Source organism: Paraburkholderia madseniana (genome assembly GCF_009690905.1).
GTDB classification, from domain to species: Bacteria; Pseudomonadota; Gammaproteobacteria; order Burkholderiales; family Burkholderiaceae; genus Paraburkholderia; species Paraburkholderia madseniana.
The window spans coordinates 1-57671 of sequence record NZ_VOSW01000007.1 but is presented as its reverse complement, the minus strand read 5'-3'; the positions used below and the strand labels follow the sequence as shown (position 1 = coordinate 57671).

47 protein-coding genes and 1 pseudogene (1 of these 48 running past the window's edge) are annotated in these 57671 nt (G+C 61.1%); 38 read left to right on the top strand and 10 right to left on the bottom strand.

The window, feature by feature from the left end; all coding sequences use genetic code 11:
- The 3 genes from FSO04_RS05615 to FSO04_RS05605 form a co-directional block, all read left to right on the top strand.
- Window positions 1-557, top strand: the 3' portion of a protein-coding gene (locus FSO04_RS05615) for a glutamine amidotransferase (protein ID WP_154558746.1). The gene continues 157 nt to the left of window position 1, outside the view; only the last 557 of its 714 coding nucleotides appear in the window; the start codon falls outside the window, past its left edge; the stop codon is at window positions 555-557.
- Between the two features lie 73 nt (window positions 558-630).
- Window positions 631-1743, top strand: coding sequence for an NADH:flavin oxidoreductase/NADH oxidase (locus FSO04_RS05610; protein WP_154558745.1), 1113 nt, complete (start codon window positions 631-633; stop codon window positions 1741-1743).
- A 220-nt stretch (window positions 1744-1963) separates the two neighbouring features.
- Complete coding sequence (locus tag FSO04_RS05605; RefSeq protein WP_154558744.1) at window positions 1964-2497, top strand: SET domain-containing protein; 534 nt, start codon at window positions 1964-1966, stop codon at window positions 2495-2497.
- A 72-nt stretch (window positions 2498-2569) separates the two neighbouring features.
- Here FSO04_RS05605 and FSO04_RS05600 read toward each other — a convergent pair whose 3' ends face one another.
- Window positions 2570-4072 carry a sensor histidine kinase gene (locus FSO04_RS05600; protein WP_154558743.1) on the bottom strand — a complete coding sequence of 501 codons (1503 nt, stop codon included), beginning with the start codon at window positions 4070-4072 and terminating at the stop codon, window positions 2570-2572.
- Window positions 4073-4215: 143 nt separating this feature from the next.
- The gene (locus FSO04_RS05595) at window positions 4216-4902 is read right to left on the bottom strand and encodes a response regulator transcription factor (RefSeq protein WP_028197606.1); all 687 of its coding nucleotides are present in this window, start codon (window positions 4900-4902) and stop codon (window positions 4216-4218) included.
- Between the two features lie 173 nt (window positions 4903-5075).
- Between FSO04_RS05595 and FSO04_RS05590 the strand changes: the two genes are divergently transcribed.
- Window positions 5076-5300 carry a DUF3717 domain-containing protein gene (locus FSO04_RS05590; RefSeq protein WP_054042765.1) on the top strand — a complete coding sequence of 75 codons (225 nt, stop codon included), beginning with the start codon at window positions 5076-5078 and terminating at the stop codon, window positions 5298-5300.
- A gap of 94 nt (window positions 5301-5394) precedes the next feature.
- Here FSO04_RS05590 and FSO04_RS05585 read toward each other — a convergent pair whose 3' ends face one another.
- Both FSO04_RS05585 and phhA read right to left on the bottom strand, forming a co-directional pair.
- Window positions 5395-5739: a 4a-hydroxytetrahydrobiopterin dehydratase gene (locus FSO04_RS05585; protein ID WP_266238879.1), complete on the bottom strand. Its 345-nt coding sequence runs from the start codon at window positions 5737-5739 to the stop codon at window positions 5395-5397.
- A gap of 49 nt (window positions 5740-5788) precedes the next feature.
- Window positions 5789-6679: a phenylalanine 4-monooxygenase gene (gene phhA, locus FSO04_RS05580; protein ID WP_154558741.1), complete on the bottom strand. Its 891-nt coding sequence runs from the start codon at window positions 6677-6679 to the stop codon at window positions 5789-5791.
- A 148-nt stretch (window positions 6680-6827) separates the two neighbouring features.
- Here phhA and FSO04_RS05575 point away from each other — a divergent pair, with 148 nt between their 5' ends.
- A complete protein-coding gene (locus FSO04_RS05575; protein ID WP_054042727.1) occupies window positions 6828-7319 on the top strand; it encodes an Lrp/AsnC family transcriptional regulator in 492 nt (163 codons plus the stop codon).
- 89 nt (window positions 7320-7408) lie between these two features.
- Here FSO04_RS05575 and FSO04_RS05570 read toward each other — a convergent pair whose 3' ends face one another.
- Window positions 7409-7945 (bottom strand): class IV adenylate cyclase, encoded by a 537-nt coding sequence (locus FSO04_RS05570; protein ID WP_154558740.1) that lies wholly within the window; start codon window positions 7943-7945, stop codon window positions 7409-7411.
- A gap of 374 nt (window positions 7946-8319) precedes the next feature.
- On the bottom strand, window positions 8320-9219 hold the full coding sequence (locus tag FSO04_RS05565) for a LysR family transcriptional regulator (protein WP_154558739.1): 900 nt from the start codon (window positions 9217-9219) through the stop codon (window positions 8320-8322).
- A gap of 133 nt (window positions 9220-9352) precedes the next feature.
- Here FSO04_RS05565 and FSO04_RS05560 point away from each other — a divergent pair, with 133 nt between their 5' ends.
- The 26 genes from FSO04_RS05560 (at window position 9353) to FSO04_RS05435 (ending at window position 40986) form a co-directional block, all read left to right on the top strand.
- Window positions 9353-10891 carry a CoA-acylating methylmalonate-semialdehyde dehydrogenase gene (locus tag FSO04_RS05560; RefSeq protein ID WP_154558738.1) on the top strand — a complete coding sequence of 513 codons (1539 nt, stop codon included), beginning with the start codon at window positions 9353-9355 and terminating at the stop codon, window positions 10889-10891.
- A 743-nt stretch (window positions 10892-11634) separates the two neighbouring features.
- Window positions 11635-13350 carry a GMC family oxidoreductase gene (locus tag FSO04_RS05555; protein WP_154558737.1) on the top strand — a complete coding sequence of 572 codons (1716 nt, stop codon included), beginning with the start codon at window positions 11635-11637 and terminating at the stop codon, window positions 13348-13350.
- Window positions 13351-13758: 408 nt separating this feature from the next.
- A complete protein-coding gene (locus tag FSO04_RS05550) occupies window positions 13759-14538 on the top strand; it encodes an ABC transporter ATP-binding protein (protein ID WP_054038612.1) in 780 nt (259 codons plus the stop codon).
- A complete protein-coding gene (locus FSO04_RS05545; RefSeq protein WP_154558736.1) occupies window positions 14535-15293 on the top strand; it encodes an ABC transporter ATP-binding protein in 759 nt (252 codons plus the stop codon). Before FSO04_RS05550 ends, FSO04_RS05545 begins: the two co-directional genes overlap by 4 nt.
- 66 nt (window positions 15294-15359) lie before the next feature.
- A complete protein-coding gene (locus FSO04_RS05540; protein ID WP_154558735.1) occupies window positions 15360-16574 on the top strand; it encodes an ABC transporter substrate-binding protein in 1215 nt (404 codons plus the stop codon).
- Between the two features lie 196 nt (window positions 16575-16770).
- Window positions 16771-17655 carry a branched-chain amino acid ABC transporter permease gene (locus tag FSO04_RS05535; RefSeq protein WP_054038594.1) on the top strand — a complete coding sequence of 295 codons (885 nt, stop codon included), beginning with the start codon at window positions 16771-16773 and terminating at the stop codon, window positions 17653-17655.
- Window positions 17655-18626, top strand: a complete 972-nt coding sequence (locus FSO04_RS05530; protein ID WP_154558734.1) for a branched-chain amino acid ABC transporter permease — start codon at window positions 17655-17657, stop codon at window positions 18624-18626. The genes FSO04_RS05535 and FSO04_RS05530 overlap by 1 nt, the downstream gene beginning before the upstream one ends.
- Window positions 18627-19155: 529 nt before the next feature.
- Window positions 19156-20322 carry an ABC transporter substrate-binding protein gene (locus tag FSO04_RS05525; RefSeq protein ID WP_154558733.1) on the top strand — a complete coding sequence of 389 codons (1167 nt, stop codon included), beginning with the start codon at window positions 19156-19158 and terminating at the stop codon, window positions 20320-20322.
- Window positions 20323-20738: 416 nt separating this feature from the next.
- Complete coding sequence (locus FSO04_RS05520; protein ID WP_154558732.1) at window positions 20739-21899, top strand: ABC transporter substrate-binding protein; 1161 nt, start codon at window positions 20739-20741, stop codon at window positions 21897-21899.
- Window positions 21900-22103: 204 nt separating this feature from the next.
- Window positions 22104-23159: a branched-chain amino acid ABC transporter permease gene (locus FSO04_RS05515; RefSeq protein WP_054038592.1), complete on the top strand. Its 1056-nt coding sequence runs from the start codon at window positions 22104-22106 to the stop codon at window positions 23157-23159.
- A 4-nt stretch (window positions 23160-23163) separates the two neighbouring features.
- A complete protein-coding gene (locus tag FSO04_RS05510) occupies window positions 23164-24948 on the top strand; it encodes a branched-chain amino acid ABC transporter ATP-binding protein/permease (protein WP_154558731.1) in 1785 nt (594 codons plus the stop codon).
- Window positions 24949-24959: 11 nt separating this feature from the next.
- Window positions 24960-25712, top strand: a complete 753-nt coding sequence (locus FSO04_RS05505) for an ABC transporter ATP-binding protein (RefSeq protein WP_154558730.1) — start codon at window positions 24960-24962, stop codon at window positions 25710-25712.
- 175 nt (window positions 25713-25887) lie between these two features.
- Complete coding sequence (gene mnmG / locus FSO04_RS05500; protein ID WP_154558729.1) at window positions 25888-27846, top strand: tRNA uridine-5-carboxymethylaminomethyl(34) synthesis enzyme MnmG; 1959 nt, start codon at window positions 25888-25890, stop codon at window positions 27844-27846.
- The gene (gene rsmG, locus FSO04_RS05495; RefSeq protein ID WP_154558728.1) at window positions 27843-28526 is read left to right on the top strand and encodes a 16S rRNA (guanine(527)-N(7))-methyltransferase RsmG; all 684 of its coding nucleotides are present in this window, start codon (window positions 27843-27845) and stop codon (window positions 28524-28526) included. Before mnmG ends, rsmG begins: the two co-directional genes overlap by 4 nt.
- 86 nt (window positions 28527-28612) lie before the next feature.
- The gene (locus FSO04_RS05490; RefSeq protein ID WP_154558727.1) at window positions 28613-29404 is read left to right on the top strand and encodes a ParA family protein; all 792 of its coding nucleotides are present in this window, start codon (window positions 28613-28615) and stop codon (window positions 29402-29404) included.
- Between the two features lie 18 nt (window positions 29405-29422).
- Entirely contained in the window at window positions 29423-30310 is an 888-nt protein-coding gene (locus FSO04_RS05485) for a ParB/RepB/Spo0J family partition protein (RefSeq protein ID WP_154558726.1), read from the top strand.
- A gap of 913 nt (window positions 30311-31223) precedes the next feature.
- The gene (locus tag FSO04_RS05480) at window positions 31224-31769 is read left to right on the top strand and encodes an ATP synthase subunit I (RefSeq protein WP_154558725.1); all 546 of its coding nucleotides are present in this window, start codon (window positions 31224-31226) and stop codon (window positions 31767-31769) included.
- A 161-nt stretch (window positions 31770-31930) separates the two neighbouring features.
- Window positions 31931-32782 carry a F0F1 ATP synthase subunit A gene (gene atpB / locus FSO04_RS05475; protein ID WP_093634487.1) on the top strand — a complete coding sequence of 284 codons (852 nt, stop codon included), beginning with the start codon at window positions 31931-31933 and terminating at the stop codon, window positions 32780-32782.
- A 93-nt stretch (window positions 32783-32875) separates the two neighbouring features.
- The gene (gene atpE / locus FSO04_RS05470) at window positions 32876-33145 is read left to right on the top strand and encodes a F0F1 ATP synthase subunit C (protein ID WP_007180033.1); all 270 of its coding nucleotides are present in this window, start codon (window positions 32876-32878) and stop codon (window positions 33143-33145) included.
- Between the two features lie 138 nt (window positions 33146-33283).
- Complete coding sequence (locus FSO04_RS05465; RefSeq protein ID WP_168435572.1) at window positions 33284-33754, top strand: F0F1 ATP synthase subunit B; 471 nt, start codon at window positions 33284-33286, stop codon at window positions 33752-33754.
- Window positions 33755-33756: 2 nt separating this feature from the next.
- Window positions 33757-34296, top strand: a complete 540-nt coding sequence (locus tag FSO04_RS05460; protein WP_054038574.1) for a F0F1 ATP synthase subunit delta — start codon at window positions 33757-33759, stop codon at window positions 34294-34296.
- 58 nt (window positions 34297-34354) lie between these two features.
- Window positions 34355-35896, top strand: coding sequence for a F0F1 ATP synthase subunit alpha (gene atpA, locus FSO04_RS05455; protein WP_054038572.1), 1542 nt, complete (start codon window positions 34355-34357; stop codon window positions 35894-35896).
- Window positions 35897-36035: 139 nt separating this feature from the next.
- Complete coding sequence (atpG, locus tag FSO04_RS05450; protein WP_115781412.1) at window positions 36036-36920, top strand: F0F1 ATP synthase subunit gamma; 885 nt, start codon at window positions 36036-36038, stop codon at window positions 36918-36920.
- A 116-nt stretch (window positions 36921-37036) separates the two neighbouring features.
- Window positions 37037-38431, top strand: coding sequence for a F0F1 ATP synthase subunit beta (atpD, locus tag FSO04_RS05445; RefSeq protein WP_007180028.1), 1395 nt, complete (start codon window positions 37037-37039; stop codon window positions 38429-38431).
- A gap of 156 nt (window positions 38432-38587) precedes the next feature.
- On the top strand, window positions 38588-39013 hold the full coding sequence (locus FSO04_RS05440) for a F0F1 ATP synthase subunit epsilon (protein WP_012434800.1): 426 nt from the start codon (window positions 38588-38590) through the stop codon (window positions 39011-39013).
- A gap of 242 nt (window positions 39014-39255) precedes the next feature.
- A complete protein-coding gene (locus FSO04_RS05435; protein WP_154558724.1) occupies window positions 39256-40986 on the top strand; it encodes an AMP-binding protein in 1731 nt (576 codons plus the stop codon).
- A gap of 849 nt (window positions 40987-41835) precedes the next feature.
- Here FSO04_RS05435 and FSO04_RS05430 read toward each other — a convergent pair.
- Entirely contained in the window at window positions 41836-42633 is a 798-nt protein-coding gene (locus FSO04_RS05430) for a transporter substrate-binding domain-containing protein (RefSeq protein WP_154558723.1), read from the bottom strand.
- A 218-nt stretch (window positions 42634-42851) separates the two neighbouring features.
- Here FSO04_RS05430 and hemE point away from each other — a divergent pair, with 218 nt between their 5' ends.
- The 7 genes from hemE to FSO04_RS05395 all read left to right on the top strand — a co-directional run bounded on the left by hemE (window position 42852) and on the right by FSO04_RS05395 (window position 55153).
- Window positions 42852-43952 (top strand): uroporphyrinogen decarboxylase, encoded by a 1101-nt coding sequence (gene hemE / locus FSO04_RS05425; protein ID WP_168435571.1) that lies wholly within the window; start codon window positions 42852-42854, stop codon window positions 43950-43952.
- Window positions 43953-44416: 464 nt separating this feature from the next.
- A complete protein-coding gene (locus FSO04_RS05420; protein WP_174825277.1) occupies window positions 44417-46663 on the top strand; it encodes a primosomal protein N' in 2247 nt (748 codons plus the stop codon).
- 181 nt (window positions 46664-46844) lie between these two features.
- Window positions 46845-48275, top strand: a complete 1431-nt coding sequence (locus FSO04_RS05415) for a YeiH family protein (RefSeq protein ID WP_154558721.1) — start codon at window positions 46845-46847, stop codon at window positions 48273-48275.
- On the top strand, window positions 48275-48520 hold the full coding sequence (locus FSO04_RS05410; protein WP_154558720.1) for a hypothetical protein: 246 nt from the start codon (window positions 48275-48277) through the stop codon (window positions 48518-48520). Before FSO04_RS05415 ends, FSO04_RS05410 begins: the two co-directional genes overlap by 1 nt.
- A gap of 595 nt (window positions 48521-49115) precedes the next feature.
- Complete coding sequence (gene putA, locus FSO04_RS05405) at window positions 49116-53045, top strand: trifunctional transcriptional regulator/proline dehydrogenase/L-glutamate gamma-semialdehyde dehydrogenase (protein WP_154558719.1); 3930 nt, start codon at window positions 49116-49118, stop codon at window positions 53043-53045.
- A gap of 89 nt (window positions 53046-53134) precedes the next feature.
- A complete protein-coding gene (locus FSO04_RS05400; protein ID WP_154558718.1) occupies window positions 53135-54283 on the top strand; it encodes a branched-chain amino acid ABC transporter substrate-binding protein in 1149 nt (382 codons plus the stop codon).
- A gap of 249 nt (window positions 54284-54532) precedes the next feature.
- Window positions 54533-55153 carry a hypothetical protein gene (locus FSO04_RS05395; RefSeq protein WP_199203012.1) on the top strand — a complete coding sequence of 207 codons (621 nt, stop codon included), beginning with the start codon at window positions 54533-54535 and terminating at the stop codon, window positions 55151-55153.
- An 81-nt stretch (window positions 55154-55234) separates the two neighbouring features.
- Here the strand turns inward: FSO04_RS05395 and FSO04_RS05390 are convergent, their stop codons facing one another.
- The 3 genes and pseudogenes from FSO04_RS05390 to FSO04_RS05380 all read right to left on the bottom strand — a co-directional run.
- Window positions 55235-55501 (bottom strand): PepSY domain-containing protein, encoded by a 267-nt coding sequence (locus tag FSO04_RS05390; protein WP_154558717.1) that lies wholly within the window; start codon window positions 55499-55501, stop codon window positions 55235-55237.
- Window positions 55502-55650: 149 nt separating this feature from the next.
- A complete protein-coding gene (locus FSO04_RS05385) occupies window positions 55651-57375 on the bottom strand; it encodes a thiamine pyrophosphate-binding protein (RefSeq protein WP_154558716.1) in 1725 nt (574 codons plus the stop codon).
- Window positions 57376-57553: 178 nt separating this feature from the next.
- Window positions 57554-57671 (bottom strand): annotated as a pseudogene (locus tag FSO04_RS05380) (IS5/IS1182 family transposase); the annotation flags it as partial.

Genomic DNA, 57671 nt, shown 5'->3' with positions numbered 1-57671 from the left:
TACTCGGCGGCCCGATCAGTGCAACTGACGACGCGCTTTACCCGACGCTCGTCCCGTTGCTCTCCATGATCGAAAAGCGCATCGCCGCCGGTTTGCCGACGCTCGGCATCTGCCTTGGCGCGCAATTGATCGCGCGTGCGCTCGGTGCACGCGTCTACCCCGCGGGCCATACCGAACTCGGCTGGACACCGCTTACGCTCACCGATGCGGGCCGTGCGTCGCCGGTGCGTCATCTGGACGGCGCCCACACGTCGATGCTGCACTGGCACGGCGACACCTTCGACCTGCCCGACAACGCCACACGTCTCGCCTCGACGCCTGCCTGCGAAAACCAGGCGTTCGCCTGGGGCGGCCATGTGCTGGGCCTGCAATGTCATCCGGAGATTCGCGCTGACCGGTTCGAACCCTGGCTGATCGGCAATGCCGGTGAGATCGCCGGCCACGGCATCGACGCGCGGCAGTTGCGGGCCGAGACCGCGCAGTTCGGTCCGGCGCTGGAAGTCGCCGCGCGCCGGATGTTCGGTGAGTGGCTCGATCAGGTCGGGCCGAAACCCTGATCTGCGCGTGCCTGCAGACAATCATCCGCGGTGCTATGCTCGATCGCTCTCGGGTTTCTACTGGGCGTAATCCATGAGCGCGCTTTTTTCCCCGCTCACGCTGCGTAGCGTGACGCTTCCCAATCGTATCGTTGTCTCCCCGATGTGCCAGTATTCCGCCGAACGTGGCGAGGCGACGGCATGGCACATGATCCATCTCGGCAGTCTCGCGTTATCCGGCGCCAGCATGGTGTGCATCGAGGCGACCTCCGTCGAACCGGATGGCCGCATCACGCCGGGCGATCTCGGGCTGTGGGACGACGCTACCGAAGCCGCCCTGAAGCCGGTTCTGGCCGCGATCCGCAAGCATTCGCCGATTCGCGTCGCCATGCAGTTGTCGCATGCAGGGCGCAAGGCGTCGAGCCATGTGCCCTGGGAAGGCGGGCAACTGATTCCGGTGTCGCAAGGTGGCTGGCTGCCACATGCGCCGTCGGCGTTGCCGCACAAGGCGGGTGAAGAGCCGCCGCTTGCTCTCGACACGCCCGCACTGAACCGGATTCGCGAAGCGTTCGCGGCCTCCGCGCGGCGCGCCGCGCGTCTCGGCATCGACGCCCTGGAAGTGCACGCGGCACATGGCTATCTGCTGCACCAGTTTCTGTCGCCGATCGCCAATCAGCGCAGCGACGATTACGGCGGTTCGCTCGAAAACCGTATGCGCTTTCCGCTCGAAATTTTTGACATCGTGCGCGCCGCGTTTCCCGCCGACAAACCGGTTGGCGTGCGCGTCTCGGCGACTGACTGGGTCGAAGGCGGCTGGGCGCTCGAGGACACGATCGCGTTCGCGCAGGAATTGAAAAAGCGCGGCTGCGACTGGATCGACGTGTCGTCCGGCGGTGTTTCGCCATTGCAGAAGATTCCACTTGAGCCGGGCTATCAGATTCCTTTCGCGAGGGCCGTCAAACGGGCAACCGGCCTGACAACCATCGGCGTGGGCCTGATTACCGATCCGCTGCATGCCGAGCAACTCATCGAAGAAGGCGATGCCGATCTGATCGCAATGGCCCGCGCGTTGCTCTACAACCCGCGTTGGCCGTGGCATGCCGCCGCGCAACTCGGCGCGACGGTCGAAGCGCCGCCGCAGTACTGGCGTTCGCAACCGCGCGACCAAAAAGCCCTGTTCGGCGAGATTTCGTTTGGACAACGGTGAAGCTGCCAACGCGCCTTGCGCGCGCACGTCTTATTGACGGTTGAACGAAGCCGTCTTGAGCGTGTAGGATGCCGGATGTGGCGCATGAGCGTCGCAGGTCGACGCGGCGCTCGCAAGGCGCCGCGTTTGCTATCCGCGTCGGAAAAAGCAGCGCGTTAGACGCGTGCATTTCTGACGGCTGCCGGATCTTCACCCCTAGTTCTTCACAAGGATTCATTCAATGAGTTCACGCAGGATCGCCGTGCGCCGTTCGGGTGTGCACGGCAAAGGCGTGTTTGCCATCGAGCCGATTGCGGCCGGCGAACGGCTGATCGAATACAAGGGTGAGCGGATCTCCTGGAAAGAAGCGTTGCGCCGTCATCCGCACAATCCGGACGAACCGAATCACACGTTCTATTTCGCGCTCGACAGCGGCAAGGTGATCGACGGCAAAGTGGACGGCAACAGCGCGCGCTGGATCAACCATTCGTGCGCGCCGAACTGTGAAGCCGAAGAGATCGACGGTCACGTGTACGTGCACGCGCTGCGCGACATCGCCGAGGGTGAGGAAGTCTTTTACGACTACGGCCTCGTCATCGACGCGCGCCAGACCAAGAAGCTCAAGAAGGAATACGAATGCCGCTGCGGGGCGCGCAAGTGCCGCGGCACGATGCTGGCGCCGGCGGAGAAAGAGAAGGGCGCTTCCAGGTCCGACAAAACGGTCAAGACGGTGAAGAAGGCGAAGACGTCCGCGAAAAAAGCGAAGAAGAAATGAAACGCGGGCTGCCTGAGTTGAACGTAAGTGAACTCAAGGCAACCCGTGGCAGTACATTGACGCACTGCAGAGTCACATATCGATCGGCGCCGAGTGCGCCGATTTTTTTGCCGGACGCCGCACTTCGGGATCGACGCCGTGCTGAACGCTGATCGGTATCAGCGGAATACGCACAATAAAGCGCGCACCGCCTTCCGGCGCATCTTCGTAATGCACGCTGCCGTGATGCAGCACCATGATGTCGTGAACGATTGCGAGACCGAGACCGGCGCCGCTATCCACACCGGCGTCGCTCTGACCGTCGCCGCGGAAGAACCGTTTGAACAGGTCGGCTTGCTGCGTGAGCGGCACGCCCGGCCCGTTGTCTTCGACGACGATCTCGGCCATGCGCAGATCGTCGATCACGGTTTGCGACACCGTCACGGTGATGCGACCGCCATCGAAGCGTGAAGGCGGCACGTACTTGAGCGCGTTATCGAGCAGATTGGCGATCACTTCGTGCAGCAGCACGGGATTGCCGCGCGCCATCAGCGGATGATCGTTGCCCGGATCGTCGAGGCGCTGGAAGCCGAGGTCGACGTGAAAAGTCAACGCACGCGGCACCCATTCCGCACCCGTATCGAAAGCGAGTGCGGCCATGTCCACGTTGACGAAACGTGCCGCCTGTTCGCCCGGCTCCGCGCGGGCCAGTGAAAGCAACTGATTCGACAGCCGCACGGCGCGGTCAGCCGCCGCGCGCAGTTCACGGACCGCGGCGAGCGTTTGCTGCGGGTCACGCGCGACCGCGGCCTGCTCCGCGTGCAGCTTGACGGCGGTGAGCGGCGTGCGCAACTGATGCGCGGCGTCGGCGATAAATTTGCGCTGGCCGTCGAGGGCGGTTTTCAGACGATCGAGCAGCGCATTCAACGCGCCGGTAAGCGGCCGGATCTCAACCGGCACATAGGTCTCGTCCACGGGTTCGAGCGACGTGTGGGTCTGCCGGTTCAGCGAGTCCGCGAGATCGGTGAGCGGATTGAGCTGCTGATTGACGACCCGCCACACGATCACCCAGCCCGCCAGCAGCAGCAACAGTAGCGGCATCATGATCGCGACCAGAAACTCGGCGGCGATGCGAAAACGGTGATGCACCGGTTGGCCCACTTCGACGACGATCGGATTGCCGGTCGGCTGGTCGACGCGTACCTGGGCCACGCGCACCGTCACGCCTTCGTGTTGCGTTTCGAAGACGTACGCATAGTGCATGCGCCGTACGCTGGTGCCTTGCAGCGGAAGATTATGGTCGCCGGCGATCTCGGTTTCGCCGTTGCTGATCCGATAAACGAGTTGTTCGACCGGATCGGAGAACATGGCCTGCGCGAGCGGCGGCACCGTCACCTTGGCATCAGGGCCGGCAATCTGGATCTGTTTGGAGATCGCGGTGGCGAGATCGGCGAGCGAGCGGTCGACCACGTGCTGCGTGTATTGCCACGCCAGCCAGTAAGCGATCAGGCCGCTCATCAATGCGAGCAGCGAAAGGGGAGCAGCGAGGCGCCGCAGCAGCGTGCGGCGCAGACTATTGGCGGCCGGCTGGGGCATGATCGAACGCGCGGGAAAGGAGCAACGGCTTAAAGCACCGTGGCACCGTGAAAATTCGCCGGAAGCCGGCGAATTGCGCACTGAGTGCGCGGCGCCGGCCCGGCGCTGTCGGGCCGCAATTCGGATTGCGGCCCTTGCAACGATTATGCGGCCTGACGGATTTCCTGCAACAGGTAACCGAAGCCACGCACCGTGACGATTTCGACACGGCAGTTTTCGAGCTTTTTACGCACCCGGTGCACATAAACTTCGATCGCGGTATCGCCGAGATCGCCGCCGAAGTGCGTCAGATGGTCTTGCAACTGAGCCTTGCTGACCACGCGGCCGTGGCGCAGCAGCAGCATTTCGAGCACCGCGAATTCGCGCGGCGACAGCTCGAGCGGCTTGTCGTCGTTAAAAATGCGGCGATCGACGCCCGACAGACGCACACCGCCCAACGACACTTCCGGGCGCGGCATGTCGCCATGCGGACCGCTGCGGCGCATCACGGCGCGGATGCGCGCTTCGAGTTCGGTGGGTTCGAACGGCTTTAGCATGTAGTCGTCCGCGCCGGAATTCAGGCCTTGCACGCGGTCGTTCAACTCGTCGCGCGCGGTGAGGATAATCACCGGCGTGTGACGATTGCTCTGACGAAAGCGCGCGAGCAGCGTCATGCCGTCGATACCGGGCAGGCCCAGATCGAGAATCACCAGCTCGTGGCGGTTTTGGGTGAGGGCCTGTTCGGCGAAAATGCCGTCATGGACCATGTCGACGGTGAAGCCGGCTTGTTCGAGACTACTTTGGATGCCGCGTGCGATGGGGCGGTCATCTTCGATCAGAAGGAGTCGCATGGATTTCGCTCAAGTACAATGGTTTTAGGCGTTTGGGCAAGCGGTTCGCCGGAGCGCCTGCTGCACAGGCAGTGTGCCGCGTGGCCGTGCCGAACTGGCACCAGGCGGCCACGAAACAGCTGTCGAGCAGCCATGAAGTAGCCATCAAGCAGCCACTGAGCGACCACGAAGTCATGTCCGAGATAACGATCCACGAACTGGAAGCCGCGATCAACTTCTGGCGCGCCCGCTCACCTTCGAGCGGCGACGAACTCGTTCTGTGCAAGGAGGCAAGCGCGCTCTCCAAGCCGTATGCGCTGATGATTGTACAGCGTCAGCAGACGCTATCACCGGATCGTTTAGACGGCTTTGCGAGGCAAGCGTGGGATTCTTACGTGCGCCTTAATAATAGCCTGTAGAACTGAAGGTTTGGGCGCCAGATTGCCTGCAATGCCCTTTCATTACCGTCGAATCGTTCGATCCAGCGTGCGTCAAGGCACCTGATCGCTTGTATTACGCAGTAATACTGTCGATAAATCGGGCCAATTTGATGTCCCGCTCGGTCAAGCCATTAGCCTCGTGCGTCGACAGGGTGATCTCCACCTTGTTGTACACGTTGAACCATTCCGGATGGTGATCCATTTCCTGCGCCTTGATCGCCACGCGCGTCATGAAGCCGAATGCTTCGTTGAAGTCGGCGAACTTGAAGTGGCGCTGGATCGCGTCGCGCCCCGCCACGGCTTGCCAGCCGTGCAGTTCGGCGACCTGAGTGGCGCGTTCTTCGGAAGTCAGTTTGTTAATCATGGTGCTACCTCGTTGATCTGAACAGGCGCGCCGGCAGGCGTGCGCCTCCGCTATTTTTTCACGGATGCAATTAACCTGCTGTCGGCCCGCTCAGGCTGTGTTGTCAGATATCGCCGTCGGCTTGCCAGCCTTCCCGCGAGCCGCGCGTCATCACGCGATCTTGTTCGAGCACGTCGCCTGCCGCGAAAGCCGGCTGCGCGGCGAGACTGGCCAGCAATGGCGCGAAGTCGGTTTGCGCGACGCTGAACAACTGCGCGAAGTCGTCGATCACGAAGTAGGTTTTCTGGAAGGTGTCGATGCGGTAGCGCGTGCGCATCACGCGTTCGAGGTCGAAGTCGAGCCGGTTCGGCGCCGCGCTTTGCTGGCTGTAGAGCGTCTCGCCTTTGCTCGACACGATGCCCGCGCCGTAGATCTTCACGCCGTTCGGACTCGCCGCGTCGCGGATCAGGCCGAACTCGACGGTGTACCAATAGAGCCGGGCGAGCAGCGGCAGGGCGCCGGTATCATTGGCGGCAAGCGCCGCGCGGCCGTACGCGTGCATGTAGTCCGCGAACACCGGATTGATCAGCAGCGGTACGTGGCCGAACAGATCGTGAAAACAGTCCGGTTCCTGCAGATAATCGAGTTGGTCGGGGCGGCGCATCCACCATGTCACGGGAAAACGGCGGTTCGCCAGATGCTCGAAGAACACCTGGTCGGGCACGAGTCCGGGCACGGCAACGATTTGCCAGCCCGTCGCGGGCGTCAGCTTGGCGTTGATTTCGTCGAACGAGGGCACGCGGTCGTGCGGCATGCCGATACAGTCGACGCCTGCCAGAAACTCATCGCACACACGGCCCTTGAGCAACGCAGTCTGGCGTGCATAAAGCTGCTGCCATACAGCGTGGTCGACTGAGCCGTATCGTTCGGTCGGCTGGTCGATGGTGAAGTCGGCGTGGGTTTCGAGGCCGGCGTCGAATTGCTCTTTGAGTTTGGCGGTGTTGGCGGTGGACATGATGCTGCGCGCTCTACGGTGTCTGCGGGTTGAAACGGTGATGCAAGTGTAGAGCGGTAGGCGTGCGGAAAGGGCGCAATGATGGCGTTATGGCGTGTCAATATGCAATAATCGTGCATTAATTGCCGATTCAATGCGGATATCAATCATGTTAGAACTCGATCACTTCGATCTCGCGCTGCTGGACGTGCTTCAGCGCTTCGGCCGGGCGACCCATCAGCAATTGGCTGAGCAGGTGCCGCTGTCACCGTCGCAGATTGGGCGGCGCTTGCAGCGCCTGGAGCAGGTGGGTGTGGTGGACGGTTATCGCGTCGTGCTGCGCCCGGAAAAACTCGGGCTCGGCGTGACGGCGTTTACGAGTCTGAAGTTGAAGCATCACGGCGACTCGATCATCGAGCAATTCCAGCAACAGATCGAGGTGCTGCCGGAAGTACTGGAATGTCACGCGGTGGTCGGCGACGCCGATTATCTGCTGCGCATTGTCGCGCCCGATCTGAATTATCTCTCGACGTTCGTGATGAAGAAGTTGATGCGTGTGCCGGGCGTCGACAGTGTGCGCTCCAATATCGTGTTGACCACGTTCAAGCGCAATGGGCCGTTGCCGCTCGGTCATCTGTCGCCGGGGGCGGCAGCCGCTTGATGCAGGGGCTTCCCGGACTTTCTGGTGTTTGGGGTCTTCGGGGCCGCGGTTCCATGATTGACGTCGCCGCGGCCCGTGATGCTTAAGTTTTACGCAGCCTGCTTCGGGTTGGTGTCCGGGCTCAACAAATCCACATAGGCCACGGCCACCAGATCCGATTCCGGTACGCCGAGGGTCTGGAACATCGCATGTGCTTCGGCGTGGCCGCCTTCTTCGTCGTCGTCCTGAGCCAGCAGCACTTCGAGTTCGACGAAGTCGCCGAGGCCATCGACCCGGTCCAGATGGATCCGCGTACGTCCAGTCAGATAAACGTGACGTTCCTTCGTGACGATGCCACGCGTGGTTAGCGCCGTGGCGAGCAGCGCGTGCATCGCTTCAGGGTTGGTCACCGGGCTGCGCGTGTAATACGACGCCTTCGGACCGTCGCGGTCGTCGCGCTGGTAGAAGATCAGTTCGGCCGGCGTGCCGTCGTCGAACTGGCGCAGCTTCAGGCGGCCACGCGGCACGTCGTAGAAAAAGTCCTGCTGGCGGAAGATCAGCGGCGCGTCCGGCGCAAGCTTCGCGGCGCGTTCGCGCAGTTGTTCGAAATGCTGGGCGCGGGCTTTGATTTCAATGTTGCGTGCCATGTCAGGCTCCTGTCGAAGGATGGCGTGGTCGGCAGCTTCCGGTGTTGCCGGGGCGAAGCTGCCGGGAAGGACGAAGTCAGACGGAACAGAAACGATGCGGGGCCGGCGCGTGAGCGCGAACCCTCAATCTAACAAAAAGTGCGTGACGGTGTGGTTTCAGATGACGGGGCCAGAAAATGTGGGCTTCGAGGCGAACCTCGATGGACCGCCAGCGAGGGTGCTCCGCTTGCGCCACCAGCCGAAAGCGGTCTGCGAGGAAACGCGACGAGATGACGATCGGTCGCATGGTGCATGGCTGTCATGAGAACAGCTCATATCGCCCTTGCGGTTGTGGTGCCCTCAGGCATGGTTCCATGCCGACCTTCATGCAATCTTCAAGTCGCCCATTGCTGCTCGATCAGCTTCAACGCCGCTGCAATTGCCGGTTCGTCCTTCCGCTCGGCGAGCGTAATGAAGCTGAGCTGGGTCGGCACGGTGACGCCTTCGACGATGGTCAACGCGTGGGCATGCGCTTCGGCGATCGCGGTGGCATCGCGCGCGAGCGTCAGACCGACACCTGACTTGACCAGATCGAGCATCGACGGCTCCTGATCCACTTCTGCCACCTTAACCGGTTTGACGCCGGCCTCACCAAAGCAGCGCGACAGCAACCTATTGTGGGCGGACGCGGGCGGCGTCCAGATCCACGGCAGTGCGGCGAGCGAACGCCAGTCGCGCGCGCCCTTCACGCGATCTTTCCATCCTGCCGGCGCCAGCACGCGGTACTGGAAGTGCGTGAGCGTGACGGCATGAAAGGTGGCGCCGTCGCGGGCATCGTCATCGGCTGGAAGGCCTATGTAGTAACCCACATCCAGTTCACCCGCACGAACCTGTTCGAGCACCCACCCCGACATCCCGTGGCGTAAGGCCGTCTCGATGCGCGGCCAGGTTTCCACCAGTTGCTTGAGAAAGCCGCCGAGGCGCAGAAACGCCGGGTCGAGAATCGTGCCGATCCGCAAACGGCCGCGCACTTCGTGGCGCAGCGACGCCGCCGCACGCTGCACGTCGCTCGCGGCGCCCAGCGCGCGTTCGGCGTGGGGCAACAGGGCCTGACCGTCGCGTGTCAGCGAAAGCCCGTGCGAGGTCCGCGTGAACAGTGTCACGCCGAGCGTCTCCTGCAAATGCTTGATTTGCAGGCTGACGGCAGGTTGGGTCAGGTGAAGCTGCACCGCGGCACGCGTGAGGTTGCCCTCGCGTGCGACGGTGACGAACGCCCGTAGCAGAGTCAGGTCCATATCCTGATATTAGCTCGGCTTATAGCGCAGTTGAGCATTACTCATTGGATTTGTCGCCCCGAAGCGCCGTACGCTTGCGTTCATCAAGCCGTTCGCGGTGGGCGGAAGACCTTCATAGGAAGAGGACAAGAAAATGAGCGAGACATATCAGGACGAGACTGTCCGGAGCGAGACGAGCGCACGCGCGCTGACCCATTTCATTAATGGCAAGACGGTCGACGGTACGAGCGGCCGCTTCGGCGACGTCTTCAATCCCGCGCTTGGCAGCGTGAGCGCACGCGTGCCGCTGGCAAGCGTCGCTGAAGTGGATGCGGCGGTTGCTGCCGCCAGTGCTGCGTTTCCTGCATGGAGCGAAACCGCGCCGATCAAGCGGGCGCGTGTGCTGTTCAAGTTCAAGGAATTGCTCGACCGTCACCATGACGAACTGGCGGAGTTGATCACGCGTGAGCACGGCAAGGTTTTTTCCGATGCGAAGGGCGAGGTGATGCGCGGCATCGAGATCGTCGAGTTTGCGTGCGGCATTCCGAATCTGCTGAAGACCGACTTCACCGACCAGATCGGCGGCGGCATCGACAACTGGAATCTGCGTCAGCCGCTGGGCGTGGTCGCCGGCGTCACGCCGTTCAATTTCCCGATGATGGTGCCGTGCTGGATGTTCCCGGTGGCGATCGCATGCGGCAACACGTTTGTGCTGAAGCCATCGGAGCGTGATCCGTCGGCATCGAACCGTCTAGCTGAATTGTTCAAGGAAGCCGGTTTGCCGGACGGCGTGTTCAACGTCGTGCATGGCGACAAGGTGGCGGTGGATGCGCTGCTCGTGCATCCCGAGGTGAGCGCGTTGTCGTTTGTCGGTTCGACGCCGATTGCCGAATACATCTATACGGAAGGCACGAAGCACGGCAAGCGCGTGCAGGCTTTGGGCGGGGCGAAGAATCACCTCGTGGTGATGCCGGATGCGGATCTCGATCAGGCTGTCGATGCATTGATTGGCGCTGCCTACGGTTCCGCTGGCGAGCGGTGCATGGCGATTTCGGTGGCGGTTGCGGTCGGGCATATTGCCGATGAATTGATCGAGCGACTGACACCGCGGGTGAAGAGCCTGAAGATTCTGAACGGTATGGAATCGGAAGCCGAGATGGGGCCGTTGGTGACGGCGGCGCATCGCCAGAAAGTGGCGGGTTATATCGATGCGGGCGTTGCGGCTGGTGCGAAGCTGGTGGTCGATGGGCGTGGCCATCAGGTGGCCGGACATGAGAAGGGGTTCTTTCTTGGCGGCACGTTGTTCGATGATGTTTCGACCGATATGAAGATTTATCGCGAGGAGATTTTCGGTCCGGTGTTGTGCGTTGTGCGGGTGCCGGATTTTGCTTCTGCTGTTGAGCTGATTAACGCTAACGAGTTTGCTAATGGGGTGTCGTTGTTTACCTCCGACGGTGGCGTGGCTCGGGCGTTTTCGCGGCAGATCCAGATTGGGATGGTGGGGATTAATGTGCCGATTCCTGTGCCTATGGCGTGGCATTCTTTTGGTGGGTGGAAGAAGTCCCTCTTCGGGGATCACCATGCGTATGGGGAAGAAGGTGTGCGCTTCTACACGCGCTATAAAAGCATCATGCAGAGGTGGCCGGATAGCATCGCCAAGGGGGCTGAGTTCACTATGCCAGTGGCCAAATAGCCGTTTTTGCCTGTTCGGCGCTTGTTGTCAGTGTTCTTGGGGTGTTGGCCTTTCCTTGTTTTGTTAGTGGTCTATTAGCGTTGCCCCTGTGCGGGGCGGCACCTACTTCTCTTTGCCGGCTGCAAAGAGAAGTAGGCAAGAGAAAGCAGCTCAAACCGCTAATTCTAAGTGGGCACCGTGGTCTGCAACGGGTAGTGGTGCATCTGGAATCCGTGTTCTCGCACATTCCGCGTTAGTGACGAAGGATTCATCAGTTCCCACTCCGCACTGCGTGCGTCGCGGACGAGTCTGCATGGGAAACCAGGGGCTTCGGTTGAGGTTTGTGGGGGCCGTCGGCTTTGCCTCGGCGAGGTGCTTGACTAGTTAGTGGCGAGTGCTAGGCGCTCGATGTGAAGGCAGCGATTGCGAATGGGGTGGGACTGAGTGGGCGGATGGTTTTATGAAATACTCGTCGGCGCGCGGAGCGCCGCCGGAAGTATGACGCCCTTGTCACAAGCACGTGCAGGGGCACGAACCCAGATTCCAGTCGCACCACTACCCGTTGCAGACCACGGTGCCCACTTAGAATTAGCGGTTTGAGCTGCTTTCTCTTGCCTACTTCTCTTTGCAGCAGCAAAGAGAAGTAGGTGCCGCCCCGCACAGGGGCAACGCTAATAGACCACTAGCAAATCAAGGAAAGGCCAACGCCCCAAGAACACTGACAAAAAGCGCCGCGAAGGCAAAAAAGCTTAGGAGACGAAACGATGAACACCTCAGAAAACACACAAACAAAACCCCACCGCCTGGAAGGCGAATTCGACTACATCATAGTCGGCGCCGGCACAGCAGGTTGCGTCCTCGCCAACCGCCTATCGGAAGATCCAGAAGTACAAGTCCTCCTGCTAGAAGCCGGCGGCAAAGACGACTACCACTGGATCCACGTGCCGGTAGGCTACCTCTACTGCATTGGCAATCCCCGCACAGATTGGCTCTACAAAACCCAATCAGAACCCGGCCTGAACGGCCGCTCCCTCTCATATCCGCGGGGCAGAGTACTAGGCGGCAGCTCCTCGATCAACGGCATGATCTACATGCGCGGCCAACGCGAGGACTACGATGAATGGGCCCGCGTCACCAACGACGCCTCCTGGTCCTGGAACGCCGTCCTCCCCATCTTCAAACGCAGCGAAGACCACCACGCCGGCGCCTCCGAATCGCACGGAGCAGGCGGCCCATGGCGCGTCGAAAAGCAACGCCTGAAATGGAAGATTCTCGAAGAGTTTTCACAAGCCGCGCAACAAACCGGCATACCCGCCACGGATGACTTCAATCGTGGCGACAACACCGGCGTCGGCTACTTCGACGTCAATCAGAAACGCGGCATCCGCTGGAATGCGTCGAAAGCCTTCCTGCGTCCGGCGCTCAAGCGCCCCAATCTCACTGTCATCACCGGTGCCCACACACAGCGCGTCGTGTTCGAAGGACGTCGCTGCACCGGTGTCGAATATCGCGGCGACAACACCGACTATCTCGCCAAAGCCCGTTGCGAAGTGATCCTCAGTTCCGGTGCGGTCAACTCGCCGCAATTGCTCGAACTCTCCGGTATCGGGAATGGCGCGCGTCTCCAGAATCTCGGCATCGAGGTGGTGAAGGATCTGCGCGGCGTCGGCGAAAATCTGCAGGACCATCTGCAGTTGCGTATGGCCTACAAAGTCGACGGCGTGCGCACGCTCAATACCGCTTCCGCGCATTGGTGGGGGAAGCTGATGATCGGCATGCAGTACGCGCTGTTTCAAAGCGGCCCCATGTCGATGTCGCCATCGCAACTCGGTGCGTTCGCCAAATCCGATCCGGATGATAGATCGCTCACGCGCCCCGACCTCGAGTATCACGTGCAGCCGCTCTCGCTCGATCGCTTCGGCGAACCGTTGCATCGCTTCAATGCATTCACCGCGTCGGTGTGTCAGTTGCGGCCGACCTCGCGTGGCAGCATTCACATCGGATCGGCCGATGCTTCAGCGCCGCCGTTGATCGCGCCTAACTATCTTTCCACCGATTACGACCGGCACGTCGCTGCCAACGCATTGCGCCTCACGCGCCGCATTGCCGCGGCGCCTGCGCTCGCGCCCTATCGGCCGGAAGAGATTCTGCCCGGTATCCAGTACCAGACCGAAGAAGAACTTCAGCAGGCCGCGAGCGTGGTCGGCACCACCATCTTTCATCCGGTCGGCACCTGCCGGATGGGCACCGCCGACGATCCCGGCGCGGTCGTCGACAATCGCCTACGAGTTATCGGTGTTGACGGTTTGCGGGTGGTCGACGCATCAATCATGCCGTCCATCACTTCGGGCAACACCAATTCGCCGACGTTGATGATTGCCGAACGCGCCAGCGACATGATCCGCGAAGACCGCCGCGCACGCTTGGGCGGCAATGTCCTGGTTCAGACTAGCGGTGCGCCGTCCATGTCAGCCGTGTGACACTCGGCGTGACTGTGGGAGCCGAGGCCGCGGTGCGCGCCTCGGACTTTCCCTGGCATGCCTCGAGCGCGATGGACGCATCGCTCGCGGATCCCCTTGGCGCGTGCCGAGCAAGGTTGACGCATCGCGTGCGCATCCTTCAGGCGGGCCCCGAGCAAGGGTGACGTGCCGCTTGAGCACGCCTCGGGCCCGCTTCAAACAGTCGTCATCCACTAAGTGCAAATCCCAATGAATGCGCTGCATCATTGGCGCGACAATGGCAGCCATGCTGCGTGCCGCCCATGGATTACCGTCCGGATTGGTGCAGTACGCCAATGAGCGGCACGGGGTGCCGCCGTCATATAAAAGTCGCGCAGCCGTTCGCGCGGAAGATCGTAATGCTTCGCCTTACTCCGTATGGAAGGGAACATGATTCTCGGCGATACGATTCTCGAAACGCGCGGCCTCACCCGCGAGTTCAAAGGCTTCATCGCCGTGAACGGGGTGAACCTGCGCGTGCGCCGCGGCTCGATCCATGCGCTGATCGGCCCTAATGGGGCAGGCAAGACCACCTGCTTCAATCTGCTCACCAAATTCCTTGAACCGACCGCGGGCCAGATCGTGTTCAACGGAATCGACATCACCAGTGAACGTCCCGCGCAAATCGCCCGGCGCGGCATCATCCGCTCGTTCCAGATTTCTGCTGTATTTCCGCATCTGACAGCATTGCAGAACGTGCGCATCGGTTTGCAGCGCGTGCTCGGCACGGCATTTCACTTCTGGAAGAGCGAACGCACGCTGCGCCAACTCGACGATCGGGCAATGGACTTGCTCACCCAGGTCGGATTGACCGATTTCGCCGACGTGCTCACGGTAGAACTGTCCTACGGCCGCAAGCGCGCGCTTGAAATCGCCACCACGCTCGCGATGGAGCCCGAGTTGATGCTGCTCGACGAACCGACGCAAGGCATGGGCCATGAAGACGTCGATCGCGTCACGGCCTTGATCAAGAAAGTATCGAGCGGCCGCACGATCCTGATGGTCGAGCACAACATGAACGTGATCGCCGGCATCTCCGACACCATCACCGTGCTGCAACGAGGCGAAGTGCTCGCAGAAGGCAGCTATGCCGAAGTGTCGAAGAATCCGCTCGTGATGCAAGCCTATATGGGCAGCGCCGACGCGGCGCTCGCCGGAGCCCACGCATGAATACGATTGCCGAGCGCGAAAGTCTCGAAGTGAGCGACACGGCTGGCGGTGCCCCCGCGCTGGAAATCACGGGTTTGCAGGCATGGTACGGGGAGTCCCATATCCTGCATGGCGTCGATCTGACGGTGAACCGCGGCGAAGTCGTCACGCTGCTGGGCCGTAACGGCGCGGGGCGCACCACCACACTGCGCGCGATCATGGGGCTGACCGGCCGGCGCACCGGCTCGATCCGCATCGGCGGACGCGAAACCATCAACCTGCCCACACATCGCATCGCGCATTGCGGCATCGGTTACTGCCCGGAAGAGCGCGGGATTTTCTCGAGCCTCTCGTGTGAGGAAAACCTGCTGTTGCCACCGCCCGTCGGCGACAAGGCGCACATGATGTCGCTCGAAGAGATCTATTCGATGTTTCCGAATCTGCAGGAGCGCCGCATGAGCCAGGGCACGCGGCTCTCGGGTGGCGAGCAGCAGATGCTGGCGGTCGCGCGCATTCTGCGCACCGGCGCGAGTTTGCTGCTGCTCGACGAAATCTCGGAAGGCTTGGCGCCAGTCATCGTGCAAGCGCTCGCTCGCATGATCATGACGCTCAAGGAGCGCGGCTACACGGTCGTGATGGTCGAACAGAATTTCCGCTTTGCCGCGCCACTCGCCGATCGCTTCTACGTGATGGAGCATGGTGCGATCGTCGAGCACTTCGAGGCCGCTGAGCTCGAAAGCAAGATGCCCGTACTGCACGACCTACTGGGCGTATAGACAGAAAGTAACGAGAAACGTCCGATTGCCTCTGATAACCACAAGCGAAGAAACCAGGAGACAGGAATGAAAAAGAACCCACTCGCGCGACTTGCCACACTATGTTTCGCGGTTGCCGCCGGCGCCGCGTTGACGATGGGCAGCGCGCAGGCCGCTGACGATGCCGTGAAGATCGGCTTCATCACCGACATGTCGGGTCTGTATGCGGATATTGATGGCCAGGGCGGTCTCGAAGCGATCCGCATGGCCGTGGCCGACTTCGGCGGCAAGGTCAACGGCAAGCCGATCTCGGTGGTCTATGCCGATCACCAGAACAAGGCCGACATCGCGGCGTCGCGGGCGCGCGAATGGTTCGATCGGGATGGCGTCGATCTGCTGATCGGCGGCACGAATTCGGCAACCGGGCTGTCGATGAATACGGTGGCCGGTGAGAAGCACAAGGTCTATATCAGCATCGGTGCAGGCGCCGATACCCTGACCAACGAGCAATGCACGCCGTACACGATCCACTATGCATACGACACGACGGCGCTCGCCAAGGGCACCGGTTCGGCGGTGACGAAGCAGGGTGGCAAGACGTGGTACTTCCTGACTGCTGACTACGCGTTCGGCAAGGCACTCGAAAAGAATACGTCGGATGTGGTGAAGGCCAACGGCGGCCAGGTGCTGGGTACCGTGCGTCATCCGCTTTCGGCATCGGATTTCTCGTCGTTCCTGTTGCAGGCGCAAGCTTCGAAGGCGCAGATCCTCGGCCTCGCCAACGCGGGCGGCGACACGATCAACTCGATCAAGGCCGCCAAGGAATTCGGCATCACGAAGACGATGAAGCTGGCCGCACTGCTGATGTTTATCGACGACGTCCACAGTCTGGGTCTGGAAACGACCCAGGGCCTGGTGCTGACGGATAGCTGGTACTGGAACAAGGACGCCACCACGCGCGCGTGGGCGCGGCGCTATTTCGACAAGATGAGGAAGATGCCGTCCAGCCTGCAGGCCGCCGACTATTCGGCGACCATGACTTACCTGAAGGCCGTGCAGGCAGTCGGCTCGACCGACTCCGACAAGGTGATGGCACAACTGAAGAAGGCCAAGATCGACGACTTCTACGCGAAGGGCTACATCCGTCAGGACGGCAGCATGATCCACGATATGTACCTGATGCAGGTGAAGACGCCGGCCGAATCCAAAGAGCCGTGGGACTACTACAAGATCACTGCGACGATTCCTGGCGAGCAGGCGTTCACAACCAAGGCAGAGACGCGCTGCGCGATGTGGAAATGAGTGCAGGTTGGTAACCAGATGACCGTCTGTCTGCTTTGCCTGGCGGGAAATACATAGCGCCGTTTTGGTACACAGACTGACGGCAAGCTGCTTCATATGCCGCGCGCGGTCGGGCGGATGGCTCGCCGGTCGCACGCCGGCGGGATCGTACGTAACCGATCTCACCCGGACGATGGCTTAAGGGATTAAGGCTTCAATGGAAATCTTTGGCGTTCCGCTACCGGCGATGCTGAGCCAGTTGCTGCTGGGGCTCGTGAACGGCTCGTTCTACGCGATTCTGAGCCTGGGTCTGGCGGTGATCTTCGGCTTGCTTAACGTGATCAATTTCGCGCACGGCGCGTTGTTCATGCTCGGCGCGATGCTCGCGTGGATGGGCCTGTCGTATTTCGGCCTGCCGTACTGGGTGATGCTGGTGCTCGCGCCGCTGATTGTCGGCGTGTTCGGCATCGTGATCGAACGCTCGATGCTGCGCTGGCTGTACAAGCTCGATCATCTATATGGGCTGCTGCTCACTTTCGGGCTTACGTTGGTTGTCGAAGGCGTGTTCCGGTCGATCTATGGTTCATCCGGCCAGCCATACGACGTGCCGTCGGCGCTCTCCGGCGCAACCGATCTCGGCTTCATGTTCCTGCCGAACTATCGCGCGTGGGTGGTGGTGGCGTCGCTCGTGGTCTGCTTCGCCACGTGGTTCGTGATCGAGAAGACGCGCCTCGGCGCTTACTTGCGCGCGGGCACCGAGAACCCGAAGCTGGTCGAGGCGTTCGGTGTCAACGTGCCGTTGATGATCACGCTCACCTATGGCTTCGGCGTCGCGCTGGCTGCGTTCGCCGGCGTGCTTGCCGCGCCGGTGATTCAGGTCTCGCCGTTGATGGGCCAGCCGATGATCATCACCGTGTTCGCGGTGGTCGTAATCGGCGGCATGGGTTCGATCATGGGCTCGATCCTGACCGGCCTGCTGCTTGGCGTGATCGAAGGGCTGACGCGTGTGTTTTACCCGGAAGCGTCGGCGACCGTCGTCTTCGTGATCATGGCGCTCGTGTTGCTGGTGCGCCCGGCGGGTCTCTTCGGCAAGGAAAAATGATGCAGAGAAAAGTGCTTTACGGTCTGCTGCTGATCGCGCTTCTCGCGGTGCCCGTGCTCGGCATCTATCCGCTCTTCGTCATGAAGGTGCTGTGCTTCGCGTTGTTCGCGGCGGCCTTCAATCTGCTGATTGGCTACACGGGTCTGCTCTCGTTCGGTCACGCAATGTTTCTCGCCTCGGCCGGTTACGTCACCGGTTATGCGATGCAGACGCTTGGCTTCTCTCCGGAGCTCGGCGTGGTGGCCGGCACCGCCACGGCAACGTTGCTTGGGCTGGTGGTCGGGCTGTTCGCGATCCGCCGGCAGGGCATCTACTTTGCAATGGTGACGCTGGCGCTCGCGCAGATGGTCTACTTCGTGTTCCTGCAGGCGCCGTTCACGCACGGCGAGGACGGCCTGCAAGGCGTGCCGCGCGGCAAGCTGTTCGGCTTGCTGGATCTCTCGTCGGACGTGACGCTGTACTTTGTCGTGCTGGCCGTGATGGTGCTGGCATTCCTGCTGATCGTGCGGATCGTGCACTCGCCGTTCGGGCAGGTGCTGGTAGCGATCAAGGAGAACGAGCCGCGTGCCGTGTCGCTCGGTTACGATACCGATCGCTTCAAACTGCTGGCGTTCATTCTGTCCGCTGGGATCGCCGGTTTGGCGGGCTCGCTCAAGGTACTGGTGCAGGGCTTCGAGACGCTGAGCGACGCGTACTGGACCATGTCGGGTCTCGTGATCCTGATGACGCTCGTCGGCGGCATGGGGACGCTGTTCGGGCCGCTGCTCGGCGCGGCGCTGATCGTTGCGCTCGAAGACCGGCTCGGCGATATCGGCACGGCCCTGGCATCGTCGACGGGCGTCGAATGGTTCCGCTCGCTGGGCGAATCCGTGACCATCGTGACAGGCGTAATTTTCATTGCCTGCGTGCTGGCGTTCCGGCGCGGTATTGTCGGTGAGATCATCGCGAGAGTGCGGCCATTGCGGGCCTGAAACGGCACTGGAGCGGCACTGAATTTTAAATTGCTTTGGCATCCGATATAATTCGGCGCTCGTGAAGTCGGCCAGACTGGATCTTGCGTTGCGCGCGGGTCGGGCTCGCGCTAAATCGGCACAAAACGTGCCCCACATTTGTGCCGCAGTGCACCACTAGGGTAATTGCTAGTTGTAAGGGGGAGGGTGCTCGTTTAATCTTCATGCAGTTCTGATGCACCACGAATTTTGCAGGTGGAGAACGAGGAGACAATGAGGCACTCAGTGCCCAGACGAAAGCGCTGTTGGATTGATATCCAACAGCGCTTTTTATTTGTGCTTTTCGTTATTCGCCATTCAATTCCTCCGCTAATTCGGTGCCCCTTTTTTGTTCGCCGAGCCACCCCGAATTTCATCTGCCATTACCCTGCAAAATGCTTGCAGCACGGGGCTTTCGTCCGCTAAACTTGCCATTCACCGACCGATCGGTCGGTGAATTGAATCTGCGGATTTAAATTCAAATGAATAACGCGGTAGATAGAGGAGCGGGATGAAGTCGGCATTGCGTTGGATGAGCGCGGCACTAGTCGCCACCGGGGTATCCGCGGCATGGAGTGGCCACGCATTCGCGGACGTGAAAATCGGCGTCACGGTGTCGGCAACGGGGCCGGCTGCGTCGCTCGGTATTCCGGAAAAGAACACGATCGCGCTGCTGCCTAAAGAAGTGGCAGGGCAGAAAATCGACTACATCGTACTCGACGACGCCACGGATTCGACCCAGGCCGTCAAGAACGCGCGCAAGCTCACCAGCGAAGATCATGTGGATGCGTTGATCGGCTCGACCGTCGTGCCGAACTCGCTGGCCATGATCGACGTCGCCGCCGAAAGCACCACACCGATGATCTCCATGGCCGCCGCGGCGAGCATCGTTGAACCGATGGATGCGAAGCGCGCGTGGGTCTTCAAGACGCCGCAAAACGACATTCTGATGGCCACCGCGATCGCGCAGCATATGTCGAATCACGGTGTGAAGACGGTCGGCTTTGTCGGCTTTGCAGATGCGTACGGCGAGAGCTGGTTCAAGGAATTCGGCAAGGCTGCCGATCTCGCGAAGATCAAGATCGTCGCGAACGAACGCTTTGCGCGCAACGATGCTTCGGTGACCGGCCAGGTGCTGAAGATCATGTCGCAGAACCCGGATGCGGTGCTGATCGCCGGCGCGGGCACACCGGCCGCGTTGCCGCAGAAAACCCTCAAGGAACGCGGCTACAAGGGCAAGTACTATCAGACGCACGGCGTCGCCAATAACGACTTCCTGCGCGTGTGCGGCAAGGATTGCGAAGGCACCTATCTGCCGGCTGGTCCGCTGCTGGTTGCTGATCAGTTGCCCGATTCGAACCCGGTGAAGAAGACTGCGCTCGCGTACAAGCATGCGTATGAAGCTGCGTACGGCGCCGGTTCGGTGTCGACATTCGGCGGTCACGCATGGGATGCAGGCTTGCTGTTGCAACGCGCGATCCCGCTTGCGCTGAAGAAAGGTCAGCCGGGCACGCCTGCGTTCCGCGAAGCGCTGCGTGCGGCACTCGAAAACACGAAAGACATGCCTGCTTCCCACGGCATCTTCAACATGAGCGTGAACGACCACGCTGGTCTTGACCAGCGGGCGCGTGTGATGGTGGAGATCGCTGGCGGCAAGTGGAAGCTGTCCGGCGACTGAGCGAAGGCGAAGCGATACGGAACCTACTCAAAAGGACGCGTGCAGTTGACGCGTCTTTTTTATTGCCCGCATTTGATGAGTGGCGGTGCTTGAAGTGTGTTGGACAAGCGAAGGATCGGAGATGAAAACGTGGTCGAAGCGCGGCCTAAGCGGCTCGTTTCAGGACAAACCCGCATTCGGGCGACAGTCTATTGACCGTGAATGATGCAGAACGCAATACTACTAACATGTTAGTGTTTCGGGCATTGGAAATCGCAACAGTGGTTCGCAGCAGGGGAGTGGCACCAGAGCGGCGACGGCATTGATATTGAGCAGGGAAAACCATGCTTGGCATGCCAGAACCCTATAACTAGATTCAGACACCCGGCCCGTGCGCCGGATTACAGATACGCGCTTCAAAGCGTTTGGAGACTTGCATGAAAAAGACAAAGCAGTGGGTACGCACCGGTATCGCGATGGCGTTGATGTGCGGCGCGGGCGCTGCCTTCGCGCAGGTGAAAATCGGCGTCACGCTGTCCACCACGGGACCGGCCGCGTCGCTCGGGATTCCTGAGAAGAACACGATCGCGCTGCTGCCGAAAGAGATCGGCGGCAAGACGGTGCAATACATCATCCTCGACGATGGATCGGACACCGGCAAGGCCGTGCAGAACACGCGCAAGCTGATCGACGAAGACCACGTCGACGCCATCGTCGGTTCGACCGTCACGCCGAATTCGCTGGCGATGCTCGACGCAGCGTCCGAAGGCAAGACGCCGATGATCTCGCTGGCGGCATCGGCCGCGATCATCTCGCCGATGGACGCCAAGCGCACATGGGCCTTCAAACCGCCGCAAAACGACAGCCTGATGGCTGACGCGATCGCCGACTACATGGAGCGTCACGGCGTGAAGACGGTCGGCTTCATCGGCTTTGCTGATGCGTACGGCGACGGCTGGAACAACGTCTTCACTGCGGCGGCCGCGGCACATCATCTGAAGATCGTCTCCAATGAACGCTTTAACCGCACCGATGCCTCGGTGACCGGCCAGGTGCTGAAGACGATGGGCGCGAACCCGGATGCGGTGCTGATCGCGGGCGCGGGTACGCCGTCGGCGCTGCCGGCCAAGACGCTCAAGGAGCGCGGCTACAAGGGCAAGGTCTACCAGACGCATGGCGTCGCCAACAACGACTTCCTGCGCGTGTGCGGCAAGGATTGCGAAGGCGAACTCCTGCCGGCCGGTCCGATCCTCGTGGCGGATCAACTGCCGGAATCGAATCCGGTGAAGAAGTCGTCTGAAGCCTACAAGGATGCGTATGAGAAAGCGTATGGCGCGGGCTCGGTGGCGACCTTCGGCGGTCATGCATGGGACGCCGGCCAGATGCTGCAAGCTGCGATTCCGGTCGCGTTGAAGACCGCTCAGCCGGGCACCGAAGCATTCCGTATGGCACTGCGTGGTGCACTGGAAAACATCAAGGAACTGCCGGTCTCGCACGGCATCATGAACACCACGACGACCGACCACAACGGCCTCGACAAGCGTGCACGCGTGATCGTGCAGATCGTCGACGGCAAGTGGAAGCTGCTGAACGACTAACAACAAAAACGATACGCGCCTCTCGCGCAACATGCGGCGCAAGACGCCGCATTGCCATTCTGTTCGATGACAATGGCAACGACCGCTGCGCCGTATTCCGGCGCGGCGGTCGCTTTTTCAGGCATCGCTGGTGAGTGGCCGGCCGCGGGTTCTGCCGCCACGACTGTTCCCGGTTTTGACTTCGACGCTTCAGGACGAGGAAGTATGGATCTATCAATTGCGGCGATCCTCGCGCAGGACGGCATCACCACCGGCGCGATCTACGCGCTGCTCGCGCTTGCGCTAGTGCTGGTGTTCTCCGTGACGCGGGTGATCTTTATCCCGCAGGGCGAGTTTGTTTCGTACGGCGCGCTGACGCTCGCCGCACTGCAGACACAAAAATTTCCAGCGACGTGCTGGTTGTTGATGGCGATGGGCGCGGCATGCTTTGTCGTCGAGATAGCGGGGCTGGTGCGGCATCCCGAAAGACGCCGGCATGCGGCGCGCACGCTGGTGATGCTGGTCGGCAAATATCTGCTGTTTCCGATTGCGGTGTACGCGCTTACGCAAGGTGTTTTCCTGCATCCGCTGCCGATGATCGCGCAGATCGCGCTGACGCTGCTGATCGTGATTCCGATGGGGCCGTTCGTCTACCGGCTCGCGTACGAGCCGATCGCGGAGGCGACCACGCTGTTGCTGTTGATCGTCGCGGTGGCGGTGCACTTTGCGATGGTCGGCCTCGGGCTCGTGATGTTCGGTGCGGAAGGCTCGCGCACCACGGCGTTCTCCGATGCGACCTTCAACCTCGGCACGCTGTCGATTTCCGGGCAAAGCCTGTGGGTGGTCGGCACGGCGGTGGTGCTGATCGGCGGGCTGTACCTGTACTTCGATCGCTCGATCTCCGGCAAGGCTTTGCGCGCGACGTCCGTGAACCGGCTCGGCGCGCGGCTCGTCGGCATCGGCACGACGCAAGCGGGGCGCCTCGCGTTCACGCTCGCGGCGGGCCTCGGTGCGCTGTGCGGCATCCTTGTCGCACCCCTGACCACCATCTACTACGACTCGGGCTTCCTGATCGGTTTGAAGGGCTTTGTGGGCGCGATTATCGGCGGCCTGGTCAGCTATCCGCTGGCAGCCGCGGGTTCGATCCTCGTCGGTCTTCTGGAGTCGTATTCGTCGTTCTGGGCGAGCGCCTATAAGGAAGTGATCGTATTCACGCTGATCATTCCGGTGCTGTTGTGGCGGAGTCTGGCCAGTCCGCACTCGGAAGAGGAAGAGGAGTGACACGATGAAACGGATCATGCAAAACAAGTTCTTCTGGTTGTTCCTCGTTGTGCTGTTCGCGTTGCCGGTTCTGCCACATCCGATTCATGTGCCCGAGTACTGGGTGACGCTGCTCAACTACATCGGCCTGTATTCGATCGTCGCGATCGGTCTCGTGCTGCTGACGGGGATCGGTGGGATGACGAGCTTCGGGCAGGCGGCGTTCGTCGGCATCGGCGCGTATGCGACCGCGTATCTGACGACGGCGTACGGCGTGTCGCCATGGCTCGCGCTGATCGCGGGCGTGGTGGTGACGGCGCTGATTGCGCTGATGCTTGGGCTCGTGACGATGCGGCTATCGGGCCACTTTCTGCCGCTCGGCACGATCGCGTGGGGGCTCGCGCTGTTCTATCTGTTCGGCAACCTGGAGATGCTCGGCAAGTACGACGGCATCAATGGGATTCCGGTGCTGAATGTTTTTGGTATCAATCTGGAGTCCGGCCGCCATATCTATTACCTGATCTGGGTGGTGGTGCTCGGCGCGGTGATTTCTGTTCAAAATCTGCTTAATAGCCGGCCAGGGCGGGCGATCCGCGCCTTGCGCGGCGGCGGCATGATGGCCGAAGCGATGGGCGTCAACACGGGCTGGATGCGTGTGGTGATCTTTGTCTATGCCGCGGTGTTGGCGTCGATTTCAGGGTTCCTGTATGCGCACCTGCAACGTGCGGTGAATCCCACGCCGTTTGGTCTGAACCACGGCATCGAGTTTCTGTTCATGGCGGTGGTGGGGGGCGTGTCGCATGTCTGGGGCGCTGTGCTCGGTGCGGCGATCCTGACCGTGTTGCAGGATTATCTGCAAACGCTGTTGCCGAAGCTGCTCGGCGAGAACGGCAACTTCGAAGTGATCGTGTTCGGCATTCTGATGGTGCTGTTGCTGCAATACGCTCGGCAGGGTGTCTGGCCGTTTGTCGCGCGATTTTTCCCGAAGGGACCGCGCGCGCACCTGTCGGATCATGCGGAGCCGTTGCCGCAACGCAGCAAGCCGGACGCAGGTGAAGATCTGCTGACGGTGAATAAGGCGCGCAAGCAGTTCGGCGGGTTGGTCGCGGTGAACGATGTCAGCTTCGAGGTGAAAGCAGGACAGATCATCGGTTTGATCGGCCCGAACGGCGCCGGCAAATCGACCACCTTCAATCTGGTGACGGGCGTGCTGCAGGCGACGAGCGGCGAAATCACCTTTCGCGGCGAGCGTATCGACTCACTGAGTTCACGTGAAATCGTCAAGCGCGGCATTGGCCGAACGTTCCAGCACGTCAAGCTGCTACCGGGGATGACGGTCTTGGAGAACGTTGCAATCGGCGCGCATCTGCGCGGCCAGGCTGGCGTCTGGCGCAGCGTCGCGCGCCTGAACGGTGCGGAAGAAGCGCGCTTGATGGCTGAAGCGGCTCGCCAGATTCGTCGCGTCGGACTCGAACAGCATATGTATGACGAGGCGGGTAGCCTGGCGCTAGGACAACAGCGGATTCTCGAAATTGCTCGCGCGCTGTGCTGTGACCCGACCCTGCTACTGCTCGACGAACCTGCCGCCGGCCTGCGGTACCAGGAAAAACTGCAATTGGCAGACTTGCTGCGCCGCCTCAAAGCCGAAGGCATGAGCGTGCTGCTGGTCGAACACGATATGGATTTCGTGATGAATCTCACCGATCGACTGGTGGTGATGGAGTTCGGCACGCGTATCGCCGAAGGCTTGCCGCAAGATGTCCAGCAGGACCCGGCTGTGCTCGAAGCGTATCTGGGCGGGGTGGAGTAATGGAGAACACGATGAATGATGCTGCGCCGATTCTCGACGTGAACGGTTTGTCGGTCCGCTATGGCAAGGTCGAAGCGCTGCACGGCGCGGCAATCAGGGTGCGGCCCGGTCAGATCGTCTCGGTGATTGGTCCGAACGGCGCGGGCAAGTCCACGTTGCTGAACGCGATCATGGGCGCATTGCCGACGACGGGCCATGCGAAGGGCTCGGTCCTCTATCAGGGTGAAGACGTCAGCGCGGTTCCGGTTGAAAAGCGGGTCGCGCGCGGCATGTGCCTGGTGCCGGAAAAGCGCGAGCTGTTTGCGTCGATGACTGTTGAAGACAACCTCGTCCTCGGTGCGTATCGGCGCAAACGGGCAGGAGAGCGCAACTTTCTCGATCAGCTCGAGCCGGTCTTTACGCTTTTTCCTCGCTTGAAAGAGCGACGGAAGCAGGCGGCCGGGACGTTGTCCGGTGGCGAACGGCAGATGCTTGCGGTGGGCCGTGCTTTGATGGGCAAGCCCGATCTGTTGATGCTCGACGAGCCGAGCCTGGGTCTCGCGCCGCTGATCGTGAAAGAAATTTTCCACATTATTAGTGCGCTGCGGCAGACGGGTGTGGCGACGCTGCTGATCGAGCAAAACGCACGCGCTGCGCTGCAGATCTCCGACTACGGCTATGTGCTTGAAACCGGAGAGTTGGCGCTGGAAGGGCCGGCCGCGGATCTGGCGCAGAATCCGCGCGTGATCGAGACGTATCTGGGGTTGGCCAAGAAAGTGGCTTAGTTCTCCATTTTCGTTCTGATCGCTGCGCTTCAAAGCGGTGTGTTTCACGTGAAACACACCGCTTTTTTCTTGTCTGAGCATTCGGTCGAAATTCGGGCCTAAACCGAACCCGTTATAATTCGCCCATACATTTTCCTTTGAAAGGCTCACGCGACGATCTGGCGTGAGATCCGCGATGCTTTTTCCCACAGAATTTGACGTAATCGTCGTCGGCGGCGGTCATGCGGGCACTGAGGCCGCCTTGGCCTCGGCACGCATGGGCAATACCACCCTCCTACTGACGCATAACATCGAAACCCTCGGTCAGATGAGCTGCAACCCGTCCATCGGCGGGATTGGTAAAGGCCATCTGGTGAAGGAGGTCGATGCGCTCGGCGGTGCGATGGCGGCCGCGACGGACGAGGGCGGGATCCAGTTCCGCATCCTCAATTCGTCGAAGGGGCCTGCCGTTCGCGCGACGCGTGCGCAGGCGGACCGTCTGCTGTACAAGCAGGCGATCCGGCATCGGCTGGAGAATCAGCCGAATCTGTGGCTGTTCCAGCAAGCGGTCGACGATCTGATGGTGGAAGGGGATCGTGTGGTCGGTGCGGTAACGCAGGTGGGAATTCGTTTTCGCTCACGCGCAGTCGTGCTGACGGCCGGGACGTTCCTCGACGGCAAGATTCACGTGGGTTTGAACAACTACACCGGCGGCCGTGCTGGCGATCCGGCAGCGGTGTCGCTGTCCGGTCGTCTAAAGGAGCTGAAGCTGCCGCAAGGCCGCCTGAAGACCGGGACGCCGCCGCGCATCGACGGTCGGACGATTGACTTTTCGAAGCTCGAAGAACAGCCGGGCGATCTGGATCCGGTGCCGGTTTTCTCGTTCCTAGGCCGCGTCGAGCAGCATCCGCGCCAGGTGCCGTGCTGGGTCACTCATACGAATGAGCGCACGCACGACATCATCCGCGGTGGTCTAGACCGTTCTCCGATGTACACCGGCGTGATCGAAGGGGTGGGGCCGCGGTACTGCCCGTCGATCGAGGACAAGATTCACCGTTTCGCATCGAAGGAGTCGCATCAGATCTTCCTCGAACCTGAGGGGCTGACGACGAACGAGTTCTATCCCAACGGGATTTCCACCAGTCTGCCGTTCGACGTGCAGTTGGAACTCGTGCGTTCGATGCGTGGTCTGGAGCACGCGCATATCCTGCGGCCGGGCTATGCGATCGAATACGACTACTTCGATCCGCGTGGGTTGAAGGCATCGCTCGAAACCAAGGTGATCAATGGGCTGTTCTTTGCGGGCCAGATCAATGGCACGACTGGCTATGAAGAAGCGGCTGCGCAAGGCTTGCTGGCGGGGATCAACGCCGGCTTGCACGTGCAGGGCAAGGATGCATGGTGCCCGCGCCGCGATCAGGCCTACCTGGGTGTTCTGGTCGATGATCTGGTGACGCAAGGGGTGTCCGAGCCGTATCGCATGTTCACGAGTCGAGCCGAATACCGTCTGAGTCTGCGCGAAGACAACGCCGATATGCGTCTAACGGAGATTGGCCGCGAACTCGGAGTAGTCGATGACGTCCGTTGGGACGCATTCAGCCGCAAACGTGATGCTGTTTCACGTGAAACAGAGCGCCTTCGTACGACGTGGGTCAATCCTAAGACGTTACCGGCTGAAGAAGCGACCGCATTGCTCGGCAAACCGATCGACCATGAATACAGTTTGGCCGATCTGCTGCGCCGCCCGGGCGTGACTTACGACGGTGTCTGCGGTTTGCGCGAGGGTGCATGTGCTGCGCGTGAGACGCTGGCTGAAGACGACGTTCTGCTCGCCCAGATCAAGGAGCAGATCGAGATCGGCATCAAGTATCAAGGCTACATCGACCGCCAGGCCGATGAGATCGAGCGGAATGAATCGCACGAAAGCACGCGTTTGCCTGAGGGGTTGGACTACGCCGAGGTAAGGGGACTGTCGTTTGAAGCGCGTCAGAAGCTGACGCAATTCCGCCCTGAAACCATTGGCCAGGCGTCGCGTATCTCCGGCATTACACCGGCGGCGATCTCCTTGCTGATGGTCCACCTCAAGCGTGGCTTGGGACGCCGTTCGACGAAACCCGCCGAGCCCGGCACCGACAACACGCCGGTGGTGCAATGACGGTGGGTCAGAAGGGAAGCACTAGTGAGGCATTGGCGCCGCTGTTAGCGGACGGCGTCCGAGAGCTCGGCCTCGATCTCAGCGACGCGCAGCTCGGCAAACTGCTCGACTACGTTGCGCTGCTGTCCAAATGGAATGCCGTCTACAACCTGACGGCGATTCGCGATCCGCGGCAGATGCTTATCCAGCACATCCTGGATTCGCTTTCGATCGTGCCGCATCTCGCTACGCGCGGTGCGTCTTCGGTGCTGGACGTGGGCTCCGGTGGCGGCTTGCCTGGCATCGTGCTGGCCATCGTCCTGCCTGAGTGGACCGTCACCGTGAACGACATCGTGCACAAGAAGACGGCTTTTCAGGCCCAAGCCAAAGCGGAGCTCGGCCTTGCGAATCTGTCGGTTGTCACGGGCCGGGTCGAGACTTTGCGGTCGGGCGCCGAAGTACCGGCAAAGTTCGACGTAATCGTGTCGCGCGCATTCGCAGAGCTCGCGGATTTCGTTACACTGGCCCGTCATCTCGTTGCGGAGCAGGGTGCGATCTGGGCGATGAAGGGTGTGCGTCCGGATGGTGAAATCGAGCGCCTGCCAGCGGGTGCCCAGGTGGAACAGATCATCCGGCTGAATGTGCCGTCGCTCGACGCTGAGCGGCATCTGATCAAGGTGCGGGTGGACGAGGGCCGCTGAGGGCCGCCTCCAGTAGGTGCCAGGTACGCACCGCATACCACGAGCGCTTTCTACTTTATTCAAGCAGCAAAAGGGACACACCAACGATGGCAAAAATCTTCTGCGTTGCGAACCAGAAGGGCGGCGTCGGCAAGACGACGACGGCAGTCAATCTGGCCGCGAGCTTGGCAGCGCAGGGACAGCGAGTCCTTCTCATCGATCTGGACCCGCAGGGCAACGCCACGATGGGCAGCGGTGTCGACAAGGCTGCGTGTGCGAATACCGTCTACGAAGTGCTTGTGGACGGCGTATCCGTGGCGGATGCGCGAGTGCGCCCGGAAGCCGTCGGCTACGACGTGGTGCCCGCGAACCGTGAACTGGCGGGTGCCGAAGTCGAACTGGTCAGCGTCCAGCATCGCGAGCGTCAACTGAAAGTCGCCTTGGCGGAGGTCGAAAGCGAATATGAATTCGTGCTGATCGACTGCCCGCCGGCTTTGTCGCTGCTGACGCTCAATGGTCTGTGCGCCGCCCATGGCGTAGTGATCCCGATGCAATGCGAGTACTTCGCGCTTGAGGGGCTGTCCGACCTTGTCAACACGATCAAGCAGGTGCACGCGAACCTGAATCGCGACCTGAAGGTGATCGGCCTGCTGCGCGTGATGTTCGATCCGCGCATCACCTTGCAACAGCAAGTTTCAGATCAACTGAAAGAGCACTTTGGCGACAAGGTGTTCGATGTGGTGATTCCGCGCAATGTGCGCCTTGCCGAGGCGCCTAGCTATGGGTTGCCGGGCGTCGTGTTCGATAAGGCCTCGCGCGGTGCGCAGGCGTATGTGCAGTTCGGTGCAGAGATGATTGAGCGGGTGCGCACATTGAATGACGCGCCCCAGGCGTCCTAAGCGGATCGAGGAAGCACGATGAACGCAGTAGCAAGAAAGAAAGGGTTGGGCCGGGGTCTGGAAGCACTGCTGGGTGGCAGTGCGGATATTACCGAGGCCGTCGTGATCGAGGGTGCGCCGAACGTGCTGCCGCTCAGTAAGCTGCAGGCCGGCAAGTACCAGCCGCGCACGCGCATGGACGAAGGCGCGTTGCAGGAATTGGCCGCCAGCATCCGTGCTCAGGGGCTCATGCAGCCTATCCTGGTGCGGCCGGTATCGGCGGATAGGTACGAGATCATCGCCGGCGAGCGGCGCTTCCGCGCGGCACGCATCGCCGGTCTGAATGAGGTGCCGGTGCTGGTGAGGGACGTGCCGGACCAGGCCGCCGCTGCGATGGCGTTGATTGAGAATATTCAGCGCGAAGATCTGAATCCGCTGGAAGAAGCGCAGGGTATTCAGCGCTTGCTCGACGAGTTCAATTTCACGCACGAACAGGCGGCCGAATCGGTTGGTCGTTCGCGCAGTGCTGTATCGAACTTGCTGCGTTTGCTGAATCTGGCGTCGCCGGTGCAGACGATGCTGCTGGCCGGTGACCTCGACATGGGGCATGCGCGCGCGCTGCTGGCCGTCGATGCCGCGACGCAGATCACGTTGGCCAACCAGGTCGTCAACAAGCGTATGTCGGTACGCGAAACCGAAAAACTGGTGACGACGACGACCAAGGTTGCGCCTGCGGTCAAAGCGCGAGCGAATCAGGACGGCGGCCGCGATACGCGACGGCTTGAGGAGGAATTGTCCGATCTGCTCGCCGCAACGGTTAAGATCAAGCTCGGCCGACGCGGCCGTGGTCAGGTGCTGGTGGACTTCGGCGATCTGGACGCGTTAGAAGGGATTCTCGTCCGGTTGCGTGGTAACGCTACGGCCTGATCGTGGCGGGTTGATTGTTGAGGGATGTTGAGCATGCTTGCGGGCTGGCTGGGGGTGGTTGTCGGTTCTCGCCTCTCGCTCGCAAGCCGTTTGGCGCGCCTGGTGTGTTTTTCGGCGGTAGCGGTGGGGCAGCGGTCGTATCCGCCGCAAACATGGCTCGTTTGATGGTCTCCCTGTTCGACCGATAGCCCATGTGGATATCAGTTGGATACCTAACTATATGTCGCGTGTAATAATAAGGATTGCGATGTATCAGCTTCTGCGGATATTTCCGTGGTGACGCAGACGAGGCCGGGTTGTGCGGTGAGTTGAGCTGCTCGTGCAGGCTTGGCCTTACTGCTGCGATGTTGCAACGGGTTCCGCATGCTCCGTCCTTTCACGTGCCCGGATTCGGCAGCGGGTGTTAGGTGCCAACGCGGGGATTGTTAAGGTGCGAGGGCAGGGCGGGATCGGCATGAAGTGGCAGGCGCCTGACTGCACGTTGCGTCGACCGTCAGGACCGAGGGTGGCCTCCGGTGATGTTTGGTCACCATAGGAAGGACCACGGCCTGCAGTCGCCGTTGCGCTTCTACCCGGCGCCGTCCTTCATGTCTACCAAAGGTGGTAAAAAACATCGTCTGTTGCATTTTTGAGACGTCCGTAGCAGCGTCGAAACGACACATCCACGCGCTTCAAGCGACCTGATTCATCGCGCATGTTTTGCCATCCCCCGACCGCCTTACATTTGCCGTGTACACACCGCCCGAGATCGCGGTCCCGCATCGTGGCGGCCGTTTTCATGCTGGTTATTGAACGGCCTAAAGTCTTGAATTGCCTGCAACTATCGCTTACAATCGCCCGGATTTAATTGCACGGCAACCCCGTAAGCGCAGCGTAAGCTCGCGGGCTGGAACAAGACTTTCGGAACACTGCGATGGCGGTTAAAACGTCGAATCAAGCGCCGAAGAATGGGCGTGACGACCACCGCGCTGAACGCACCGTTTCCGATGCGTCCACCGGTCAGCACGTTACAACTGACGATGCGTGGGATGTCGAGCAACAAGATAACAATATCGTTCCGCTCACGCGGGTCGAGGCCGAAAAGCTGTTTGGCCCGAATGTGAGTCGTCCATCGCGCGTCACGCCTTTCAAGGTCGTGGTGGCGCAAATGGTTTTGTCCCTGGGTGCTACGCTGGTGTGGTGGCTGTTCTACAAGCCGCCGGGCGCTGCTGCGCTGTCCGCGTTCCTGGGGGGAGCGATTTGCTGGGTGCCGAGCGCGTTGTTCGCGGCACGTCTTAGAACGCTGAGCGGCGCCGAAACAGCGATGAGCTGGATGATCGGCGAAGCGCTCAAGATGGGGACAACGATCGCGATGTTTGTAGCCATCGCCTTCTGGTATCACGACGTACGCTGGGTGCCGCTGCTCGTGACTTACCTCATCGCGCTCAAGACCTACTGGATCGCCCTCGCGTGGCGCTAAGGTAGGAGCAGAGAGTAGCAACACAAAATTCAGGCTGGCGCGCAGCGCTGGCGTAAGGAGTGCGGATATGACACGATCCGCACCCGGCGTGTTCCCGCAATACAGAATTGCGGCGGGAACGGCCTAAGACGATTTTCGACAATTTGGGTGGCATTAACGATATGGCAGCTAGCGAAGGCACGCGCGCTCTGGATCCGTCCGAGTACATCGCGCACCACTTGCAGAACTTTTCCACCGCGCACCAGACGTCGATTTTCGACATTCACGTGTGGAATCTGGACACCCTTTTCTGGTCGATCGTTTGCGGTCTGGCCACGATCGCCATCCTGCATCTGGCGGCTCGCAAGGCGACGTCCGGCGTGCCGGGTCGTTTCCAGTGCGCGATCGAAATGCTGGTCGAGATGGTCGAAGATCAATCGAAGTCGATGATCCACGGCACGCGTACCTTCATTGCACCGCTGGCACTGACCGTGTTCGTCTGGGTCGCGTTGATGAACTCGCTCGACTTCATCCCCGTCGATCTGCCGGGCCGCGTAATCGGCTGGCTGGGTTTGTCGGAAGCCATCCCCCACCATCGCATCGTGCCGACGGCCGACCTGAACGGTACGCTCGGTATCGCACTCGGCGTGTTCGCGCTGATGATTTACTACAACTTCAAGATCAAGGGCGCAGGCGGCTTCGTGCATGAACTGCTGTCGGCTCCGTTCGGCGCGCATCCGCTGCTGTGGATCCCGAACCTTGCATTGAACATCATCGAGTTCGTCGCAAAGACGGTTTCGCTCGGCATGCGGCTGTTCGGCAACATGTACGCGGGCGAGCTGTTGTTCCTGCTGATTGCTCTCCTCGGCAGCATGTGGGGTTTCGGCGCGGACGCGTCAGTGCTCGGCTTTATCGGCCACGTCATTGCAGGCACGGTCTGGGCGATCTTCCACATCCTGATCGTTCTGCTGCAAGCGTTCATTTTCATGATGCTGACGCTGGTGTACATCGGACAGGCACACGACAGCCACTAATCACGGCGTGTCGAACGACGAATTGTTTTAGTTTTGTTTTTATTAAATCCCAGTTCCAACCAGTTCTAAAAGACTTTTCACAAAGGAGTGATCATGCAAGCTTTCATCGCCAACATCCAGGGTCTGACCGCCATCGGTATCGGCATCATCATCGGCCTGGGTGCAATCGGCGCCTGTATCGGTATCGGCCTGATGGGTGGCAAGTACATCGAAGCATGTGCTCGTCAACCGGAACTGATGAACCCGCTGCAAACCAAGATGTTCCTGCTGGCTGGTCTGATCGATGCTGCGTTCCTGATTGGCGTTGGTGTGGCAATGCTGTTCGCGTTCGCGAACCCGCTGCTGTCGAAGCTGGCAGGCTGAGGTTCCTCGGAAGTTTGCGCCTGAGCTATAACTGGTAAAGGCGCAGGGCGGAACGGGCACTTGGGCGCTGATCGAATACAGAATCGATGAGCGCCTTGCCGTTTCACTTTCCGAACTAGCAACGTTTAAGGAAACACCGTGAATCTCAACGCAACCCTGTTTGCGCAAATGGTCGTGTTCCTGATCCTCGCGTGGTTCACGATGAAGTTCGTGTGGCCGCCGTTGATCAACGCCCTCGACGAGCGCTCAAAGAAGATTGCTGACGGTTTGTCTGCCGCTGAAAAGGGCAAGGCTGAACTCGAAGCCGCCCACAAGCGCGTCGACCAGGAACTGGCTCAGGCACGCAATGACGGTCAGCAACGTATTGCTGAGGCAGAAAAGCGCGCAGTGACAGTCGCCGACGAAATCAAGGCTCAAGCACAAGCTGAAGCCGCTCGCATCATCGCGCAAGCGAAGGCCGACGCGGAACAGCAAGTCGTGAAGGCCCGCGAAACGCTGCGCGGCGAAGTTGCCGCGCTGGCAGTGAAGGGCGCTGAACAGATCCTGAAGCGCGAAGTCGACCAGGCAGCTCACGCTGACCTGCTGAATCAACTGAAAGCCGAGCTCTGATCATGGCCGAACTTGCAACCATCGCCCGTCCGTACGCAGAAGCGCTGTTTGGCGTGGCCGAAGCTGGTGACATCGCCGCCTGGTCCACGCTCGTGCAGGAGCTGGCACAGGTTGCGCGTCTGCCCGAAGTGCTGTCGATCGCCTCGAGCCCGAAAGTGAGCCGCGCACAGGTCAGCGATCTGCTGCTGTCCGCGGTCAAGTCGCCGCTCAAGGACAATGCGCAAGCGAAGAATCTGGTGCAAATGCTGGTCGATAACCATCGTCTGCAATTGCTGCCGGAAATCGCCACGCAGTTCGAAGAGTTGAAGAACGCCCGCGAAGGGGCGGCAGATGTGCTGATCGTCAGCGCATTCCCGCTCGAAGGCGCGCAGTTGAACGAACTCGTCGCAGGTCTCGAACGCAAATTCAAGCGCAAGCTGAAGCCGACGGTCGAAGTCGACTCGTCGCTCATCGGCGGCGTGCGCGTGACGGTCGGCGACGAAGTGCTCGATACCTCGGTCCGCGCGCGGCTTGCCAGCATGCAGACGGCTCTGACGGCCTGAAGCGCCCAAGGCGCTGAAGCGGCTGGCACGCAACAGAATTGACTATCAGGAGCGAATAATGCAACTCAATCCCTCTGAGATCAGCGAGCTGATCAAGAGCAGGATCCAGGGCCTTGAAGCGAGCGCAGACGTTCGCAACCAGGGCACTGTGATCTCCGTGACCGACGGTATCGTGCGTATCCACGGCCTGTCGGAAGTGATGCAGGGCGAAATGCTCGAATTCCCGGGCAACACCTTCGGTCTCGCACTGAACCTCGAGCGCGACTCGGTCGGCGCCGTGATTCTGGGTGAGTACGAACATATTTCGGAAGGCGACATCGTCAAGACGACGGGCCGTATTCTCGAAGTGCCGGTGGGTCCGGAACTGCTCGGCCGCGTGGTCGATGCACTCGGCAACCCGATCGACGGCAAGGGCCCGATCAACGCGAAGAAAACCGACGCAATCGAAAAGATTGCTCCGGGCGTGATCTGGCGTAAGTCGGTTTCGGAGCCGGTTCAAACCGGTCTGAAGTCGATCGACGCGATGGTGCCGGTTGGCCGTGGCCAGCGTGAGCTGATCATCGGCGACCGCCAGTGCGGCAAGACCGCAGTCGCAGTCGACGCGATCATCAACCAGAAGGGCAAGAACCTCTTCTGTATCTACGTCGCGATCGGTCAGAAAGCTTCGTCGATCATGAACGTGGTCCGCAAGCTGGAAGAAACCGGCGCGCTGGAATACACGATCGTCGTGGCCGCTTCGGCTTCGGAATCGGCTGCGATGCAATACCTCGCACCGTACGCCGGCTGCACGATGGGCGAATACTTCCGCGACCGCGGTCAAGACGCCCTGATCGTTTATGACGATTTGACCAAGCAAGCTTGGGCATACCGTCAGATCTCGCTGCTGCTGCGCCGCCCGCCGGGCCGTGAAGCCTATCCGGGTGACGTGTTTTATCTGCACTCGCGTCTCCTGGAGCGTGCTGCTCGCGTCTCGGAAGAGTACGTCGAGAAGTTCACGAACGGCGAAGTGAAGGGCAAGAGCGGTTCGCTGACGGCACTGCCGGTCATTGAAACGCAAGCAGGCGACGTGACCGCATTCGTTCCGACGAACGTGATCTCGATTACCGACGGCCAGATCTTCCTGGAAACCGACCTTTTCAACGCAGGTATCCGCCCGGCAATTAACGCCGGTGTGTCGGTCTCGCGCGTGGGTGGTGCGGCTCAAACCAAGGTTGTGAAGAAGCTGTCGGGCGGTATCCGTACCGACCTGGCGCAGTACCGTGAACTCGCAGCGTTTGCGCAGTTCGCATCTGACCTCGACGAAGCAACCCGCAAGCAACTGGAGCGCGGCCGCCGCGTGACGGAACTGCTGAAGCAGCCGCAGTATCAGCCGCTGCAAGTGTGGGAACTGGCTGTCGCGCTGTTCGCTGCGAACAACGGTTACCTCGACGACCTCGAAGTCGCGCAAGTGCTGCCGTTCGAAAAGGGCCTGCGCGATTACCTGAAGTCGAAGCACGCAGACCTGATCAAGCGCATCGAAGACACCAAGGAACTCTCGAAGGACGACGAAGCCCTGCTGCACACGGCTCTCAAAGACTTCAAGAAGTCCGGCGCTTATTGATCCGCGAGTGACCCGCAAGGCATAAACGGACCTTGAAGCGGCGCGGGCCGCAGGCAACTGAACTCGCGCTGCTTCGATCGCTTTGCATGGGACCCGAGTAACCGCTAAAGCGCTGACTCGGGCCGACAAGGAGTAAGCAATGGCTGGAATGAAGGAAATTCGCGGCAAGATCAAGAGCGTGCAAAACACGCGCAAGATCACGAAAGCGATGGAGATGGTGGCCGCATCGAAGATGCGCCGCGCTCAGGAGCGCATGCGCGCTGCTCGCCCGTATGCCGACAAGGTCCGCGATATCGCTGCGCACATGAGCCGTGCGAACCCGGAGTATCGTCACCCGTTCATGGTGTCGAACGAAGGCGCGAAAACGGCCGGCATCATCCTCGTCACGACCGATAAAGGTTTGTGCGGTGGTATGAACACCAACGTGCTGCGTGCGTCGCTGCAGAAGTTCAAGGAACTGGAAGGCCAGGGCAAGACGATCGAAGCAACTGCGATCGGTACCAAGGGTCTGGGTTTCCTGAATCGTCTGCGCGCCAAGGTGGTGTCGAATGTCGTGCATCTGGGCGACACGCCGCATCTGGAAAAGTTGATCGGCGCGGTGAAGGTGCAGCTCGACCTGTACTCGGAAGGCAAGGTTTCGGCGGTGTACCTCGCGTACACGCGCTTCGTCAACACGATGAAGCAGGAGCCGGTGATCGAGCAACTGCTGCCGCTGTCGGCAGACCAGTTCGAGCGCAAGGACGAAGACGGCACGACGCCGAGCACGCAGTGGGACTACATCTACGAGCCGGATGCACAGGCAGTGGTGGACGAACTGCTGGTGCGTTATGTCGAAGCGCTGGTCTATCAGGCCGTCGCGGAAAACATGGCATCGGAGCAGTCGGCACGGATGGTCGCAATGAAGGCCGCTTCGGACAATGCGAAGACGGTCATCAACGAACTACAGCTCGTGTACAACAAGAGCCGTCAGGCCGCGATCACGAAAGAACTGTCGGAAATCGTCGGTGGCGCGGCGGCAGTCTGACCATAAAGGTCAGGTACGCCGCTTCGTGTGCGCCCTGTGAGGCGCACCCGGCTGGGCGCCCCCACCAAAACTGCGCCTTTGCGCGAGTGAAGAATTGAGTATCTAAAGGAAAAGCGATGAGTACTACTGCTTTGGTAGAAGGCAAGATCGTACAGTGCATCGGCGCGGTGATCGACGTGGAATTCCCGCGTGACCACATGCCGAAGATTTACGACGCGCTCATTCTCGAAGGTTCGGAACTGACCCTCGAAGTCCAGCAGCAGCTGGGCGACGGCGTCGTCCGCACCATCTGTCTGGGTGCATCGGACGGTCTGCGCCGTGGTACGACGGTGAAGAACACCGGCAAGCCGATCAGCGTGCCGGTTGGCAAGCCGACCCTCGGCCGGATCATGGATGTGCTGGGTCGCCCGATCGACGAAGCCGGCCCGATCAACTCGGACGTGGTTCGCGGTATTCACCAGAAGGCCCCGGCGTTCGACGAACTGTCGCCGTCGACGGAACTGCTCGAAACCGGCATCAAGGTTATCGACCTGATCTGCCCGTTCGCCAAGGGCGGTAAGGTTGGCCTGTTCGGTGGCGCCGGTGTGGGCAAGACCGTGAACATGATGGAACTGATCAACAACATCGCTAAGGAACACGGTGGTTACTCCGTGTTCGCCGGTGTTGGTGAGCGTACCCGCGAAGGGAACGACTTCTATCACGAAATGAAGGACTCGAACGTTCTCGACAAGGTCGCGCTGGTGTACGGCCAGATGAACGAGCCGCCGGGCAACCGTCTGCGCGTCGCGCTGACCGGTCTGACGATGGCTGAGCACTTCCGTGACGAAGGCCTCGACGTGCTGTTCTTCGTCGACAACATCTACCGTTTCACGCTGGCAGGCACGGAAGTGTCGGCACTGCTCGGCCGTATGCCGTCGGCAGTGGGCTATCAGCCGACGTTGGCTGAAGAAATGGGTAAGCTGCAAGAGCGTATTACGTCGACCAAGACCGGCTCGATCACGTCGGTTCAGGCCGTGTACGTCCCTGCGGATGACTTGACCGACCCGTCGCCGGCTACGACTTTCGGCCACTTGGACGCAACCGTCGTGTTGTCGCGTGACATCGCTTCGCTGGGTATCTACCCGGCAGTGGACCCGCTCGATTCGACCTCGCGTCAGATCGACCCGAACGTGATCGGCGAAGAGCACTACGCAATCACGCGCGGCGTGCAGCAAACGCTGCAGCGCTACAAGGAATTGCGCGACATTATCGCGATTCTGGGTATGGACGAACTGGCGCCGGAAGACAAGCTCGCCGTGGCGCGCGCTCGTAAGATCCAGCGTTTCCTGTCGCAGCCGTTCCACGTCGCTGAAGTGTTCACGGGTTCGCCGGGCAAGTACGTGCCGCTGAAGGAAACCATTCGTGGCTTCAAGATGATCGTTGAAGGCGAGTGCGACCACCTGCCGGAACAAGCGTTCTACATGGTCGGCACGATCGACGAAGCCTTCGAAAAGGCCAAGAAGATCCAGTAAAGGTCGGGTGTAACGAAGCGGGTGCCGCTCCGCGCTGAAATGCTACCTGCGGGGTAGTATTTCGCGGAAACGGCGCCTCTCACTACACTCAATCCAGCCTTGCATGGGACCCGAATAAGCGCCAAAGCGCTAACTCGGGTCGCCACAGGAGTCGATATGGCAACCATTAAAGTAGACGTCGTCAGCGCGGAAGAGCAGATCTTCTCGGGCCAGGCGAAGTTCGTCGCGCTGCCGGGCGAAGCAGGTGAACTCGGCATTTTGCCGGGCCACACGCCGCTCATCACGCGGATTCGTCCGGGTGCGGTGCGCATCGAAGCTGAAAACGGCGAAGAAGAGTTTGTGTTCGTCGCCGGCGGTATCCTCGAAATCCAGCCTGGCGCTGTGACGGTTCTCGCCGACACGGCGATCCGCGGCAAGGATCTCGACGAAGCCAAGGCCGAAGATGCACGCAAGCGCGCAGAAGAAGCGCTGCAGAACACGGGTTCGAACCTTGAATACGCTACCGCGCAAGCGGAACTGGCGTACGCGACGGCTCAGCTCGCTGCGATCCAGCGTCTGCGCAAGCTGCGCGGTCAGAACTAAGCACCACGTATCAGAGAGAAAGCAGCCTTCGTGGCTGCTTTTTTTTGACCTTCACTTGACGTTTACGGAAAGGTCAGCAAAATCGTGCATTCCGAGCGAACAATGAGCGGTTGCGGCGCCCCCAGCAGCAGTCGATGCGGTGCGGGTAAGACTTGATGCCGTACAGACACACGCCGGTGGCACAATCGATTTCAATTTCATTTCAATAGACTGGGCGAGCTTCCGCTCACGGAGACAACACCATGGCAACCCACCTGTCAGGCGAAGGCGCACTCATCGAACCCAAGGACAACCTGTCGTATGTTCGCGGGTCGACCGAGATCCCGTTGAGCGAAGCACCGGTAGGCCAGTTTCTGCGCGACACCGCGGCGCGTTTCCCTGAGCGCCTGGCCGTGGTGTTTCGTGAGCAAGGAATCAGCTGGACATGGAAGGAGTTCGCCGAAGAAATCGACGTGCTGGCGGCCGGTCTTCTCGCACTCGGCATCGTGAAGGGCGACCGCGTCGGCATCTGGTCGCCGAACCGGGTGGAATGGCTGCTTACGCAGTTCGCGACGGCACGCATCGGCGCCGTGCTCGTCAACATCAACCCGGCTTACCGGCTCGCCGAACTTGAGTACGCCTTGAACAAGGTGGGCTGCAAGGCGATCATTGCCGCAGAGCGTTTCAAGACATCGATGTACCTCGAGATGCTGCAGGAGCTCGCGCCGGAGCTGGCGACCCAGGCGCCGGGCGAACTGCACGCCGCACGCCTGCCCGATCTGCGCTACGTGATCCGCATGTGCGACACGGAAACGCCCGGCATGCTGACCTTCTCCGACGTGATCGAGCAGGGCCGCGCAACACTCGACGTCGCCAGGCTCGACGCCATCGGCGCGACGCTTTCCTCCCACGACCCGATCAACATTCAGTTCACCAGCGGTACGACCGGCAATCCGAAGGGCGCGACGCTGACCCACAGGAACGTCGTCAACAACGCGCGCTATATCGCGATGGCGATGCGCCTAACGGAGCAGGACGGCCTGTGCATTCCCGTCCCGCTCTATCACTGCTTCGGCATGGTGCTGGCGGTGCTGGCCTGCGTATCGGTCGGCGCGAATATGGTGTTTCCAGGTGAGGGCTTCGATCCAGCTGCCACCCTGGCGGCCGTCGCCGAAGAGCAGTGCACCGCGCTGCACGGGGTGCCGACCATGTTCATCGCCGAACTCGATCATCCGAATTTCGCCACTTATGACTTTTCGCGGCTGCGCACCGGAATCATGGCCGGTTCGCCGTGCCCGATCGAGACGATGAAGAAGGTCGTCTCGAAGATGCATCTGAACGAGATCACGATCGCATACGGCATGACGGAGACCAGCCCGGTGTCCTTCCAGAGTTCGACTACCGATCCGCTCGACAAACGCACCACGACGGTCGGGCGTATCCAGCCGCATCTGGAGGTGAAGATCGTCGACCCGCTCGGCGCGATCGTGCCGATCGGCGAGACGGGCGAACTGTGCACCAAAGGTTATTCAGTGATGCAGGGCTATTGGGGGGACGAAGCGAAGACGCGGGAAAGCATCGTCGACGGCTGGATGCATACCGGCGATCTGGCGACGCTCGATGCCGAAGGCTACTGCAACATCGTCGGCCGCCTGAAGGACATGCTGATTCGCGGCGGCGAAAACATCTACCCGCGCGAGATTGAGGAGTTTTTGTTCCGCCACCCGAAAATCCAAAGCGTGCAGGTCTTCGGCGTGCCCGACGCGAAGTACGGCGAGGAAGTGTGTGCGTGGATCGTATTGCGCTCAGGAGAGCAGGCCACAGCGGAGGAAATCCAGCAGTTCTGTCAGGGCCAGATCGCGCACTACAAGGTGCCGAAGTACATCCGCTTCGTCGACGAACTGCCGATGACGGTGACCGGCAAGGTGCAGAAATTCGTCATGCGCGAACGGATGATCAGTGAATTGAAGGTGCAGGAAGACAAGACGGCCTGATGGCCAAGCGGGTTCGGCGCCGCGCGAAGATTCGCGCGGCGCCGGCCGACATCTTGGGGAAAACCGTTTGCCATCGAATGAATCCGTGGGCCGCAAATTGACCCGCCCGGCAGCTCGCAAACGTTTGACCAGACGAAAAAAAAGCGGGCCTGGAGCCCGCTAAAAACCACACGCTACGGGGTTAGCGCGAGGAGACCAAAGATGGAACCAACTGAGACGACGACCCTGCGTCGACTACGGCCCCAGCAGGGATGCCCCTTCACAGGGCTTCGGCAAACGCCGACCGGCAAGTGCATCGTATCCGCTCACACCACGCACCCAGCCACATCCGTGTTGAAACCGTTGAGGGCATTGTGGGCGAATTAACCTACGAGCGCGGTAACAAAGTGTTTCAGGTTGTAACGCCCGCCAGATAAGGCGTTGCGGGACTTATTTCCAATCCGAAACGTTTTAAACGTAATTTTTACCGATGACTGTAACGCAATTTCATACGCTTGATTGATGCTATTCGCGACGCATATTGCGGCGTAATCCATTCAGTCGATTCCGCATGAAATGGTTGCATGCTCATCTTTTTCTGCATGAATCGGCTGTATTACAGGCGCTTTTCCAGCGTTACGAAGTCCGTCTGTGTGCGGACGAGTATGTGCGCTGCGCTGCAACACCCCGCACATGAGGGTAATCGTGCAAGCGGCCGGTTCGTTGGACCCTTGTTCAACGGCATTGTTCGGGTTTTGCGTAGCGCCTTGGGGTCTGGTTACACGATTGTGTCAGCCATGCGGACCTATTAATCGTTCAAGCCGCTTGCCTTTTCCAATTAAGCGCGACGCAGGCCGCACCTCACAACCTTCACTTCAGCCACTTATCCGAGATCGCCTGATATTCCCCGGTCGCTCGCGCAAGGTGCAACCATTGATCGACGTATTGCTGGAAGGCCACATCGCCGCGCGGCAGCAGCCAAGCCTTCTCGCCATACTGGAAGGGCTTGTCCGGATGCACCGAGCAAAGGCCCGGATTCAGCTTTTGTTGCAGCAGGGTCTCCGATGCATCGGTCACCATCACGTCGGCCTTACCGGCGAGGATTTGTTTGAAGATCGTCACGTTGTCCGGATAGACGGTCAGATTCGCATGCGGGAAATACTGCTTGGCGAAACGCTCGTTGGTACCGCCCGGATTGACGATCACGCGGGTCGCCGGTTGATCGATCTGCGCCACCGTTTGATACTTGTTGACGTCGTCACACCGAACGATCGGCGTCTTGCCGTCGATCATGTACGCCTGCGTGAAAAACGCGCGCTTCTGGCGCTCGAGCGTCGGCGAAACACCGCCCACGCCGACGTCGCATTTCGCCACGAAGTCGTTCATCAGGTTCGGCCACGATGTCTTGACGAATTCCGCCTTCACCCCGAGCGATTTGGCGAGCGATTCGGCCATGTCGATATCGATGCCTTCGAACTGGCCGTCTGCCTTGTAAAACGAGTACGGCTTGTAATCGCCGGTCGTACAGGCGCGCAGCGTGCCGCGCGCGAGAATGTCGTCTAGCCGCGAGGGCGCCGCGGCGGTGGCGGCGCTCTGCGCCTGGGCCACGCCTGCGTGCATCAAAACACCGGCCAGAACGCCGAGCAGTGCGAGTGCTGCCTTGTTCATCGAGTCTCCTTGGTTGCGCGTAATTGTTTGGTAAGGCCGTCGGATGATAGCCCGGCAATTCACGCTTGAACATTGGCCGTTCAGCCGAGTCATGGCGCCGCACCGGGCTGCAAAAAAGCCGGCCGCAAGCAAGGTGCGCCACAGTTATTGCCCGCATCAAGCGCGATGCGGCCTGCCGGGTCCGGTAAAATGCTTCTTTGCCTTCAGTCGTACGCAACGTGGCCCATAAACTCCTGAACGACACTTTCCTGCGCGCGCTGCTGCGCCAGCCGACCGACTACACGCCGATCTGGCTGATGCGGCAGGCTGGCCGCTACCTGCCGGAATACAACGCGACGCGGGGTCGCGCGGGGAGTTTCCTCGGTCTGGCGAAGAACCCGGCGTACGCAACGGAAGTCACGCTGCAGCCGCTCGAGCGCTATCCGCTCGACGCCGCGATCCTGTTCTCCGATATCCTCACCGTGCCTGACGCCATGGGCCTGGGTCTCGAGTTCGTCGCTGGCGAGGGCCCGAAATTCGCTCGTCCGGTGCGCACGGAAGACGATGTGGCGCGCCTGGCCGTCCCCGATATCGACGCCACGCTGCGCTACGTGACCGACGCGGTGCGCGAAATCCGCACCGCGCTGACCGACGCGCAAGGCCGCCAGCGCGTGCCGCTGATCGGCTTTTCGGGCAGCCCGTGGACACTGGCGTGTTACATGGTGGAAGGCGGCGGTTCAGCGGACTTCCGCACGGTCAAATCGATGCTGTACGCGCGTCCGGACCTGATGCACCGAATTCTCGACGTCAATGCGAAATCGGTTGCGGCGTACCTGAATGCGCAGATCGAAGCCGGCGCGCAAGCCGTGATGATCTTCGACACGTGGGGCGGGGCGCTCGCGGACGGCGTCTACCAACGCTTCTCGTTGCAGTACATCCAGCAGGTCGTGAGCCAACTGAAACGCGATCACGACGGAGAAAAAGTGCCGGTGATCACCTTCACGAAGGGCGGCGGGTTGTGGCTCGACGAGATCGCCGATATCGGCGTGGATGCGGTGGGTCTCGACTGGACCGTGAACCTGAGCAAGGCGCGCGAGCGCGTGGGTAGCAAGGTGGCGCTGCAAGGCAATATCGATCCTTCGGTGCTGTTTGCGCCGCCGGCCGCAATCCGCATGGAAGCGCGTGCCGTGCTCGACCGCTTCGGTAATCATCCTGGTCACGTTTTCAATCTCGGCCACGGCATTTCGCAGTTCACGCCGCCGGAGAATGTTGCTGAGCTCGTGGATGAAGTCCATCGTCATAGCCGCGCGATTCGCAGTGGCGCGCATGCACCAAGCTGACGCCGAAAACGTTGCCATTTTTGCTGCAGCGCAGCGAACTGGGCTCTCGGCCTAAGGGAATATTTGTAGTCGGCAGGCCGTCAGATGGCGGTCTTGCGAAAGTCAAGACTTGACTTATGCACATTGTTCACGCTGCGGCGCGGTAGAAGCTTTCGTCGTGCCCTAGCCCTTGCACATTGCAGGCGCATTTGATCTAAGCCTTGTCTGGCAAGGGTTTCAAGGGGGCACGGCAAAATGTGCGGAAACCCACAGAAGGCCGCTGCAGCGCGGTTCCCGGCCTATCTGAACGAAGTTCTCAACAAAGTTATCCACAGGCAAGCGGACCGATTGCAATTGTTCAGCCGAATCCAAAACTTAGCGCCGAAATTGAAGTTTTACTTTAACTTCGATGGACTCGCCGTTTGCTCAATGTGCACCGAGACGCGGCCTCATGCCGCATCCGTTCGCTCGATCCACATCGCCGCGTGAGTGAAGTGTTCGTCCGCGTCGCGCTGGATCATCCGCTGCCGACCCTGTTCGACTACCGCTGCGGCACGCCCGAGCGTGTCGCGCCGGGCATGATGGTGAGCGTGCCGTTCGGCAAGCGTCACGTGGTGGGTCTCGTCTGCGAAGTGACCACTCACAGTGACGTACCCGCTGACCGTCTGCGAGCGGTCACCCATGTCTGTACCGCCTGCCCGCCCGTGTCGACCGAATGGCTGCGGCTCGCAGCCTTCGCCGCCGACTACTATCAACGCGGCCTCGGGGAAGTGGCCCTGCCTGCCTTGCCGCAAGCCCTGCGTGACGCGTCGCGCTGGTCGCGCCTGTTCGCACCTGAGGAGCGCTACAGCCTGACCGCCGAGGGTCGCGCCGCGTTGCCGGAAACATTGCCGGCGCGTGCAAGCGCATTGCGCAAGCTTGCCCAGGCCCTGGCGGAGGCCGAGTTTCTGAGCGCCGCCGAGGCTCGCGCGCTTCATCCCAAAGCCATCGCAACCCTGGACGCATGGCAGTCCGAAGGCTGGGTCGCGCTGGAGGTGATCGAAGCCGCCGAGGTGCTCGCTGGCCCCGCATCACCGGACACGCCTGCACCCATCCTCCCCACGCTCACCGACGAACAGGCGACTGCGGTCGAAGCGATCCGCGACGCGAACGGCTTCGCGCCCTTCCTGCTGCACGGCGTGACGGGCAGCGGCAAAACCGAGGTGTATCTGCGCGCGCTCGCCGAGATTCTGGCGGCGAAGCCCGACGCGCAGGCCCTTGTCCTCGTTCCTGAAATCAATCTGACGCCGCAGTTCGAGTCGGCCTTCCGTGCGCGTTTTGCCGCGCTCGAAGGCACCTCGATCGTCACGCTGCACAGCGGTCTCGCGGAAGGCGAACGCGCCCGCAACTGGTTCGCGGGGCACACCGGGCGCGCTCGCATCGTGCTCGGTACGCGGCTGGCGGTGCTTGCCTCGCTGCCGAAACTCGCGATCATCGTCGTCGACGAAGAACACGATCCGGCCTACAAGCAACAGGAAGGCTTGCGCTATTCGGCACGCGATCTGGCGATCTATCGCGGCAAGCAACTCGGTTTGCCGGTTGTGCTCGGCTCGGCTACGCCGTCGCTGGAAAGCTGGTGGCAGGCGGATCAGGGCCGCTACAAGCGTCTCACGCTGTCGCGCCGTGCAGTTGCCGAGGCCGTTCTGCCGACCGTCAAGCTGATCGATCTCGAAGAAGAGCGGCGGCGCGGGCGGGCCTCGGTGGAGGGTTTGTCCGGGCCGTTGATTGCGGCGTTGAAGGCGCGGCTCGAGCGCGGCGAGCAAAGTCTCGTGTTCCTGAACCGGCGCGGTTACGCACCACAGCTTTCCTGCGACGCCTGCGGCTGGGTGGCCGGTTGCCCTCGCTGCAGCGCCTACGTCGTCTTGCACAAACCGGAGCGCGCGCTGCGCTGCCACCACTGCGGCTGGGAATCGCGCATTCCGCGCTCGTGCCCGGACTGCGGCAATGTCGACATCGCGCCGATGGGACGCGGCACGCAACGCGTCGAAGAAACGCTGGCGAGCGCGGTGCCCGGCGCCCGCGTGCTGCGCATCGACGCCGACAGCACACGCCGCAAAGGCAGCGCGCAGGCGCTGTTTTCCGATGTCCACGCCGGCGAGGTCGACATCCTCGTCGGCACGCAGATGATCGCAAAGGGCCACGACTTCCAGCGGGTGTCGCTGGTCGGCGTGCTGAACGCCGACACCGCCTTGTTTTCACACGACTTCCGCGCGAGCGAACGCCTCTTCGCGCAATTGATGCAAGTGAGCGGCCGCGCAGGCCGCGCCGGTTTGCCGGGTGAAGTGCTGGTGCAGACGCGCTATCCGCGCCATGCGCTGTATCACGCGCTGGGGCGACATGACTACGTCGGCTTTGCCAATTCGACGCTGGCCGAGCGGCGCGACGCTCATCTGCCGCCGTTCGCCTATCAGGCTTTGCTGCGCGCCGAAGGCCGCACACTCGAAGCCGCGCTCGCGTTCCTGCAGCAGGCGGCCGCCGCGCTGACGGAGATCCCGGCCGCCGGGCGCGTGACAGTCTATGACGCCGTGCCGCTCACCATCGTCAAGGTGATGCACGTACATCGGGCGCAATTGCTGATCGAAAGCGCGTCGCGGGCCGCGTTGCAGGCCACTTTGCGCGCATGGCAACCGATGCTGCGCGGCCTGAAAGGCGTGCTGCGCTGGAATCTCGAAGTCGATCCCCTCGACATCTGACGCCCGCTGCCGGCCGCTTTGCGACAACTTCGCAGCATTACTCCTTTAAGTCATATTCATAGAGCGAATGGTCGTTTCGTTTTGGGACGTCGCTCGCCTATATTTCGCCGAATCGGCGCACCTTCAGGCAAAACTCAAAAATCCCGCGCCGATGCACCTCAACTTCCTCGGGGCATTTGCGATGAGCGATACCAACCAGACGTTGCCGACCGGCGCCGCGCCCGGCAAACCGCGCAGTGACCATAGCGCACACGGCGGCGGGCTCTTTTCAACTGAAGACTGGTGGGCCGTCTGGATCGGCCTGCTGGTGATCGTGATTGCCTGGGCGCTATTCGCCTCGGGCAGCAGCATCAAGTGGCTGGCGGTGGCGCCCGCCAAATGGGCGAGCGTGGGACAGGCCGCGCAGGACATCGGCAAGCATCTGCCGAACTATGTCGCGCTGTTCGTCGTGTTCGCTGTGCTGTTCGGCGTGAGCCTTGCCGCGCTGAAGCAGCGGGTCGGCATTTTCCTTGGCTCGTTCCTGATCCTGTTCATCGCATCGGCGCTGATCTTCACGCTGGGCGCGTGGGTCAATGCGTCGAAGTACAACCTCGAGCCGCCGTTGGTGGCACTGGCGCTCGGCCTCCTGATTTCCAATGTGTTCACGTTGCCCGAGTGGTTTTCAGCGGGCTTGCGCGTGGAGTTTTATATCAAGGTCGGCATCGTGTTGCTCGGCGCGACGCTGCCGTTCACCTTGCTGGTGTGGGCGGGGCCGGTCGCGGTCGGGCAGGCGACCATCGTCTCGCTCGTGACGTTCTTCGTGATCTTCTTTGCCGCCAAGGCGTTCGGTCTCGACCGGCGGTTTGCGGCCGTGCTGGGCGTGGGTGGCGCGGTGTGCGGCGTGTCGGCGGCGATCGCAATTGCCGGTGCGGTGCGCGCCAAACGCGAGCAGGTGTCGGTAGCGATTACGCTGGTGGTGTTGTGGGCGATCGTGATGATTTTCGTCCTGCCCTTTGCGTCGCGCTCGCTGGGACTCTCGACAGCAGTGGCGGGCGCATGGATCGGCACGTCCGAGTTCGCCGACGCCGCGGGTATTGCCGCCGCGCAAGCTTACGGCGACTTCGCGAAACACGCGGGCGGTGCGATTGCGGGCGCCCCCGAGGCGTCGCTGCAGGCGTTCACGCTGATGAAGGTGGTCGGCCGCGATATCTGGATCGGTATCTGGGCGTTCGTGCTCGCCATCGTCGCGACGACGCGCTGGGAGTCGCAGGACAGCGGCGTCAAAGCCAAGGCCAACGTCGGTGAAATCTGGGCGCGTTTTCCGAAGTTCGTGATCGGCTTCGTAATCGCTTCAGCGCTGGTGACGTGGATCGCCAGCCACTACTCGCTGGCCGACTACCGCAAGGTCGTCACGCCCGAATTCGTCGCGCCGATCACTGCCTTGCGCACGTGGGCGTTCACGTTCTGTTTCCTGAGCATCGGGTTGACCACACGCCTGCGCGCGCTCTCGGCCACCGGCCTGAAACCGTTCCTGGCCTTTACGGCGGGCGTGGTAGTCAATATCGCCATCGGCTACGCGCTGTCCGCGCACGTGTTCGCACCGTACTGGAATAGCTTGGGGCAGGGCACGTGATGAGCGAGGCGGTCCGCATCGCCGGCACAGCCCACGCACGCTTCGATGCGTGCGCGCCGCGCTGCGCAAGCTGCCGGTATCGCGCCGAGGATCGGCATTCACTGGAGCAGAGCATTCCGGGCCTCGCCGTGTTCAGTTCCGGGTTTGGCGCGAGCGTGGCGGATAGCCGGCTATGCCGTCTGCACGACCAGCTCGTTTCGCCTGACGACGCCTGTGCACAGTACGACCCCATTCCACGGCATTGACGCGTGCGTCTGCATCGCCGCCCGGTGTGAGCCGTGCGGCGCGTACCTGCTTTGCGGTGTCAGTCGAGGAGCGGCGTCTTGATGTCCATCATTAACCGTCGGGCTTAGCCCCTCAATCGTTCAAAGCTGCCCGCGCATCGCCAGCTGATGCGCGCGATGCCGGACGCGCCCGCCTTTCTTCCGTCTCACGTCTGCCCGGGCCGCGCGTCGCGCCGCGGATGAAAAGCACGCCACACGTGGCGCACATCGCCCAGATGCCCAATATCACTAACCACTTTTCCATTTCGCCAGTCCTCTAAAACCCCGTACCGTTTTTATGTGCGTGCCTTGCGGCCGCGACCATCCATATTCTGTATAACGGCGCGCCGAGCAATCTGATAAGGGTAAAAGCGAAAAGAATCACGCCAGGGAAAATACTGATCGCAACCGCCGTCGCCACGCGCAGCGCCATTCGGCGCAAACCCCCGCCGTACAGGGCTTTTAAAAAGGTGCAACCATGCTCAGCGCATGGTTGCACCTTTTTATTTGGAGGCGTACGATTCGCCCAACTTTTAGTCTTTCCCAGCGAATTCGTTTGGTATCCGAAGAAGGAAACATGGCTAGCACCACCCTTGGCGTCAAGGTCGACGACCTCCTGCGTTCCCGGCTGAAAGACGCCGCCACCCGGCTCGAACGCACTCCGCACTGGCTGATCAAGCAGGCGATCTTCGCGTACCTCGAAAAGATCGAGCACGGCCAATTGCCGTCGGAATTGTCGGGCCACACCGGCTCGGCCGATCTGGCTGACGGCGCCGCGGTGGAGCACGAGGAAGACGGTGCGTCGCATCCGTTCCTCGAATTCGCGCAGAACGTGCAACCGCAATCGGTGCTGCGCGCGGCGATCACCGCTGCGTACCGCCGTCCCGAGCCGGAATGCGTGCCGTTCCTGCTCGGCCAGGCGCGTTTGCCGGCCAACCTCGCGGGCGACGTACAGACGATGGCCGGCAAGCTGGTCGAAACGCTGCGCACCAAGAGCCGTGGCGGCGGCGTCGAAGGGCTGATCCACGAGTTCTCGTTGTCGAGCCAGGAAGGCGTCGCGCTGATGTGCCTCGCCGAAGCGCTGCTGCGGATTCCCGATCGCGCCACGCGTGACGCGCTGATCCGCGACAAGATCAGCAAGGGCGACTGGAAGTCGCACGTCGGCCAGGCGCCGTCGCTGTTCGTCAACGCCGCAACGTGGGGCTTGATGATCACCGGCAAACTGGTGGGGACCAACAGTGAGGCGAGCCTCTCGTCGGCGCTCACGCGTCTGATCGGCAAGGGCGGCGAGCCGCTGATCCGCAAGGGCGTCGACATGGCGATGCGCTTGATGGGCGAACAGTTTGTCACGGGCGAGAACATCTCCGAAGCGCTGGCGAATAGCCGCAAGTACGAAGCACGCGGCTTCCGCTACTCGTACGACATGCTCGGCGAAGCGGCGACCACCGAAGCCGACGCGCAACGCTACTACGCCTCGTACGAACAGGCGATCCACGCGATCGGCAAAGCGGCCGGCGGCCGCGGCATTTACGAAGGCCCGGGCATCTCGATCAAGCTGTCGGCGCTCCACGCACGCTACTCGCGTTCGCAGCAGGAACGCACGATGAGCGAACTGCTACCGCGCGTGCGCTCGCTGGCGATCCTCGCGCGCCGCTACGACATCGGCCTGAACATCGACGCTGAGGAAGCCGACCGCCTCGAAATCTCGCTCGATCTGCTTGAAGCGCTGTGCTTCGATCCGGAACTGGCTGGCTGGAACGGCATCGGTTTCGTGGTGCAGGCGTATCAGAAGCGCTGCCCATTCGTAATCGAATACCTGATCGATCTGGCGCGCCGCAGCCGCCACCGCATCATGGTCCGTCTCGTGAAGGGCGCGTACTGGGATACCGAAATCAAGCGCGCACAAGTGGACGGCCTCGAAGGCTATCCGGTCTACACGCGCAAGATCTACACGGACGTCTCCTACCTTGCCTGCGCGAAGAAGCTGCTCAGCGCGCCGGATGCCGTCTATCCGCAGTTCGCCACGCACAACGCGCACACGCTGTCGGCGATCTATCACCTCGCGGGCAATAACTACTACCCCGGCCAGTACGAGTTCCAGTGCCTGCACGGCATGGGTGAACCGCTGTATGAGGAAGTCACCGGCCGCGACAAGCTGAACCGTCCGTGCCGCGTGTATGCGCCGGTTGGCACGCATGAAACGCTGCTCGCGTACCTCGTGCGCCGCCTGCTGGAAAACGGCGCGAACACGTCGTTCGTGAACCGCATCGCCGACGAAAACGTCGCGATCAAGGACCTGATCGCCGACCCGGTCGACGAAGCCTCGAAGATCGTCCCGCTCGGCGCACCGCACGCGAAGATTCCGCTGCCGCGCAATCTGTTCGGCGCCGAGCGTCTCAATTCGATGGGCCTCGATCTGTCGAACGAACATCGTCTGGCCTCGCTGTCGTCGGCGTTGCTGGCGAGCGCGCATCATCCGTGGCGCGCCGCGCCGATGCTCGAAGACAACGAGATCGCCGTGGGCGTCGCACGTGATGTGCGCAACCCGGCCGATCATCGCGACCTCGTCGGTACTGTGGTGGAAGCGACCTCGGAACATGTGAGCGCCGCAATGGCCCACGCAGTCGCCGCCGCGCCGATCTGGCAAGCGACGCCGGTCGATGCCCGCGCCGATTGCCTCGCGCGTGCGGCCGATCTGCTCGAAGCCCAGATGCACACGCTGATGGGTCTTGTGGTGCGTGAAGCCGGTAAGTCGCTGGCGAACGCGGTCGCGGAAATCCGCGAAGCGATCGATTTCCTGCGCTACTACTCGACGCAGATCCGCAACGAGTTCTCCAACGACACGCACCGCCCGCTTGGTCCGGTGGTCTGTATCAGCCCGTGGAACTTCCCGCTGGCGATTTTTATGGGCCAGGTGGCTGCAGCTTTGGCGGCTGGTAACACCGTGCTCGCGAAGCCGGCCGAACAAACGCCGCTGATCGCCGCGCAAGCCGTGCGTATCCTGCGCGAAGCCGGCGTGCCGGCGGGCGCGGTGCAACTGCTGCCGGGCAATGGTGAAACGGTTGGTGCAGCGCTGGTGGCCGATCCGCGCACCCGTGCGGTGATGTTCACCGGTTCGACCGAAGTCGCGCGCCTGATCAACAAGACGCTCTCGAACCGTCTCGATCCGGAAGGCAAGCCGATCCCGCTGATCGCCGAAACCGGCGGCCAGAACGCGATGATTGTCGATTCGTCGGCGCTCGCTGAGCAGGTGGTCGCGGACGTGCTGCAGTCCTCGTTCGACTCCGCCGGTCAACGGTGTTCCGCGTTGCGCGTTCTTTGTCTACAAGAGGACGTTGCGGATCGCACGCTCGAAATGCTGACGGGCGCGATGCGCGAACTGTCGGTGGGCAATCCGGACCGCCTGTCGATCGACGTCGGCCCGGTGATCGACCTCGATGCGAAGCGCGGTATCGACGCGCACGTCGCGGCAATGCGCGAGAAAGGTCGCAAGATCGAGCAACTGCCGATGCCGGAAGGCGGGGGACAAGGCACGTTTGTTCCGCCGACGCTGATCGAACTCGACAGCATCGACGAATTGAAGCGTGAAGTGTTCGGCCCGGTGCTGCATGTGGTGCGTTACCGCCGCAGCCAGCTGGACAAGCTGCTCGAACAGATCCGTACGACTGGCTATGGCCTGACGCTTGGCATTCACACGCGGATCGACGAAACGATCGCTCACGTGATCAGCCGCGCGCATGTCGGCAACATCTACGTGAACCGCAATGTGATCGGCGCGGTGGTGGGTGTTCAGCCGTTCGGCGGTGAAGGTCTGTCGGGCACGGGTCCGAAAGCAGGTGGCGCGCTGTATCTGCAGCGTCTGCTGGCGACGCGTCCGGCAGGGTTGCCGAAGTCGCTGGCCGATGCACTGATCGTTGATGTGCCGCAAGCGGGCGTGAACGGGGATAATCCGTCCGCTGCCTTGACGGCGCTGCGCGACTGGCTGATCAGCGAACAGCAGCCGGTGCTGGCCGCACGCTGCGACGGTTATCTGTCGCATGTGCCGGCGGGCGCAACTGCGGTATTGTCTGGACCGACCGGCGAGCGCAACACGTACACGCTGGGCGCACGCGGCACGGTGCTGTGCATTGCCTCGACGGCGAGCGGCGCACGCGTGCAGTTCGCTGCGGCGCTGGCTACGGGAAATCACGCCTTGTTCGAGGGCGCGGCTGGTGAACAATTGGTGGCGCAGCTTCCTGCCGCGTTGAAGTCCCACGCAAGCGTGAAGAAGAGCGCCGATACGCCGTTCGACGCCGTCCTGTTCGAAGGCGATAGCGACGAACTGCTGGCGCTGGTGAAGGAAGTTGCGAAACGTGCGGGGCCGATCGTCTCGGTGCAGGGCGTCGCGGCTCGCGCGCTGGAAAGCGGCGATGAGGACTACGCGCTCGAGCGTCTGTTGACCGAACGCTCGGTCAGCGTGAATACGGCAGCAGCAGGCGGTAATGCAAATTTGATGACGATCGGTTGAGCGAACCTCATCGATTACTTCAAAAAAACGGAAGCGGTACGGCGACCCCGAAAAACCGCTCCATCCACACCTGGTACCAAGGAGAAGCTATGCAACACAAAATGAAACAGCTGGCAGGCGCAGCGCTGGTTGCAGCAATGTCGCTGGCGGGGACGGCCAACGCTCAATCGACCGAAGACGTGAAGATCGGCTTTGCCGGTCCGATGACGGGCGCACAGGCGCACTACGGTAAGGACTTCCAGAACGGCATCACGCTGGCTGTGGAAGACATGAACGCAACCAAGCCGGTGATCGGCGGCAAGCAGATTCGCTTCGTGCTGGATTCGGCCGACGACCAGGCTGACCCGCGCACCGGCACGACCGTTGCACAAAAGCTGGTGGATGACGGTATCAAGGGCATGCTCGGCCACTTCAACTCGGGCACCACGATTCCGGCTTCGCGCATCTATGCGAATGCGGGCATCCCCGAAATCGCAATGGCGACGGCGCCCGAGTACACGCAACAAGGTTTCAAGACTACGTTCCGCATGATGACGTCCGACACGCAGCAAGGTTCGGTCGCCGGCACGTTCGCTGTGAAGACCCTGGGCGTGAAGAAGATCGCGATCGTCGACGACCGCACGGCCTACGGCCAGGGTCTGGCTGATCAGTTCGAAAAGGCAGCGAAGGCAGCGGGCGGCTCGATCGTCGATCGTGAATACACGAACGACAAGGCTGTCGACTTCAAGTCGATCCTGACCAAGCTGAAGTCGGTCAACCCGGACCTGATCTATTACGGCGGCGCGGATTCGCAAGCGGCACCGATGGTCAAGCAGATGAAGGCACTGGGCATCAAGGCACCGCTGATGGGCGGCGAAATGGTACACACGCCGACCTTCATCCAGATCGCGGGTGACGCAGCGAACGGTACGGTGGCATCGCTCGCCGGCCTGCCGCTGGAAGAAATGCCGGGCGGCAAGGACTACGTTGCGAAGTACAAGAAGCGCTTCAACGAAGATGTGCAAACGTACTCGCCGTACGCTTACGACGGCGCAATGGCCATGTTCGACGCCATGAAGAAGGCTAACTCGACAGATCCGGCCAAGTACCTGCCGCTGCTCGCGAAGACCTCGATGCCGGCAGTGACGGCAGCGAACCTCGCGTACGACGGCAAGGGCGACCTGAAGAACGGCGGCATCACGCTGTACAAGGTTGTCGACGGCAAGTGGACGACGCTGCAAAGCGTGGGCGGGAAGTAAGCGGTTTTTCGCTGCTTGCTTGGATGTCAGGAACCCCGCTTCGGCGGGGTTTTTTTATGGCGCTTTGAGTTTGTGCTGCTGGCGTGAACTCGATTAGTTAGCCTTCTCCCGAAAAAAAACTCATCGACAATCTCCACGGGTGGCGCGAAATCAGTAGGGCGCTTTTATACCTTGCGGCTGGTACGTGAAGTTCTACTTCGTGGGCAATCCGGAAACCGTGTTTATCAGCGTGCACCAGTGAGCGAAGCCATGAAGATGAAACTCTACGAAGAAGGCGAGAAGAGCAAGGCAATCTGCCACCACTGCAAGCAGCTCGTGAGCACGACCTTTGCACGGCGTGACGTGCCTTTCAGCGACGGCAAAGGTGAGGTGAAGAATATTCTCGCGGCGGTGTGCGACGTCTGTAACCACGTGGTCGCTATTCCCGCGCAATCCACGCCAGCCGTCCGCGAAGCGCGGCAGAAGGAAGTCAGGCCGATTGAGGCGCAACTGCCGGCCATCTATCTGGATGCTCTCGATTTGGCCGCTTATATGGTCGACAGCGCGAGCTCGACCGAATTCCGGAAGGTGCTCATGACGCTCTATCTGCACCGGTTTGCATCCGGTGAATATCCGCGGGCACGGTTGATTAAGGCGCACCGATCAGCGTCGGAGCGTTTCAAGGAACGCAGAGGCGCTGCACGGCGACGACTGTCGATGAAGGTGACACCTCGCATCGCCGAAGATATCAAGACGCTGATGCATGACACGGATATGAGCCAGACTGAGGTCATCAAGTCCGTGATCTATCAAATCCAATCCGACGTGATTGAATCTCACAAGCCTGCTCTGATGAAGGAGCTTGGCGCTTTATCGGTCATATACGCTTGAGTCATGTGCTCGTGGCGCACAAAAAAGCCCCGCATTGATGCGAGGCTTTTCTCATGGAGAGCCTTGCATAAACCGGGGGTTTTACTCCATCTTCTGCCGGATGACTGCAAGCGTCTTGGTGTCGTAGTTCAATTCCACCTTTCTGCCGTCCTTGTTGTAGGCTTCGACCTCATAGCAGTTGTCGTCGACCTTGAACTTCGCGATCTTGTAGCCTTGCGCTTCGATCTGCGCACGGGCGTCACTCTCCTTCATCCATTCTGCCGTGGGATGAACTGGACAGGACACGTCCATCGCGAACACGGCGCTCGACAATCCCAGCGCACTTGCAAATACCGCAGCCTTAAGCATATTGACTCCCTGAATCGTTCAGACGAATGGCTACCCTAGCCGATTCGTCAAACGGTGCACAAGGTGATCGCATGGTAAGTCTGCTGTATGTCAAAAATTCGACTTAAGACGCATCGGCGCAGAGGGACGTTGTCCACAAGCCTTCTACGCTAAGCCGTCTCGCCTCGCAGTTTCCTTCCCTGCTCGCGAATCTGCTCCAACGTTGCGCCCGGCGTGCTCGCCTCCTGCGGCATGCGAATCTCGATCACCGCTGCGCACCCGGCCTCCATGGAACGCTGCAACGCCGGCAGAAAGTCTTCCGTCCGCTCCACTGTTTCTCCATGTGCGCCGAACGACCTCGCGAACGCCGCGAAGTCCGGATTCGTGAGGCCTGTACCATGCACGCGATTTGGATAGTGTCGCTCCTGATGCATCCGGATCGTGCCGAAGTGGCTGTTGTTCACGACGATGAAAATCACATGCAAGTCGTATTGCATCGCCGTCGCGAGTTCTTGCGCGGACATCATGAAGCAGCCGTCGCCGGCTAATGCGACCACTGCGCGTTGCGGATACATCGACTTCGCCGCAATCGCCGCTGGTACGCCGTAGCCCATCGCGCCACTGGTCGGCGCAAGCTGTGAACGGAAATGCCGATACGAGAAGTGCCGGTGCAGCCACGTTGCATAGTTGCCCGCACCGTTTGTGAGGATCGCGTCTTCCGGTAGATGCGCGCGCAACTGCTGGATCACTTCGCCCATTTGCACGTCGCCGGGGATCTCGCGTGGCTTGCGCCAGTCGAGATACGCGCGATGCGCTTCTTCTGCAGCGCCGGTCCATGCGAGCTTGTCGGAAGACGGCCTCAACGCTGCAAGCAATGCTGCAAGTTCTGGCATGCCCGAGACAATCGGCAGATCTGCCGCATACACGCGCCCCAGTTCTTCCGCGCCTTGATGCACGTGCACCAGCGTTTGTTTGGTCTTCGGAATGTCGAGCAGCGTGTAGCCGTTGGTCGTCGCTTCGCCTAGCCGTGGACCGAGCGTGAGGAGCAGGTCCGCATCGCGGATACGCTGAGCAAGCGCCGGATTGATACCGAGACCAACATCACCCGCATAGTTCGGATGCTCGTTGTCGAGCGTGTCCTGAAAGCGAAACGCGAGGCCGATCGGCAATTGCCAATTCTCGACGAAGCATTGCAGGTCGGCACATGCTGCTGGTGTCCAACCGCTGCCACCGGCAATCACCATCGGCCGTTGCGCGCCTTCCAGCAATCGGCACAACTCTTCCATCTGAGCCGCGGACGGCGACGCCGCCACACGCTTGTACGCGGGTGCGCCGGCAACAAGGTCGCACGCATCGCTCAACACATCTTCCGGCAACGACAACACAACTGGCCCCGGACGTCCCGACGTCGCCGTGTGAAACGCATGGCTCAGATATTCGGGAATACGCTTCGGGTCGTCGATTTGCGCGACCCATTTCGCCATCTGCCCGAACATGCGCCGGTAGTCGATTTCCTGGAAGGCCTCGCGATCGAGATGCTCGCGCGCGCATTGGCCGATCAGCAGGATCATCGGCGTCGAGTCCTGAAACGCGGTGTGCACGCCGATCGATGCATGCGTCGCGCCCGGTCCGCGCGTGACGATGGCGACGCCCGGGCGTCCGGTCAATTTGCCGACGGCCTCCGCCATGTTCGCGGCCGCCGCCTCGTGCCGGCAAACGATAGTCTGGATGCGGTCTGTTTCGTCGTGCAGCGAATCGAGCACGGCGAGAAAGCTCTCGCCGGGAACACAAAAAACACGTTCGACGCCGTGCGTCAGCAAAGCGTCGACGACGAGACGCGCGCCGGTGGTCTGGGTGGCGGAAGAGTCAGAAACGGGAGCGTTCGGCAGCGACATTGCGATGAAGCCTCCATACGGGTTGGTAATGCTTCTGTCTTGATCAAACGAATTGTCACCGATAGCTTACGCCGACTGGGAGGTCGACGTAACGCCATGGCGTGGTGTGTCAGGTTGCAAAGAAGGTTTTTTCGAGATGAATTTGAAGCGTAGGATCGAACCGTTTTACTAGAGCGTGTTAGGAACTTGGAAGTACTGGCACCGCGTGAACGAGCATGAGCATTGCGAAGACCACGAAATGCAACCCGGCAAGCGTTTCGGGTAGACGTTCATAGTCACGTGCGAGACGGCGGAAA

Bases quoted from the DNA above. Each gene is read 5' to 3' on its own strand.
- FSO04_RS05530 (WP_154558734.1), top strand. From the start codon at position 17,655: ATGCAGAGAAAAGTGCTTTACGGTCTGCTGCTGATCGCGCTTCTCGCG.
- putA (WP_154558719.1), top strand. From the start codon at position 49,116: ATGGCTAGCACCACCCTTGGCGTCAAGGTCGACGACCTCCTGCGTTCC.
- FSO04_RS05575 (WP_054042727.1), top strand. From the start codon at position 6,828: ATGTTAGAACTCGATCACTTCGATCTCGCGCTGCTGGACGTGCTTCAG.
- phhA (WP_154558741.1), bottom strand. From the start codon at position 6,679: ATGTCCACCGCCAACACCGCCAAACTCAAAGAGCAATTCGACGCCGGC.
- FSO04_RS05490 (WP_154558727.1), top strand. From the start codon at position 28,613: ATGGCAAAAATCTTCTGCGTTGCGAACCAGAAGGGCGGCGTCGGCAAG.
- FSO04_RS05545 (WP_154558736.1), top strand. From the start codon at position 14,535: ATGAATACGATTGCCGAGCGCGAAAGTCTCGAAGTGAGCGACACGGCT.
- FSO04_RS05595 (WP_028197606.1), bottom strand. From the start codon at position 4,902: ATGCGACTCCTTCTGATCGAAGATGACCGCCCCATCGCACGCGGCATC.
- FSO04_RS05610 (WP_154558745.1), top strand. From the start codon at position 631: ATGAGCGCGCTTTTTTCCCCGCTCACGCTGCGTAGCGTGACGCTTCCC.
- FSO04_RS05510 (WP_154558731.1), top strand. From the start codon at position 23,164: ATGAAACGGATCATGCAAAACAAGTTCTTCTGGTTGTTCCTCGTTGTG.
- FSO04_RS05400 (WP_154558718.1), top strand. From the start codon at position 53,135: ATGCAACACAAAATGAAACAGCTGGCAGGCGCAGCGCTGGTTGCAGCA.
- FSO04_RS05440 (WP_012434800.1), top strand. From the start codon at position 38,588: ATGGCAACCATTAAAGTAGACGTCGTCAGCGCGGAAGAGCAGATCTTC.
- FSO04_RS05520 (WP_154558732.1), top strand. From the start codon at position 20,739: ATGAAAAAGACAAAGCAGTGGGTACGCACCGGTATCGCGATGGCGTTG.
- atpD (WP_007180028.1), top strand. From the start codon at position 37,037: ATGAGTACTACTGCTTTGGTAGAAGGCAAGATCGTACAGTGCATCGGC.
- FSO04_RS05515 (WP_054038592.1), top strand. From the start codon at position 22,104: ATGGATCTATCAATTGCGGCGATCCTCGCGCAGGACGGCATCACCACC.
- FSO04_RS05600 (WP_154558743.1), bottom strand. From the start codon at position 4,072: ATGCCCCAGCCGGCCGCCAATAGTCTGCGCCGCACGCTGCTGCGGCGC.
- FSO04_RS05565 (WP_154558739.1), bottom strand. From the start codon at position 9,219: ATGGACCTGACTCTGCTACGGGCGTTCGTCACCGTCGCACGCGAGGGC.
- rsmG (WP_154558728.1), top strand. From the start codon at position 27,843: ATGACGGTGGGTCAGAAGGGAAGCACTAGTGAGGCATTGGCGCCGCTG.
- atpA (WP_054038572.1), top strand. From the start codon at position 34,355: ATGCAACTCAATCCCTCTGAGATCAGCGAGCTGATCAAGAGCAGGATC.
- FSO04_RS05535 (WP_054038594.1), top strand. From the start codon at position 16,771: ATGGAAATCTTTGGCGTTCCGCTACCGGCGATGCTGAGCCAGTTGCTG.
- FSO04_RS05590 (WP_054042765.1), top strand. From the start codon at position 5,076: ATGTCCGAGATAACGATCCACGAACTGGAAGCCGCGATCAACTTCTGG.
- FSO04_RS05430 (WP_154558723.1), bottom strand. From the start codon at position 42,633: ATGAACAAGGCAGCACTCGCACTGCTCGGCGTTCTGGCCGGTGTTTTG.
- FSO04_RS05555 (WP_154558737.1), top strand. From the start codon at position 11,635: ATGAACACCTCAGAAAACACACAAACAAAACCCCACCGCCTGGAAGGC.
- FSO04_RS05605 (WP_154558744.1), top strand. From the start codon at position 1,964: ATGAGTTCACGCAGGATCGCCGTGCGCCGTTCGGGTGTGCACGGCAAA.
- FSO04_RS05560 (WP_154558738.1), top strand. From the start codon at position 9,353: ATGAGCGAGACATATCAGGACGAGACTGTCCGGAGCGAGACGAGCGCA.
- FSO04_RS05415 (WP_154558721.1), top strand. From the start codon at position 46,845: ATGAGCGATACCAACCAGACGTTGCCGACCGGCGCCGCGCCCGGCAAA.
- FSO04_RS05435 (WP_154558724.1), top strand. From the start codon at position 39,256: ATGGCAACCCACCTGTCAGGCGAAGGCGCACTCATCGAACCCAAGGAC.
- FSO04_RS05485 (WP_154558726.1), top strand. From the start codon at position 29,423: ATGAACGCAGTAGCAAGAAAGAAAGGGTTGGGCCGGGGTCTGGAAGCA.
- FSO04_RS05525 (WP_154558733.1), top strand. From the start codon at position 19,156: ATGAAGTCGGCATTGCGTTGGATGAGCGCGGCACTAGTCGCCACCGGG.
- FSO04_RS05385 (WP_154558716.1), bottom strand. From the start codon at position 57,375: ATGTCGCTGCCGAACGCTCCCGTTTCTGACTCTTCCGCCACCCAGACC.
- FSO04_RS05570 (WP_154558740.1), bottom strand. From the start codon at position 7,945: ATGGCACGCAACATTGAAATCAAAGCCCGCGCCCAGCATTTCGAACAA.
- FSO04_RS05410 (WP_154558720.1), top strand. From the start codon at position 48,275: ATGAGCGAGGCGGTCCGCATCGCCGGCACAGCCCACGCACGCTTCGAT.
- FSO04_RS05505 (WP_154558730.1), top strand. From the start codon at position 24,960: ATGAATGATGCTGCGCCGATTCTCGACGTGAACGGTTTGTCGGTCCGC.
- atpG (WP_115781412.1), top strand. From the start codon at position 36,036: ATGGCTGGAATGAAGGAAATTCGCGGCAAGATCAAGAGCGTGCAAAAC.
- FSO04_RS05480 (WP_154558725.1), top strand. From the start codon at position 31,224: ATGGCGGTTAAAACGTCGAATCAAGCGCCGAAGAATGGGCGTGACGAC.
- atpE (WP_007180033.1), top strand. From the start codon at position 32,876: ATGCAAGCTTTCATCGCCAACATCCAGGGTCTGACCGCCATCGGTATC.
- FSO04_RS05390 (WP_154558717.1), bottom strand. From the start codon at position 55,501: ATGCTTAAGGCTGCGGTATTTGCAAGTGCGCTGGGATTGTCGAGCGCC.
- FSO04_RS05395 (WP_199203012.1), top strand. From the start codon at position 54,533: ATGAAGATGAAACTCTACGAAGAAGGCGAGAAGAGCAAGGCAATCTGC.
- FSO04_RS05540 (WP_154558735.1), top strand. From the start codon at position 15,360: ATGAAAAAGAACCCACTCGCGCGACTTGCCACACTATGTTTCGCGGTT.
- FSO04_RS05460 (WP_054038574.1), top strand. From the start codon at position 33,757: ATGGCCGAACTTGCAACCATCGCCCGTCCGTACGCAGAAGCGCTGTTT.
- atpB (WP_093634487.1), top strand. From the start codon at position 31,931: ATGGCAGCTAGCGAAGGCACGCGCGCTCTGGATCCGTCCGAGTACATC.
- mnmG (WP_154558729.1), top strand. From the start codon at position 25,888: ATGCTTTTTCCCACAGAATTTGACGTAATCGTCGTCGGCGGCGGTCAT.
- FSO04_RS05550 (WP_054038612.1), top strand. From the start codon at position 13,759: ATGATTCTCGGCGATACGATTCTCGAAACGCGCGGCCTCACCCGCGAG.